Origin of the sequence: Legionella anisa (assembly GCF_001467525.1) — a bacterium.
Taxonomy (GTDB): domain Bacteria; phylum Pseudomonadota; class Gammaproteobacteria; order Legionellales; family Legionellaceae; genus Legionella; species Legionella anisa.
This window is the reverse complement of sequence record NZ_LNXS01000029.1, coordinates 252,844-310,514: the sequence shown is the minus strand read 5'-3', so window position 1 is coordinate 310,514 and position 57,671 is coordinate 252,844. Positions and strand designations below refer to the sequence as shown.

Genomic DNA, 57,671 nt, shown 5'->3' with positions numbered 1-57,671 from the left:
ATTGCTGTATTGTATTGCTTTGGGATGATCCCGTTAACTGGAATTGAAAAATCATTCACGATCACTGATTTTTGGCGTTGGTGGGTAGTTCATCTTTGGGTGGAGCAGTCATTTGAGTTTTTTGCAGCGTGTGCCACTGCTTATCTTTTAATGGGAACGGGATTGGTTTCGCGAGGCTTAGCAGAACGTGCAATGTATTTTGAAACAATTTTAATATTTTTAGGAGGAATCATCGGAACTGGCCATCACTGGTATTGGACCGGTACACCGGATTTCTGGGTACCACTAGGAACTATGTTTTCGTTTATTGAAGTATTGCCTTTGGTTCTCCTCATTATTGATGCCATCGAGCATCATCAATTGATTAAACGACAACATGCATTTACCTATAATTTAGCTTTTCTCTATATTTTGGGGGCATCCTTTTGGAATTTTGTTGGCGCAGGAGTATTCGGTGGGGGGACACTCAATGCACCGCTTATAAACTATTATGAGCATGGAACGTTTCTTACTTTAAACCATGCGCATACGGCATTATTTGGCGCATTTGGTTTACTTGGCTTAGGTTTAATTTATTTTTGTTTGCGTTATGCCGCTGGTGAGCGTTTTGCTTGGAGTGATCGTTTAGGAACTTGGGCTTTTTGGTTATATAATATAGGCCTTTTTTTATGGATTGTATTGAATTTCTTTCCTATAGGTTGGGCTCAATTAATGGATGTTTATGAACATGGCTTTGCCCATTCAAGAAGCCTTGAATTTTATAATACAACATTGTTATGGCAATGGTTACGACTGCCCGGAGATGTAGTATTTGCTCTAGGTGCATTATTCATGGCCTATGATTTTATTAAAAAGCTAGGTCCCTTTTTTCCAAGATGGTTGGGAGCTAAGCATTTAGAACAACAACTTATTCGCGATATTTAGCTGGCTTAATTCAGGCTATTAGATTCTTCCAAAGTGCTTGGATCAGGATCATCCTTCTGATCCATTATTCTAATTCCATTAAAACTGAGCGGGGAAGTGCGCGCGCCATACAGCGGTACGTTTTTAAAAAGAGTATAAAAATTAGGAAATTTATAAGTTGATGAAGAAACGGTATCTCTTTTTTGCAGGGCGCTCTCAATAAATTGGCAATTTTCTTCAGGGTTCTGCTCAAAATTGGATACTCCAACGACTAAAACATTAAAATCTGGCGATAATGATTGCAGCCACTGATAAAATTCTTTCTCACATCTGAAATAGTTATTATCAAGCGTATAAATACATTTCCCTTGGTTAAAGTTTTTCTCCGTCAATACGACCACCTGCTTAATTCCAAATTCTTTTAATTGCTCTAATGACGGTAGTTTTGTGGTGTCAATTTGAGTGAATCCATGATTTGGTTCGAGTATTAAACCTAATGAAGAGTCATATGTTGTAGGTGATTGTGATAACAGTTTATCACGCGGTAACGCATCTTGTAGCTGATCCATAATCCGTGTTTGAGAGGTTTGATCATTCATTATGGATAGCTGCCAAATGCAATCAATGCCATTTATATATAATGCACTTGCAACAGGTGCCGCGTGCCCTGTAAAGTTTATAAACAATGTATGATCGAGCCCACCTTGTGTACTTAATTTTGCTAATACAGCAAGGGTATTGTTCCTAAACTCTTCATCAACCGCTTTTGTTATAAAGTTCCGCCCTTTGGGTATCACATCATGTGGGCTATTAAGATGGATGAAATGGAGTTCATCTCCAAATTTGGACAATACTTTTTGTGAGGGGGCCACAATTTCTACTAATGTCTGTAAATCGTGTTGGGTTCTTATTCTCATTTCAAAGCTTTTTGTGGGCTTTTGTTTTACAGGGGGATTTTGCAAGGCATCTATTTTATGGGTAATGATCTTTAGCTGGCGTAACTCATCGATAGAGATTTTGAAAGCAAAAAGTTTTTTCTATATTTTCTACGGAAACGTCTAAATACTTTTTGAAGAAATTATCGCGTAATCTATATTTATTTATCCTGCTTGCCTCAACATTTCCCTTCTCAATGGTACTAAAAATCAAAAGGCAGTTTTCATTTTCTAAAAACTCTATTTTATCCCGGTAGTAACCAAAATCTTCTGTCTCGTCAATAATTGCATTTAAAGCATCTGTAATCAGTTTTATATCGGATTTCATTGCAAATATGTATGACTCGTCAAGCACTTATTTGTACTATTATAAATGAATAACATTAACGACAAATTAAGAGAGTATGGATATTAACCCTGGAGATAACTGGATAAAGGGTTTTATTGTGCATGAAGATAGGACAGGCAACAAATGACATGCTACCTGGTTAAATTATGTGAGGATCTCTCAGGCATAAAGCGGCCGAATGTAGGTTTTTTTGATTTTATATCATGAAGTAAGAGCATCTGGCTCGTCGCTGGAATTCATTCTAACCATGTATTTAAAAATTAAGGCTTAATGTCTTTTCGCTATCTAACTCGTGCTCATTGATAATGTCATTTATTGAATTACGAACCTGTTGAGACACATTATTACTAAAGATTAGACGTATGTCTTCTTGATTTACGCTTGAAACAGCTAATTGAATCATTTGAGGTCTACCCCCTGTAATATTCTTTTGATATAGATAAGAGGGACGTCCTGCTACTGCTCCAATTCCTGTTCCTTGGTTCATAAATATGAATCCTGCCTTATTAAGAAACGTTTCAATTTTTTCAAATTTCATTATTAGTATCTAATAAATAAAAGAAGCATTATGGATAAAATTTAAATAAATTTCAATAGGTTATTCCTCATTGCATATCTCTTCGAGAACAGCGAGGTTAATCTATTTCGCTGAATAAATGTTTTGATATACTCTAATGAATCCAATATTAAGTGTGCCCAAATGTACATTAAATCCAGCCAATTGATTTTCTCGCCATCCGATCTGACCCAATTTATGGAGAGTCCTTTTGTATCTTGGATAGAACATCTTGCAGTGGTGCATTCTGATTTATTGCCTGCACCCGATGAAAAAGATGAATTAATCGATGTATTGCAACATTTGGGAAACCAACACGAATTGGAGCTCTTGGCATTATTTGAAAAACAAGGATTATCCGTTGCCAATTTGCATCGACATCCCAACTCCTATGATGCAACCCTAACTGCCATGAATGATGGAGTCGATGTGATTTATCAGGCTCATTTGCAATTGCCTCCGTTTCAAGGATATGCTGATTTTCTAATAAAGAAAGCAGGTAAAAGTCGATTGGGTGATTATTGTTATGAAGTTTGGGATACCAAGCTTGCCCGATCTGTAAAACCTAGTTTTTTGCTGCAATTATGTTGCTATGCGGAAATGCTTGAAGCAATGCAGGGCAGTAGAACAGACTACATCACGGTAGTTTTAGGCAATAAGGAACAACGGCGCTTTCGTACTACCGATTATTTTTATTTTTATCAAAATCTGAAACAACAGTTTTTATTGGTGCATCAAAATTTTGATCCTAACGTCTGTCCTGATCCTGCTGCATCTAAAAGTTGGGGGAGATGGAGTACTTATGCTGAAGAGTTGTTAGTGAAAAAAGATCATTTGCTCCAGGTTGCAACTATTACCTCTGGGCAGATCAAAAAGCTTTATCAAGCAGGAATTAAAACCATGACTGCATTGGCTCATGCAAATTGTTCCTGGGTCAAAGGGATTAAACCCGAACGTTTTGCACGTTTGCAAGCACAAGCTAAAATTCAAAAGGATAGTAGCGGCAAGGATAGACCTTTATACCAACTGCTTCCGCATGTCCCAGGACAAAGGCAAGGTTTGACGCTGCTGCCTCCAGCATCACCGCTCGATATATTTTTTGATATTGAAGGTTTTCCTCTTGAAGAGGGGGGGCTGGAATATCTTTGGGGCATTGCTTATTTTGATGAACAAGGTCAGCGTCAGTATAAGGATTTTTGGGCTCATGATGCAGAGCAGGAAAAAGAAAGCTTTCACGCTTTTGTGACGTGGGTTTATCAGCGTTGGCAAAAAGATCCGCAAATGCATATTTATCATTATGCCAATTATGAAATTTCTGCGTGTCGTAAATTAATGGGGCGGTATGGTGTTTGTGAGGATGAGGTCGATCAGCTCTTACGAAATGAAGTATTTGTTGATTTATATAAAATTGTTAAAGCCTCGCTAATTATTGGCGAGCCACGCTATTCCATCAAAAATATAGAACATTTATATCGGGGAAAACGAGATACTGAAGTGGGGTCGGGAGGCGATTCAGTTGTGGTTTATGAATATTGGCGAGAAAATCCAGATGGAGCGAGTTGGCACACGTCAAAAATATTAAATGATATCCGCACTTATAATATAGATGATTGTAATTCTACTCAGGAATTGGTGGATTGGCTAAGGGCGCGACAAAAAGAGCAAGGTATATGCTACTTAGGTAAAACAGAGCATGTTGAGCTTGAGATTAAGGAAGAATTAGGTGAGCGGATTCAATTACGCGATCGATTACTGGCACAAGCAGAACGTTTAAAATCTGAGGGGAACATAGAATTAGCTAAAATACATTTGATTTTTGCATGGTCCATTGAATTTCATCGACGTGAAGCGAAGCCTGTGTTTTGGCGTATGTTTGAGCGATTGGGTCTAACTGGAGAAGATCTACTTGATGATATTGATTGTTTGGCCTATTGCCGACGAACTCCTAAACCACCTTATAAACCCTCACCAAAATCACGCAATATGGCCTATGAGTATTTTTTTGATCCGGAACAGGAGTTTAAAGGAGCTGCCAAACAATATTTCATTTTAGATAATGAAACAAAAGACGGTAAGGCACTTACAGCAAATTATTATGAAGAAGACAGTGATCTGGAGCATGGGACTATTGTCTTGCAAATGAAAAATGAAGTGGATGATCCAATTACTTTAATTCCTAATGAATATGTAGACCCCCATTCGATTCCTGATGCGATTGCAAAACAGGCTGCATTATTTGAGCAAGGCTTGCTTGAAAACACGGCAATATTGGATTTTCTGAGCAAGTCTTATCCACGAATTAACGATCATCCTCAAGGATTAGCGATTGCATCAAGTCATCATCCTGAGGAACGATTAACTGAAATTATTCGTGCTGTTTTAAATTTAAATAATAGTTATCTTACTCTTCAAGGCCCACCCGGTTCAGGTAAAACCTACACTGGAAAGCATTTAATTGCAGAACTCATTCGCAGAGGAAAAAAAATAGGTATCTCGTCCAATAGCCATAAAGCAATCAATAACTTATTGCTAAGTACAGCTACTTATTGCCAAAAGGAAGGAATTAACGGACATTTTGCATGCGCTCGTAATACAGATGGTGAAATTGAAGCTTTAAATATTACAGTTTTAGAAAACAAAAAAATTGTTGATTTTATTCAACCGGGATGTGTTGTAGGCGCTACAGCTTGGGGTTTTACCAGAGAAGAACTCGCTGATGCTTTTGATTATCTATTTATTGATGAGGCTGGACAAGTCAGCGTTGCAAACCTGATTGCTATGAGTCGTTCAACCCACAATATTATATTAATGGGAGATCAAATGCAGTTGGGTCAACCCTCCCAAGGAAGCCATCCTGAAGAAAGTGGTTTATCCATATTAGAGTACTTGTTACACACAACACCAACGATTCCAGATTCTATGGGGGTTTTTCTAGGTACTACCTATAGAATGCATCCTGCAGTAAATCAATTGATTAGTGATGCGATTTATGAGGGAAAACTGGAAACTGCCCCAGAAAATGCTCATCAAGTAATAAGCATTCCAAAGGGATATCAAGGTGTGCTAAATAAAGAGGCGGGGATTATTTCTGTACCTGTCATTCATGAGGGAAATACGCAAGCCAGCGATGAGGAAGTAGAACAAATTGTATTATTAGCCAGAGAGCTTTTAGGGAGAACATTTAAGGCAAAAAATGGTTCGCAAAAAGCAATCAGTTGGGATGATATTCTTTTTGTTGCCCCATATAATCATCAGGTGAATAAACTGAAAATGGCACTTGGTGAACAGGCTAAAGTAGGAAGTGTCGATAAATTTCAAGGACAGGAAGCACCCATTGTTTTTTTGAGCATGTGTGCGAGCAACGCAGATGAATCTCCTCGAGGACTTAATTTTCTCTTTGATAAAAACAGAATAAATGTTGCAGTTTCAAGAGCTCAGTGTCTGGCCATTATTGTCTATTCACCTTCCTTGCTTGAGACCATTCCTACTAATGTCGAACAAATTGCAATGATGAATGTATTTTGCCAATTGGTGAACCATTAGAGAATCTTAGGACGCAGTGAGCAGAAACTCAATAAACGCGCCGGGGTTTTAATTTATGAGCAATAATGGCAAGGATACTTACAATAGGTAATATGATTGGAAATATAATAAATTCGATCATTTTCATCAGATATTTTTTTACTCCAGTTGCTAAAGCATAACGTTCACTAAACTTTTTAACGATTGGCCAATTACTCATTAAAAAACCAGTTGGTTCTTTAAACCCGAGGAAAAAATATCCCGTAAAATACCCATACATCTGCAATATTTTTTTAGGATAAAAAATATAACATGCAGAAGAAGAAGGCTCGAGATATTCAGTATAATGCCAACAATTTCTTGGCATAAACAGCATATCCCCTTTTTCAAGGGTAACTTTATACCCTTCAGCTTGTTTTGTTCTTGGATATTGCTTATTAATTTCTTCTAAAGGGCTGCTAAAATCAATCAAGGTATCACTCACAAAAGGAAGTTTATAAAGCGCTTCGCTCTGATCTTGAGTAAATAATAAAAATCTCTTTTTCCCGCTTAAACATACATGAAGATTGGAACAATGCTCTCTGTCATAATGCATGTATGTATGCGTGTTTTGGCCACCAAAAAAATAGATTACTTTTAAAGTTTTATTAAAATATCTCGGTCTTAAGGGAATATGTTGCCAAAGGGGTATATGCTTTTCAATCTCAGCAGACTGTTTTTCGGTAAGAATTTGACCAAAGATTCGGTAGGGCATATTTTGTTTTATTTTAGCTATTATTGTTCCAAAATCAGCAGGTTGATGTGCGACGCGACGATTATTTTCAAAAGTAGCATAGGTGGTGTCTGCATGAATGTGTTTTTCAAAATAATCTAAAGTAAAGTTGCCCCTAAAGTTTTTTATTTTTATAAGTAGGGGCTTCCTTGATTTGTATAGAATTTTCTTGATTTTCTCTTCGTCGCCATAAAAATAATCTATGGTCTCAACATCCATTATCTTCATTGATTGACCTTTTGAATTAAGTAATAAAAATAATATTTTTTACCATAGAGAAGGGTTTTTTTACGCTCTTTTTTTGCAATATGGCGTAGAGCTGATTTTTTAAACAGAAAAAACCACCAGGGAAGAAATGCTATTCCCATGGAACTAACGAAATCTGGAAGTTCTTCATCATCACTCATCATCGAATCAATATAAGGTAGTATTTTTTCCTCATTTACAATTAAGCGTTGATAAATAGCCGATTGAACCATTCGAGTTATATTGACCTTTTGAATTATTTTTAAAGTTTTACTTGTCTTAAGATATTCTTCTAATTTTTTTGCTTGTAATTTATCTTTAATATTTATATCAGAATAACAAAAAAAACCATTAGGAGACAAAATACGCTCTACTTCTGAAAAAAATAGCTCAATTTGTGGGTAAAGATGAGAGCTCTCAAGGTTTGTTATAATATCAAAACTGTTATTTTCAAAAGGTAAATATTCCGCATCGGATTGAATATAATTGATCTTGTTTTCTTTGTAGAAATTATGGTGAGCATGTTTTACTAATTCTTTTGTTAAATCAACACCTAAAGCATATTTTGTTTTTAGTAATTCGGAACTAACTTTTAAACCAATACCATTACCACACCCAATTTCAAGCAGTTTTTTATCAAAAAATTGTATCCTTACTAACGGTCTTATCAGATGATAGAGAAGTAAGGGAGAATAAATATCTTGGATAGCACATATTTTTGAAAAATCGAAGTGCAATGCAGCGTATTCATTATATACGTGTTGATTCCATAACCCCCAATTCAAAAAGGATTTATCAAAAATAATATGTGCAAAACTTTTATAGCTCTCTTGAACCTGATTTTTAATCAATTTTACTTCTGAGGGATGAAGATTCCCTAGTCTCAATAATGAACGAAGTTGCTTTAAAGCCTGGCCGTACGTCTTAATGTTATTTTCCGTGATTAAATGCATAATAAATAACGTAGCATGGAGTGTTGTATTAATCAAATGCAGTACCAGCCAATACTGAAATGAGGAAGTAATCTTACCTCGCATTTTTGTTCTATTGAATCTTTTGTGCTATTAAATAAGTATGAGTGTCATTTTCGAGTCGCTTTGTGAATAAACTTTTGAGCCAGGACGTGTTTTTATATGAAATAAAGGTAGTGGGGATATGTTGAATAAGCACATAAAAGAAACTGATATTCAGCAATAAGCAAAATCAAGGTGGGTATCCTATCACGCAAAAAATTTGTGTCTTGTTATAAGTCCTTATTATTGCTATTTTTTTATTTTAATTTTGTGTACTACCTCTGGGTGGTCACTGCCTTAAGTTAATGACTTTTGGCCTTATTCTACGTCCGCAGGATCCAGTGATGTCGTGAGTTTCCTGGATTCCTCGACAAGCACGGAACTTAAGTAAGGCACTTGGTTTCTTAACCTCATGGCATTGTCTCTGGTGGTATGGGAGTATTTTAAAGTGGTGAAAAAAAACCAGGAACGTAATTTAAATGACATTCTTAATGAACCTCTTGCAATCATTGGAATGAATTGCCAATTTCCTGGGGTTGATTCGGATGTAGAAGATGTTGAGGCATTTTATACAATGCTACTCAAGGGACTTTCGCCTATTAAAGAGGTACCCAAAAATCGTTGGGATGTTGATGAATATTATGATCCCAATCGTGAGAAAACCGATAAAATAATTGGTCGTAAAGGAGGTTTTCTTAATAATCCTCAGTTATTCGATGCATCTTTTTTTAAAATATCTACAGTCGAAGCCAAACAAATGGATCCGCAACATCGTCTTTTTTTAGAGGTAGCGATTCGGGCTTTAAATCATGCCAACATTCCACTGGACTCATTAAATAATTCAAATACCGGGGTATTCTGTGGTGCTTCAACACAGGATTACAGCCAACTCAATTATAAAGACCATATCGAATTTAATGCCTATACCCAGATTGGTGCAGCCAGCAGTGCTGCAGCAGGAAGACTGTCGCACTTTCTCAATTTAAAAGGGCCCGGTATGGCTGTAGATACAGCGTGTTCTTCTTCACTAGCAGCGCTTTATGTTGCGGCAAACTCGTTGAGAATGAAGCAATGTTCTATGGCAATTGTTGGCGGGATTCATCTAAGTCTTTGCCCTGAAAGTTTTATCAGTGTGACTAAAGCAAAAATGTTATCGGCACAGGATCAATGCAGCAGTTTTGATATCAATGCTGATGGTTATGTACGCAGCGAAGGGTGTGGTGTTGTTATTGTAAAACGCTTAAGTGATGCCATTAAAGATAAGGACACAATTCATGCCGTGCTCAAAAGTATTGTCATGAATCAGGATGGTGACGATGGAACGGTTTTGGTCGCTCCAAATATTAAGGCGCAAATTGCAATGCATCACGAAGTGTTGGCACAAGCTCACTTAACCCCAAGTGATATTGATTATATTGAAGCGCATGGAACGGGTACAATTGTCGGTGATTCAGTTGAATTTAATGCAATCCAGCACATACATAAAGGTCATCATAATCAAGATAAGCCTCTGATTATTGGCGCAGTAAAAAGTAATATAGGTCACAGTATTGCATCATCTGGGGTTGCATCACTGATTAAAGCAATTGGTGCATTGAAACATGAAACAATTCCAGCCAATTTACATTATACAAAACCGAACAAAACGATAGATCCTGAAAGCATACCCGCGCTTTTACCTGTACAAGCCATTGCTTTTAAGAAGCAAAAAAATAAAAAGAGACATGTGCAAATATCTAATTTCGGCTTTACTGGTGCCAATGTAAGTGCGATCATTGAAGAAGCAGCTAATGATTCATTACCATCAGTACCATTAGATGATGGGCAAGCCAAATGTTTTGTTGTTTCAGCAAATAGTGAGTATTCGTTAAGACAAATGTTAGCAAGTTATGTACTATATCTTCGAGAGAGTACGACGAGTTTGCATGATATTTGTTTTACACTCATCAACTGTCGCGATCATTATAAATATCGTTGTGCCATTGTTACTCAAGATAAAGAAACATTGATCAAAAAGATTGAGTCTGACGATTATGAGTTGCACAAGATCACGGTAAAAAAAGAGATACAAAAAATAACTCCTGATGTACATCAGATACATGAGGCGTATCTTGCAGGATTTAATATAAAAGTCGATGCAAATAATGTTCAATTTAATAAAGCAGATTTACCACTTTATTATTTTGATAGAAAACCTTATTGGCATGAGCCCAGAAAAAAGAATGAGTTAAATACTTTATGCCTGCAACCCAAAGAGCAACAAGTAGAAACAATCAAGGAACAGCTTGCTGCTCAAATACAATCTCTTCTAAAAAGAGAACACATGGAGGAACATCAGGATTTCGGTTCTCTAGGCTTCAATGAAGAGTTATTGACCGAACTTGAGCAGATCGTTTATGAACTCTTTTCCTATAAAATGTCCATTCCTGCTTTTCTAACTTTGGATAAGTTGGCCAGACACATACAACAAATCCAGATGCCAGAACCAGTTTCTCGACAACCTACAGTGAATGTACTCAGCAACGAACCCATCGCAATCATTGGTATGAGTTGTCGTTTTCCCAAAGCAGAGAACATCCATGAATTTTTATCCTTATTGGAACGCGGCGAAAGCGGTATGGCGGATATTCCTTTAGAGCGATGGGATAATGAGAAGTTTTATGATCCTGATGTGAATGCTTTGGGTCGACTCTATATTAAACAACTTGGATTAATTGAAAATATAAAAAATTTTGATGCAGATTTTTTTAATATTAGTCCACGTGAAGCAAAGCTCATGTCGCCGCAACTACGGGTGTTTCTGGAGAATAGCTACCATGCTTTGGAAGATGCAAACTTATCCCTGGCTTCGATTAAAGACAGTAAAACTGGAGTTTTTGTTGGTTGTGGTACGAATGAGTATCCACGATTATTAGCTGGTCTTGGCGTAAGTTTAGATGATCTAAACATTTATTTTGCAACGGGAAATGTGTTAAATGCGATCCCTGGCCGAGTGGCTTATGCCTTTGATTTCCATGGACCAATACAAGCTATTGATACAGCATGTTCCTCATCGATGACCGCTATCCATGATGCGTGTTTGAGTTTGCAAAATGGTGATTGTGATATGGCACTTGCGGGAGGGGTGAATATTTTGCTCGCTCCTGATTCCAACATTACCCTTTCAAAAGCCAGAATGTTGTCTCCCGAAAGTCGCTGTAAGACATTTAGTGAGGATGCCGACGGATATGCACGTAGCGAGGGATGTGGTGTCGTCGTTTTAAAACGGCTTAGCACTGCTTTAAAAGACAATGATACGATTCTTGCAGTAATCAAAGGTACTTCAATTAATAGTGACGGTAAAAGCGGCGGTTTTACTGTTCCTAATGGTGTTGCTCAAGAGGAAGTAATTCGCAGCGCGCTTGCTAAAGCCAAATTATTGCCCAAGGATATCGATTACATCGAAGCACACGGTACAGGCACGCCATTGGCTGACCCAATCGAAGTAAATACGCTGACTAAAATTTTTAGTGAGTCTCACAGTCCAGAGAACCCCCTGTATGTCAGCTCAGTAAAAACGAATATAGGCCATTCCGAAAGTGCTTCAGGTGTATCCGGTGTAATTAAAGCTGTTTTAAGCTTGCAAACTCATCAATTATTCAAGCATCTTAATTTCAAAAAATTAAACCCTGCGATCGAGTTAACAAATACAGTTATTCCTTTGAGCACTATGGAATGGTCTAAAGAAGAGGGGTTGCGGTGTGCTGGCGTTAGTTCATTCGGGTTTAGTGGAGCCAATGCACATATCGTATTGCAAGAAGGACCATCTATAAGAAAAACAGAAAAGCGCGCTCTACCACAAGAGTCCTTATTAGTACTTTCAGCAAAAAGTAAAACCGCTCTTGAATTACTTGTAGCAAGTTATCAAAAATATTTAGCAAACACGCATGAGGAATTTGCAGATATCTGCTATACCGCCGCAACCTGCCGCAGTCATTTCTTATTTCGGGTAGCGATTAAAGCCAGTACTGCGAAAGAAGCAGCCGCAGTTATTGAAAGAAATGAGTACACGATTTCCCGGATTAAAAAAGAAAAGAACAATCCCGTATCCTTGCAACGCCCCATGTCATTGGCGCAATTACAGGCTGATTATCAAGCGGGCCTTATGATTAATTGGGCTGATTTTTATCAGTCACAGCATATAGAATTTATAAAAGTGAAACTTCCTTTATATGAATTCGCTCGTGAAGAACATTGGTTTGAAACGAAAGACAAAATTAAAGATGCACCCCTGCCTAAAGATTGGTGTTTTCAATTACAATGGCAACAGCAACTTTGTACGCGAAATAATCGCAAAACTCAGGGAAATAACTGGCTTTTAATAGGAGCCCAACAACTAGCTCCCCGTCTTAGTGCTCAGGGATTAGATATTATTCTAGAGGAAGAGAATTATTCTTTAGATAATGTGGATGGAGTTATTTTTGCAATCGGACTCGATTCCCCTGCAGCATCAGATATTGAATCCAGCATCGATTTTCAAAAGAAAACACTCAAGAAATTATTAACTCTGGTTAAAGAACTGGATAGTAAAGCCATTAAGTTGCAATTAATCGTGCTGACTGTGAATGCAATCGCTGAACTTGCTGCAGGTGAACTCAATCTGAGTAATAGTCCGCTTATTGGATTTTGCCGAACTTTGGTTTTAGAGCTGCCGCAATTAAATACCATTTTGATTGATACGGAAAAAACGGAAGATGAAGACTATGCTGGGCAAATCGTGGATGAAATCAGGCATAATTTTGATCAATGCTATGAACATATAGTTGCCTATCGTGAAGGGAAACGGTTCATTGCACGGTTGAAGAAAGTCAAACTGTTGGATAGGAGGCGATCTTTATATGGTGAAGGTCGGTATCTAATTACTGGGGGGTGTGGCGGTTTAGGTTTAGTTACTGCACAAGCTTTGCTTTCAGCAGGCGCTAGAGAAGTTATCCTCACTTCAAGAAATGTGGATAAACCAGCAGTAAAAGAAGCAATTAAAAAAATTCAATATAATTATACCGGCCGGACCATTAGTGCTGTGAGCCTGGATGTCACTGACAAAGAAAAATTGCGTCATTTGCTTCTTGAATTGAATGCTGATGGGTTGTTAAAAGGCATTATTCATGCAGCAGGTGTGGCGATTAAAGCACCATTATTGGAGCATAAAGATGAGGATGTCGATTATTTATTTTCTGCAAAAGTACAAGGCAGTTGGTATTTGCATGAGTTAAGTAAAAATCTCGACCTGGATTTTTTTGTGATTTATTCCTCAATTTCTTCAATTTTCGGAAGCAATAAAGAGTCTGTTTACAGTGGTACTAACAGTTTTGTAGATGCTTTGATTACTGAACGTCAACGTTTGGGTTTAGTCGGAACTGCCATTGAATGGGGGCCTTGGGGTGAAGTTGGAATGGCGAAAAAACGATCTCAAGACCAGGGTTTGAAACAGTCTTTAATCAGTAATGAACAAGGTCATACGTTCATTAAAATTTTTATCAATGAACAATTAAGCCACGCAGCCATTATTTCACCCGAATACCTCAAGTTTATGCTTGATTTTGTTCCTAAGCCGGTTCCTGCTTTTCATAAACATTTGGCAGATGATCTGACTTTGGCGGAACAGATCGATAATAAAAATTTATCGTCTTGGCTTAATGAATACCTTGATGTCACTGAGGGAAATCGACCCCAAGCCTGCAAAGACATGGTGTGTGCTATTTGTAAAGAAATTCTGGAGCTCACCGATGCAGAAGATGAATTGGATGAAAACGAGGGATTTTTTGAGCTCGGTTTTGATTCGTTAATGATTACTGAAATGGCTTCCAAGCTCAAGGAAAAGCTGGCGCCAACACTTAAAGTGACAGCCACCATAGGGTTTGATTATCCATCAGTTAATAAATTGGCTCTGCATATAGAATCTGAATTGGGGAAATATATCACTCCCAAACAAGCCCCAAAAGCAGTGGTGGAAAAAACAGAGGATTCCATTGCTATTATAGGGATGAACTGTACCTTTCCTGGTGCCCCCGATGTTGCTGCTTTTGAAACATTGCTTGCAGAAGGAAAAAGTGGCATGAAGGATATTCCAGGCGATCGATGGGACAATCGAAAGTATTATGATCCTGATATGGATGCTCCAGGAAAATCTTATATCAATAAACTTGGATTAATCGAAAATATTAAATGTTTTGATGCGAACTTTTTTGGCATTAGTCCTCGCGAAGCAAAATTGATGGAACCTCAGCAACGAATTTTTTTAGAATGCTCCTATAAGGCATTAGAAAATGCGAATTATTTGCCTGAGTCATTACGTGGTAGTTTGACAGGAGTTTTTGCGGGTGTAGGTCCCAATGAATACTATGCGCAACTAGAAAAGTCCGGTTTTTCGAATGAAGAACTCAGTGTCTATTCGATTACTGGAAATGTGTCCAATCTTATTCCTGGTCGTGTAGCATATACTTTTGATTTTAAAGGTCCATCAATTAGTGTAGATACCGCCTGTTCTTCCTCTCTGGTAGCGATTCATTATGCATGTCAAAGTTTAAAAAATCGAGAAATTGATTATGCATTGGCTGGCGGTGTCAATGTGTTGTTATTGCCTGAAGCAAATATTACTTTATGCAAAGCAAGAGCTTTAGCTCCGGATGGTCACTGCAAAACATTCGATGAGCAGGCAGATGGATATGCGCGTTCAGAAGGCTGCGGCGTACTCTTTCTTAAAAGGCTATCCGATGCACTACGCGATAAAGATACTATTTTAGCAGTCATTAAAGCTTCAGCGGTAAATAGTGATGGGAAATCAGCGGGTTTGACCGTTCCGAATGGCAAAAGCCAGGAAGAAGTGATGCAGAAGGCTTTAAGTCAAACCAATTTATCCAGTAATGACATTAGTTATATTGAGGCGCACGGAACAGGTACACCCTTGGGTGACCCGATAGAGGTTCATGCAATCAATCAAATCTACGGAAAGGGACGTACTCAGGATAATCCCTTATATCTTGGTGCAGTCAAAACCAACATTGGGCATCTTGAAAGTGCTGCTGGAGTAGCAAGCGTCATTAAAACAGTTATAGCCTTGCAAAAGAAAAAAATTTATAAATTGCTCCATTTCAAGAAATTAAATCCCCATATTCATCTGGGTGACACACGCTTGGCTGTGCAAAAAATTGATTGGAACACTGACTCCAAATTAAGATGTGCCGGTATTAATGCGTTTGGTTTTAGCGGCACTAATGCCCATCTTATTTTACAAGAGTTTCCCAAAGTTGAGGAACACAAGCCAGTTAAACTCTCTAAAATTCAGCTGTTGGTGCTCTCTGCGAACTCACAAACTGCCCTAGAACATTTAATTCAAAATTATCAACAATATTTGGCAACAACTTCTGATGATTTTGGTGATATCTGCTTTACTGCAGCTACTTGCCGCGAGCATTATTCTTATCGATTGGCTTTAATTGCTCACGATGCTCAAGAGGCACGCCAACTATTAGAAACAGGGCAGTTTGCATTATCTCATGGAAAAATGAATACACTTGAGATACAGAATGATCCTGCGCTTAAGTCTGTATTGGCAGTCTATATGCAAGGAAAACAAGTTGACTGGAGCTTATACTATAAAAACAGTGGTTTTGAGTTTACCAAAGTCAACTTACCTCATTATGTATTTGATCCTATTGAATTTTGGATTGATAAAAAAACTTTTTCTCGGACACCTGCAGATGTTGTGCATCCTCTTTTAGGACAGATGTTTTCACTACCTGGCAATGAATTTTTATTTAGTAATAAGCTGGATTTAGAAAATTTAACTTATATCAATCAGAACTTTGTTTTTGATAAGGTTGTTTTTCCTGCAACCGCATTTATTGAGTCGGGTTTGGCTGTCGCCAAATTTGTATTGAAGCGCAATACTTTTTCTATCGAAAAATTTCATATTGAACGACCGTTTTATCCGAAGCAAGATCAAGAGCTTCAGGTACAAGTCAAACCGAAAAATGAAGAACAATATAAAATCAATATTTTTGCGAAACAAGATGATAATTGGCAATTGTTTTCTGAAATGGAAATTAATTCGCAATCACCTTCAATAGCTGAATCTATTGATATTGATCATCTAAAATCGACTTTTAAACGTCGACTTGATTTATCACAAATTTATGAACATTTTAAAAGACAGGCTCTATTTTATGGGGCTGAATTCCAAGTCTTACAAGAGAGTTACATTCATGCCGACAGCGTCCTAGCCAAGGTAATGGCTAAAAGCACTCAGAGCGCTAGCTATTATTATCCACCTATTGTGCTTGATGGGGTGATGCAAAGTATTTTGTTACTCAGAAATCAGGTTGAACATTCAACTTATGTGCCTTATACGTTTGCACGGATGACAACAATTCAGGAAGCTCCTCGAAGTGTATGGGTTCATGTAATTCAAAGAACTTCAGAGCATGAGAGTGAACTGTGTTTTGATGTTAAATTTTATGATAATTCAGGCTTGTTGATTGGTGCAATTGAGAAGTTGAGGCTAAGAAGAGTGACTCAAAGCCATTTCATTCCTTACGAATCCTATCTCCAGAATCTGTATCAAATTCGATGGGTTCCCTTCAAGTTGAACTTACTCACTCAAAAGCAGTTGCCTGAGCTGTTTGTGATATCTAATGAACCGGAGAAGGCAAAAACAGTATTTGGGGATCTGGATTATCGACTGATATGCGAACTTAATGAGTTGGAGCATATTGAAAATAAAAATATAATTTTTTTATTCAGCCAGGGTCAATTCAATGATTTATTCCATTGTTGTCAAAAAATGTTTAAGTTACGGCCTAATTGCTTCATATTGGTCACAGAAAATGCATATGCGATTCAGGATTCAGACCAGGTAAATCCATACCACACTATGGCATGTGCTTTTTGGAAAACCTTTAGCAATGAGCTTGAGCTTGCCAAAAATTACACAATCGATTTGGGTACAAACAATGACTTATCAGAGATTTTAAAGTATCTGTTTGCCGTCAACAGTGTTGAGAATCAATTCGCGCTCAGAGATGCGATTTATATTCCCAGATTAAAGAAAACACAGCTTTCTGCACCTCTTGCGCAACACGAGTTGTTATTTAAAAGTGATGCAACCTATCTGATTACTGGTGGTACAGGCGGCTTGGCAAAAACATTAATTGAGTACCTTATTCGCCGAGGGGCACATCATATTGTAATTACGAGTAGGTCTGAATGTCCTGCGGATACTAAAGATTTGATTGATCTTGCCCGAAAAAAACACGTATTCATTAAACATTATCAGGCAGATGCCAGTAATTATCAGCAAATGGAACATATCATTACAGAAATTGAACAGAGTTCCGAGCCGCTGCAAGGAGTATTTCATCTCGCAGGCATTGTACAAGATGGTTTATTGGTCAATCTAAGCAATGAAGAGATGCAAAATGTATTGAGTGCGAAAATGGAAAGTGCATTGATTCTGCATCAGTTAACCAAAAATATTCCACTGGATCTGTTTGTTTTATTTTCATCTTCAGCATCTGTATTAGGTGCGAGAGGACAAGCAAACTATGTTGCAGCCAATGGATTTTTGGATGGATTAGCATATCTGCGTCAACAGCAAGGACTGCCTGCATTGACAATCAATTGGGGACCTTTTCATTCAATGGGAATGACTGCAAATCTGAGCCAGGGAATCCAACAACGCGGTTTTACTTTGTTAGATAAGGACAGCATGGATGTTCTTGATGTTTTATTAAGAACTCAGTTGGCGCAAATTGCTGTGTGTCCTATTAACTGGGATATCTATTTTAAATACTCACCGAAACAGGCATGGTTAGTAGAGCTTATGAAGCATACTCTTCCAGCCGATCAACACTTTTTAAATTCTCTTCGTCAACATACCAAGGAAGAGTGTATTACCATACTGAGTCAGGTTTTACGTGAAATTGCCGTAGATGTATTAGGGTTAGATGATGTAGAGCAGATTAAGATGGATGATGGTTTGTTTTCTTTGGGCCTGGATTCACTGATGGCTATAGAAATTCGCAATCGCATTCACGATAAATTGCAAAGCCCTACTCTGAACTTATCAATAGAATATTTTATTAATGAGCCAAGTATTAGTCATATTGCTAAAAACATTACGAATGAACTACACAATTTATTTGATTTTGATCATCAGGCTGCAAATCAGGCAGCGATAAACATAGTTGGAGAAGAAGTTCCTTTATGTGATTTTCAATATGTTTTTTGGGTGCTCAACAGGCAAGAATATCCGTATAATATTGGAACCCAGTTACAGATTCAAGGCAAGTTGAATAAGGATTATGTAGCCCAGGCATTTGATGCGGTAGTAAAACAAAACAGTGCTTTTTGGTTGAGCTTCGAAACGGAAGTACCCATTCAAGTGTTGAAGAAAAAAGGTCAATTTGAATTAATCTATAAAGACATCTCCTTAAATAACGAAGAGAAGATGCTCAATCAAGAGTTTCAAAATAATATGATGTGGGAGATTCCATTAACACAACAGCCACTCATTAGGGTATTTCTTTATAAGATAAATAGTGATCTGCATGAATTGCACATGATTATTCCGCATATCATCGTTGATGGCCCCTCATGCGATCTTATATTGAGCCAATTTAAAAAATTCTACGAAACGCTTGCTCAAGGCAAACAATTGATTCTTGAACCGGAAAAAGATTCATTTCTTAACTTTGTCAAAAAAAATAATCATCTTTATACAGCGAATTTAAAACATAAAATTAAATTTTGGCAGAATTATAATAAAGGTTTTAAGATGCTGTATCTTGGGCCTAAATACTTTATGTCCGTAGAAAGTCAAAAAAAATATTTATTTCATTATCCTATTGATTCGCAGCGAGCAGAACAATTCATTGAATGGCATAGAGCTAAAAATATCAATGTAAGTACTGGATTAATTGCTGCATGTCATCTTGTTTTTTACAAGCTCAGCCAACAAAAGAAAATACCATTTATTCAGATTCATAGTGGTAGGGAAGGCAGCCAATATAATTCTATTGTCGGTTTGTTTTCGGAATATAAACGACTAAATATTACATTAGAGACTCAATACACGTTCATTGATTTTATTAAGACCATTGAAGAACAGCAATTAAAAACAGCTTCTTTTCAAAAATGTTCTCATGTGATTAAAAACAGTGAGTTTAAAGATTCGGGATTAACAGTGAGCCATTATTTATTTTATAGATGGAATAAACTTTGGTTAACAAAGCAATTTAGAAAGAGCAAGCTTAATTCAGTGATGATTGATTTTTATCTCATGTACTTAAGTTGGGCAGAGGCAATAGGTTTCAATATGTCACTCAAAAGAAAATTTAATAAATTATTTAAATTAAATATACCGCTGCAAAAACTAGAACGGTTAAGAGTTCTTGTAAATATTACCCCTTCTTTTTTCAGTAAAGCAGTACCGGATATGAATGTTACGAATCTTAAATATCAATATGCCAATCATTTTGGAAGCGAGGATCGCCCCGTAAATAGTCGTTCTTTATGGATTTTGTTTTCAAAAAATCAGGAAGGTGAGTATTTAATTTCAATTAATGGACCCATAACAACCCAGTGCAAAGATTTAATTGCTCATGAATTTAATCAGGTTCTCGCTAAGATACTAGAAAGTGATGAGTATACAGTGGATGATTTAATTCAATAAAAATAGTGTAACATTACGAAATTATAGGGATTAGTGAATTATGAAACACGGGAATTGTAATCACGAACAGCATAAAAAAATGCCATCAGAACCAATGAATGCGCATCAGGCCTGTCATCAACATCATCAGATGCATAGGCAGCCTGGTCATCCAGATGATCATCGAACTGCGACCGGGATCTACACATGTCCTATGCATCCAGAGATTCGTCAATCGGGTCCAGGAAATTGCCCTATTTGTGGTATGGCTTTAGAACCGGAAACCGTTTCCACAGAAAAAGAAAATCCTGAATACAAAAGCATGAAGTATCGATTTTGGTTGGCACTGATTTTGAGTATACCGGTCGCTGTATTAGAAATGGGCGGCCATCTGTTCCATTTTATTTCGGCCAATAGTTCTGCTTGGATTCAGTTTGTATTAGCAACTCCTGTAGTTTTATGGTGTGGTTTGCCTTTTTTCCAGCGCGGCGTTCTTTCACTGAAAACCCGCCAACTGAATATGTTTACACTCATTGCTATGGGGATAGGGGTCGCCTGGGCTTACAGTACCATCGCTCTATTGTTTCCTGGACTATTTCCTGCTGCTTTCCGTAATCAAGGGGTAATCAATGTTTATTTTGAAGCAGCTGCGGTCATCACTACCCTGGTTTTGCTCGGACAAGTTCTGGAATTAAAAGCACGAGAGCAAACGGGCGGCGCCATTCGTGCTTTATTGAATTTAGCTCCTGAAAGCGCCCGCCGAATTGATCATGAGGGTAATGAAGAAGATGTAACACTGGATAAAGTTCAGGTAGGGGATAGGCTTCGTGTACGCCCTGGGGAAAAAATTCCTGTGGATGGTGAGGTACTTGAGGGAAGCAGTAATGTGGATGAATCCATGGTTACTGGGGAATCAATGCCAATAAATAAAGTGGCGGGTTCAAAAGTGATCGGCGCTACAATAAACCAGAATAGCAGCTTTATAATGAGAGCTGAGCATGTGGGTAGTGATACCATGCTAGCACATATTGTACAAATGGTGGGTGATGCACAGCGAAGTCGAGCCCCCATTCAACGATTAGCCGATACGGCTTCAGGATGGTTTGTGCCCACGGTGATTTTGATTGCAGTTGTGGCATTTACTGCCTGGTTTTTCTTAGGTCCACAACCTTCATTCAGTTATGGTTTGCTTGCGGCGGTATCGGTGCTGATTATTGCTTGCCCTTGTGCCTTAGGTTTGGCAACACCTATGTCCATTATGGTTGGTGTTGGTAAAGGCGCTCAGAATGGAGTATTAGTAAAAAATGCCGAAGCCCTGGAACGCTTGGAGAAAATTAAAGTACTCGTTGTCGATAAAACCGGTACTCTAACGCTTGGTCATCCAAAACTAACGCAAATTATTGTTGAAAAAGAATATGAAGCGGATGAACTACTTGCATTAGCTGCTGCATTGGAACAGCAGAGTGAACACCCGCTTGCCAACGCCATCATGACTGCAGCAAAAGAGAAACAGCTGTCATTTGCCACCGCAACGGATTTTAATGCAATTGCAGGGAAAGGCATTATTGGTACGGTTGGTGATGTAAAGGTTGCACTTGGGAATTGGCAATTGATGCAAGAATATGGGACAAATAACACATCGCTCGTCGAGAGTGCTGACGAATTACGAGCTCAGGGAGCAACCGTAATGTTTATGGCTGTCGACGACGAAACCATTGCCATCCTGGCAGTTGAAGATCCAATTAAATCGAGTACGCCTGATGCCATTCTTGAATTGCAAAAAAATGAGATTGAAGTCTATATGCTCACTGGAGACAGTCAAAGAACTGCTGAGTCAGTGGCAAGTCGTTTAGGTATCAAAAATGTGATTGCTGAAATTATGCCTGAGGATAAGCGTCGTATAGTGAGTGAGTTGAAAGATAAAGGTTTTATTGTGGCAATGGCAGGAGACGGGGTGAATGATGCTCCCGCTTTGGCCATCGCAGATATCGGTATTGCAATGGGTACAGGTACTGACGTTGCAATTGAGAGTGCGGGTATTACTTTACTGCATGGAGATTTGCGTGGCATCGTTAAAGCACATCATCTATCTCGAGCAACGATGAGCAACATACGTCAGAATTTATTTTTTGCCTTTCTTTATAACGGATTAGGTGTGCCCTTAGCTGCCGGTGTGTTGTATCCAGTGATGGGATTATTGCTTAATCCCATTATCGCTGCAACCGCGATGGCATTAAGTTCTTTTTCGGTAATTATTAATGCACTTAGATTAAGGCGAATCAGGCTATAAGACGACCTTGTTTCAACAAGTGCTTTAAACTATAGTCTCGTTTTTGTTTGGTTAATACAGAGATTTTTATGTCTAAAATACTCATCAGTGCGTGTCTTCTTGGCCAAAAGGTTCGCTATGATGGAGGCGATTGCTTGCAAAACCATCCTCTTTTACAGCAATGGCTTAAAGAAGGAAGAATAATTACTCTTTGCCCGGAAATGGCAGGAGGATTACCTACACCCAGACCCCCCGCTGAGATTCAAGGCAGAAAATCAGGTGTTGATGTATTAAAGAAACATGCTTTAGTTAAAACAAAGAACAATCAAGATGTTACTGACTATTTTCTTGAAGGTGCCCAAAGAGCGCTGGAGCTCGTAAAGAAACATCAGATCCGTGTTGCTATTTTAAAAGCCAGGAGTCCTTCTTGCGGGTCGAATACAATCTATGATGGAACATTTACGCGCTCATTGATGCAAGGGGAAGGCGTTACCGCTGCATTATTAATAGAGCATGGGATTCAAGTATTTGATGAACACCATATTGATGAGGCATTGCGTGCTGCACTAAGGTAAACCCTTAATGAACTGCAATTTACAAGTCCATAATTTGTGCTTATATTTAACCAACATCTTCAACACCTTTTAGTTCGCTCATTACGGTCTCAACTGGCTTTTCTAGGTTGAAACAGATTAATTCTTACAAGGAGAAACGGTAATGGAATACAAATGCCATAAATGTGGAATGGGAGTGAAAAACTTAACGTGTAGCAAATGCAATTCACTGCTGATTAGCGATGTTGTTAAAACCGATAATGCCAAGGTTCAAGTAGCAAAATGTCCTAATGGGTGTGGACAAATTAAATCACCAACATGTTGTGGTCATGATATGGTAAGCTCGGATTAAAGTTTATTGTAGTCTGGGTGTAGCGAAGCGGAACCCGGGTTTACTTATTTTATAGAATTCCCAGGGTTCCGCTTCGCTACACCCAGGCTACAAATAGACCACTTCGAAATGCTATGGTAAGCTTGCAAACAGATGGATTTGTAAGTTAAGAATAAATCCATATTTCATGCAATATTCTGCTGCATATTCATGATTACGTTGATTTTTTTCCATATCTAAAAGATCAGTTTCCCAAAAGCTGACTACTTCATTGATTTCAGAACGCTCTTCTAAAGTAAGATCACGTCCTTTATCACGAATCGCGCTAACACGTTGAGGCTCTTTTCGGTATCTATTCATAGGACTCACAAATACCTGTTTCTTTGTTTTTTCGGCCCATTTATGTGCCCAAGCGGGTATTTCACTGTAAGGCGCATACTTGTTCTCTTCGGGAGCTGACATGACAAATTTCAAGCAATCAGCGCGTTCCAACATTTTTGCATTAGGCTTCAGGTATCGAATAACGTGCCCATCTTTTTCCAGGCACTTGGGGCTAACTACCAAGGTGGTGCTTTTAGGAAGGTCTGCGAGGATGGAAATACCATTCGATTCAATCTGAGTGTATTGAAAATACGATTTGGCTTCTTCTAAAAATGACGATAAATTTTGTTGTAATGAAGGTTCACCTCCTGTAATTACGAGGACCATTTTTTTTGCCAGGCCTTTTGCCCAGGAGGGTGTTGGCAGATTACGAGTTTGAAAAAACGCAGCAATGACGCTATCTGCTTCTTCGAGTAACGAGTTAAAGCTTCTCCATTCACCGGCATCAAAGTAAGTATCACAAAAGGAACATGCCAAATTACACTTGGCCAAACGAATAAAATAAGCTGGATGGCCACGAAAAGGTCCTTCACCTTGTAAGGTAAAAAAACGACTGGTAATAAAGAGTTCGTCAGGCTTTGCTTCTTTAAAAAAAGCTTTTCCTACACTGTCGTTCATGCCAAACATCTATTTATCCTTTTTTGCATAAAATTCATACATATTATACTCTATTGCATTTAAAATGTGAGTCTTTATACTCATTTTTATTCTATGGAATGTGTCGTTCAAAATCTTTGGGCTTGCAACAGCTTCCCGTCTACAAAGTCTTTTTGATGTTGGGATGTGAACAGTTTGCAGACTGAATTAAAGCAAAACGCTCAATTAAATTGATGTTCTTTGAGGCTAGTACTGCCATGCCATTTGTTTTTTGATGGCGGATGGCGAGTAATTCGATATTATGCACAGCAATCCTTATTAAAATAGAGTAAAAACATCTAAATAAGGGAATAACATTTGAAATGTGTAGTAAAGAAAATAGAGTTTTTCAAAAAAAATACGTCTCTATTGTTTTTGATGATTCGAAATCAGCCGCACAGTCATTAAATTGGAAACGTGTTTTAGTTGCTCACAAAGCTGGGGTAGTGATTCTTTTGGACCGTATATATCAATAAGATTCACGGCAATTATTCCACGCGATTTATTTTCCATTTGTTCGATATTGTATTTTAGTTTTGATATGCTCTGAGTGATTTTACCCATGGTTCCTGGAGTATTTTTATTGATAACAAGTAAACGGTAACAATTAGGAACTTGAGTGGCAGAAAGAGAGATATTTGGAAAATTAACAGAATACTCAATGATTCCGTGCTCTAGGTAATTACAAATATTGCGAATTACCATTTCTGCTGCGGTCTGCTCTGCTTCCTGAGTACTTGCTCCCAAATGAGGAAAGCTCAAAACATTAGGATGTCCAGCCAAATTAATTGTTGGAAAATCGGTGATATAACCCATGATTTGTTGATTATTTAATTGGTGCAAAATAGCTCCTTCACTTACTATTTGTTCGCGTGAAAAATTAAGTAACAGGGTATGGGGTTTCACTAAAGTAATATTTTCTTCATTGATTAAATGGTTGGTTGTTGCAGTTAAAGGAATATGCAGCGTAATAATATCTGCGTGGGCAAGCAATACATTCATATCAATGACTTTTTCAACTCCTGGCATCAATGCAAGCGCATTCGTCAGAGTCATATTGGTATCAAAACCTAATACGTTCATTCCTAAGGCTAATCCAGCATTAGCCACTTTAAACTTTATGCAAAGCTTTACATAAGATCTATTGTGGAAAGTAGGTGATTATGTAAAGTAGTTCAAAAAGACCCAATAATATCAAGACTAATCCTCAAAATTACATTACATAATATTTAAACAATTACAGGCGGTCCTCGATTGAAATAGTTCATGTATATGTCCTCTATAATGATTGCAGCCATTGCAACAGTGATTTATTTTCTTTCCATGAAGGTATTTTGGGTGACGGTGCCGTACTGACTTTTTCAATTGCAGCTCTCTTCATTTCAAGATTAGCTCTGGCATAAATCTCTGTGGTTTTAATATCAACATGGCCTAAGAAATCACGAATGATATCCAATGAGACTCCTCCTTGTAGCAAATGCATCCCTTTAGTGTGCCGAAGCGTATGAGGACTGATTTTTTGTTTAAAATGGGGATAGGCTTCACGTACTAGCCGTTCATATTTTTGTAGAATGTAGTTAACTCCTACCCGTGTTAATTTGTTACCTTGATTGTTTCGGAACAGTGGATAATCAAAAGCTTCGGGACGCAAGAAGTTATTTTCATGCAAGTAGCCTTGCAAAAGGTTGGCTGTATTATCCATAAGTGGAACTACACGTATTTTTCTTCCTTTGCCTAAAATACGAACCTGAGCTGGCGTATCTAATCGTACATCCCCCACTGTCAGATCAATCAACTCCTGTACTCGTGCACCAGTATCATAAAGGACACTTAGTAGCACAACATCTCTTCTACCCTCAGGTTTTTCAAGATCTGGTTGTGCTAAAAGAGCCGCAAGATGATCTTTAGAGAGATAGTTAACTTCAGGACGAACAAACCGACGCAACGGAATGGCCAGTATCCGCTGGCATTGTAGCAAATGGAGTGGGTCTTCTACTTGAATATATCGGAAAAATGCATGCAGTGTGGTGAGACGATGATTTAATGTGCGTGGTGTACAGCGTCTCTCTTTTTCAATATGATCGAGAAATGCTTCTATTAGATCCACATCAACCTGTTCAAGTTGTAGTTTTTCAATCGGAATATTTTTTACATCACGACAAAATCGCAATAGTAAAATAAAGACATCACGATACGCTTTTATAGTATTAGGGCTTAAATTCCTTTGGCCAGCCAGATAGTTGCTCAAGAATCGGCTTAAATAAATTGAAAAATCTGTCGGTTTCATGATTGCCTCCCTTTTGGTATTACACCGCCAAACTGTTTATTCATGCGCTCAGTCAGGTTAGGAAATAACTCAGCCGTCAGATGAAGATATTTCTGTGTACCTGTAAAATTTTTATGGCCAAGGTAGGCTACAAGAAAAGGTAGCTTAGCATTCAGATCACAACCTTCTTCATACCACTGAACCAGTCTGTGTACCGCAAAAGTGTGGCGAAGATCATGGACTCTTGGTCCTTTCCCTCTGCCACCATGAGGAATACCACATTGGAGTAACATCTTTCGGAATAAGGTATAAATGGTTCCCTTGCCCCAACAACTTTCTGAGGGTGAGGGGAAAAAGAGAGTGTCTTCCGTTCGTTTTTCCAGAGAGTGACTATCTATGCTTTCAGCATATACTCGCAAGCGTTCTACCATGTCCAACGCAGGTGGAACCAGCCGGTCTTTACCATGCTTACCTTCTCGAATAATGATGACACCTTGTTTTAAATCAACATCACGAACACGTAAATTCAATACCTCACTTAATCGAAATCCGCACCCATACAATAAGCGAAATATCTCTGGAATAATAAGATGTCGCAAAGGAGAACTTGCTGTGGGTTTAATTTGATCTACAGCATGAAAAATTCTTTGAATTTCGTTTTGTGTAAAAATGTGTGGTGAGAAAGTTTGTGACCGTGGGGTACCAAAGCGATAAGGCGGTACATAAGCTGGGTAACCCAATCGTATCATTAATCGTGCAAGTTGCCGAACGAGAATAATTCGACGTTGTTGTGTTGATGCCTGCTCATCAGGTTGTTTCTCTAGCCATTGCAACACCAGTTCTTTGGGTAGCTCATTTTTCTTTATTGTCGTGTGGCAAAGGAAATCATCAAAGCGCTTTAAAATGCGATCCAGTTTTTCATATTTATATCCACTAGCTCGTTTCTCCAGAATCAATTGGTTTATTATCGGTGCAAGAGGGCTTTCAAACTGAATCATTTTGCTGTTAGTTGACATGATTCACCTCCTTGATAGCCAATGCCACTTGACGTAATGTCTCAACACTTGCTTTCGCATAGATCATAGTTGTATTCATGGAGGCATGACCCAAAATATCAGCAATCACTGAAAACGGGGTATTATCCTCTAGTAAATAAGTAGCTAAACTATGTCGTAGTGAGTGCAGTCCTTGGTGTTGTTGGCTTCTAAATTGAATACCAGCTAAATCGCGCCAATATCTAACTATGTTATAAAAATGCGTATTGTTGCTATAGGGTGCGAAAGGCTGCGTTAACTTCAGAAATACTTGCCTATAATTTGTTTCAGGACGAGCGAATTTAATATAATCGATCAGTGCATTACCTACTTCATTGGTTAAGGGCAAACATAAAGGAATTTTGCTTTTGCCTTGCGTTATTGAGATCATTTCTGCTTCCCAGTCAATATTATCGAATGTAAGCTCACGAATATCACCTAACCTCAATCCTAATCGGCAGGCCAGTAGTAACATGGCATAATCCCGTTTTCCTCTGGGCGAGCTTCTATCGACTGCATCGAGTAATTTAGTTATCAATTCTCGGTCCCAAACGGATGGTATCTTTGCCTGATAAGGAACAGAAACACTTGGTACTGATTGGCTTAAATCTCTTTTCAAGTCACCACGATAAACCAGGAACTTTAAGTACATACGTGTATAGGAAGCAATTCCTGAAATGGTTTTTTGACTGTAACGAGATAAAGAGCAGATGAAGTCGGATATATCCCTTGGCTGTAGCTGGCAAACTGTTTTAATATTTCTTTTCCCTATGAAATCAAGAAATAAACTGAGTTGGCTAATACATGCATTCACAGTACTGTGGCTCAAGTAACGCTTCTCTAGGCAATATTTTTTATATTCATTCAGGCTTTTTTGCATTGCAGGGGGGATTTCAAGTCTGTCTAATACAATCTTGCATCGCTCGAAATGGCCAAAACGAGCATAATTCCATAGTATTTTAAGACTAAATTCAGCATGTCGCCGCCAATCATTGTATGTAAAAGCGGGCAAATCTGAGTGGATGTCATAATGTGCTAAAAATTCAAGAATGAGCGTTTGAGAAAGCTGATTTTTAAACCCTTTATTTTCTGCAAATGTTATTAATCTTCTCCAAGTAGATTGATAACGCCGTATTGAACGGTCATTATAGTGAAGTATCTGCAATTGACTTAAAGCGCCAAACACTAATTCATCTAGTGATAGTTTTGATTTAATTGTCTTCATTGATAATTCTCCGTTAATTGCGGCAATCTTTTATGGCCGCCTGGAGGAATTATCGGAGATATTATGTGAAGTATTTAGGTATCTATGTATTGATAATATTGGCTTTTTTCTAGTTACTTTACATAATCACCTACTTTCCACAATAAACTTTATGCAAAGCTTTACATAAAAGTTACTTAGGCTGACAATTTTTGCTTTTTTAAATCTTCAATACACAATCTCATTTTATAGTGTGGCACTGGATACCATGAAGCTATAAATTCCCCAATGATTTCAAAACCAGCTTTTTTATAAACATGAACAGCTCGCTCATTAGAGATTTCAGGATCAATAAGCACGATTTTAGTATCAGAAAATTGGCTTAAGATAAACTCATGTATCATCTGTACTGATAATCCCTTCCCAATATAATCCAACCTGCAAATGAATAAATCTAGTGTAACTGCACCATCAGGATATTCTTCTGATTTCTCTATTTCAGAAGTAATTAAATAAGCAAATGGAGTTTCATTATCATATGCTATCCAATGAGTTGCCCACGGTTCTCCATCGTTTAAAAATTCATGAAGGTCATTAATTGTATTACTTAGACCATCACCATGAAGCCATTCATTAATATGTGGCTGACTAATCCAGTTAAGAATAAAGTCTTCTTGTGTTTTACTCACTGGTTTAAAATGAAATCGGTTCTCATTATTCATGTTCATAATTGATCTCATGTGCTGGGATAAGATATTGGTTTTTAGTTCTTTATAACCAAATCTTAAACATTGAATACATCTGACGTTTTATTTAATCGCATCATAATCCATATAAATTTCATGCAAAACCTCTTTTACATCAGTACCTTTAATTGGCCAACATAAGGTTTTCCAAAATGCCCATCCTAAAGCTCGTATCCAAGTATCATTATCCAGCTGAACTGCATTTTTAAATACTTCTCGTTCTTCGCTAGAAAAAAAATTCCACGCTATTACCAAATCACAGGCCGGATCACCTACAGCAAGTTGGCCGAAATCGATAATAGCACACAGCCTTCCAGTACGAACTAAAATATTTCCAACAGCTATATCTCCATGAACCCAAACTGGCTTTAAGCGCCATTCAGAAGAAAGTGCCTGTTGCCATAATGATGCGGCAAGTCTTTGTTCATGAACGTTTTTAATTTTAGGAATTGCAAGCCGCATTTCATGATCATAGGCCTTTAATGAACTGCCTCGATAAAAATTATGTGTGCCAGCCAAAGGCCCATCTGTAGCATCTAAAGATTGAAATTCTTTTAAGCACTTCCCCAATGCTTCCGCAAACTCTTTTTTATCATGAATATTCTGTACTGAAGCAGTCTCCCCTTCAATCCAAAGATTGATACTCCAATGCAATGGATAATCTGGTGATGGTTTTCCAAGTGCGATCGGTTGCGTAATTTGAAATGAGAGTTGTTTAGAGAGCCATGGCAACCATTGATATTCTTTATTTATTTGTGGTTCATACTCCCTATCACTAGGTAAACGAATTACCATTTCTTCACCTAAATGAAACGTTCGATTATCCCAACCACTTTGAGCAACTGGATGTATCGGTAGTGATTGCCATTGTGGAAATTGCTCAGCAATCAGCTTTTGGACTAAGTGGGTGTCAATTTTTACTTTATCCATTAAGACCTCTTTTGTTTCTTTATTGTAGGTTTTCTGTGAAATTTATGCGAAATTCCTGCATGCTCAAAATCAAACTCAAATTTAAAACCTAATTTTTCCATAACGCGCAATGATGGATAATTATTGTATGCGGTAAAACAAATAGTGCTAGCCAAATCCAAGTGCTCTTCAGCATACTCCAAGGATGCTTGCCCCATTTCAAATGCTAAACCTTCCCCCCAGTAGCTTTGAGCTATTTGATAAGTTAACTCAACTTCCTCTTTTTCATTTAATACAAATGTCTTTAATCCCCCTCGCCCAACGTAGTTGTGGGTTTCTTTGTCATACCACATCCAGGGAGCAAAACCATATTGGTTGTAATGCGTCATATCCGATTCCAAACGATTTAAAGCCTGGTCCTCATTGTATGAAACACCATAACATTGAATAAACTCAGGATTTGAAAGCATTATTCCATAGTCTTCGTGACAAGCTACCTGGGGAATAAATGCAATAAGACGCGGCGTTTCAATGAATGGTTTATTAACCCCAAAATGTAAAAAGGCTTTCTTATCTATAAGCTGACAAAATTCATTCTTGGCATTGGCATAATCAATCGTATTATCATAGAGTTTGCTCAAGTTGAGCTTAAGTTCTTCATATTCGTTAGCAATATTGGGATAAAGACACAAATAATCGCGAAACAACAGATGCTTCGCATACCAAGAAGATGGAAAATTAACCAAATGAATCTGGTGCGTTCGCTCACCATGTTCATTGTCTTTTTGGAAATAACGCCGATGTGGAAAAACTGATTCAAAAACCTGGTTATATCGATAATCTAATGATTCAATTTTTTGGATATCCTCAGAAGTAAATTCATGCAAACACTTAACACCAATTAAAATATCAATCACTGGTTTTGCATGAATACCAGAAATAGCTGTGCTGCCAATATGCTCAACTTGGATTATATTCTTGATATTCAATTGCAATAACTGTTTTTTCTCTAGCTCAAATGCAGCTAGCCATGCAGAATTATGGGGAAGTAAGGTAATCATATTCTGAGATTTTGTATTTAATAATAACCAAGATTGAGATATCTTAGCATATGTCTTAAAAGTGTATTAAAAATATTCATCATGCCGAGGAAAAAATGATTGCGATAAAAAGGCTAGACCAATTGCATATAGATGAATTGTCATCCTATCTCAATCATTACCAAGAAACGACCATGTTCATTAGGAACAATTTATACCACTCGGGAATTACCTACCAAGATGCGCCATTTCACGGAAAATATTACGGCTCCTTTGAAAACAATAAAATTAATGGTGTTTTAGCACATTATTGGAATGGTAATGTGATGATGCAAACTGAAAATTTTTCTGCATTATCAGCTTTAGTAGAAGAATTTGAGATTAAAAGAACAAGACCAATTGCCGGAATACTTGGCGAAGACACCCAAGCTGGTTTTGTCATTGATCAGCTAAACATAGAAACGTCCCTATTTGCCATTAATTATCAGGAAAAGTTATTTTTACTTAATCTCGACAAAATGACTATACCTCAAGCGATTCATTCCTATAGCTGCACGCTCAAACCAGTACAAGATTGTGACATGGATATCATCAAAGAATGGCTTATCGCTTATCATATTGAAGCCCTAGGGGACGATGCTAATAATCCCACACTGGAACAATCCATTATTGATGAAATTCAAGATACGCAGCTTAGCCAAAATCGATGGGTTTTATTTGTAAATAACACCCCTGTTTCCTTATGTGGCTTTAATGCCAATCTACCTGATATTGTACAGATCGGCCCCGTTTATACCCCGCCTTCATTAAGAAATAAAAGTTTTGCCAGAATTGCTGTGTATCTTTGCCTAAAACAAGCTGCCGACCGAGAAGTCAAAAGAGCCATTTTGTTCACTAATGATAATTCCGCCATATGCGCTTACCAAGCCCTTGGTTTTTACCAAATTGGAAAATATCGATTGGCCTTGTTAAAATAAAGACTTGTTGGAGTCATGGTACAATATTCAGCAAAACAAAATATCCACTGATTTAGAAATGATTTTACTAAACGAACTTTCTGCCAAAAAGAACATAATAAGTTCATTTGCGTTCATTTAATATCAATAAGAAAAGATCCTTGATTTCTAATACTGGCTTGATAATCTGAGAACAACACAACTGAAGAGTCAGCGAAATTCTGACGAAACCACGAGGTCTTGTGACTGCCATCTTGTTCCCTAATTTCATGGCAAAGCGTTTAGCAGGGAAACCCTACCAGGAGATGTATTTACGGTTTTATACCCGAGGAGTGTTTCAAGCACATCATCATTAATAACCAGGTAAATCAACCGATGTTTTGGTGATCTTTTTTTGCATAACCCAATTGGGATGAACAGTCCCTTTGGGGATATTCTCCCTACCTAAAGGAGCTACCATGCAACAACAGGAACCAGCACAACTTGAAATTGAACATTTACTCTTTGAGCTAAATTGTTGTGTGAACGATTTAAGCCGTCACCGACTTCAAATCAACGCTCATTATATTCAGCAGGCTGAGTTAAGTTTGTATAAATTGGAATCCCTGATTTCTTTTGTCAAACAGTTCGATACTCAACGAATTGCTTGTTAATTGAAGCAATTTAAGTCTTATTCGCATAACAGAAAACCAACTGCCTATGCGGATGTTTTTCTGTTATGCGGCTCACATTTAACAATAACAGGAGAATACAATGACTGCATCCTTAAACCGCATTCAATTGATTGGCAATCTTGGTGCTGATCCAAAAAGCATCATCGGAAAAGACGGACAATCTTTTGTCACGGCTACTTTAGCTACCAAGGAATCATTCAAACGAAATGATGAATGGCAAACCAGAGTGGAATGGCATCAGCTGGTACTTTTTGGAAAGTTGAGTAAAGTTACTGAATATTTAAAAAAAGGTTCAAAGGTATACCTTGAAGGTAAACTACGTTCCAATCAATGGACTAACAATGAAGGTAAAACACATCAAACCTTAAGCATCGTCGTCAATCATATTCAGTTGCTAAACTCACCCAAATTAGCTGATGAATCCAGCGACAACACCGCAGAGCACCATATGGCGCAAATACGGGAGTTATTGCAACCCGATTCAGAAGAAGTACCGTTTTAATCTCACCCTACAACGGGAGCAGGCTCCCGTTTGGGATTGCTCCCTTCACATAAGGAGATAATCCCATGGACACCCCTTCAATTTATGTCGCTTGTTTAGCATCATACAATAATGCCATCCTGCATGGTGTTTGGATAGACGCTACACAAAGCGAAGATGACATCATGAAAGAAATCTGGGAAATGCTGGATAACAGCACTGAGCCCAATGCTGAAGAATACGCCATACACGATTATGAAGGATTCGGCAGCATCAAAATTCATGAGTATGAAGGAATACACAATATTGTGGAGTATGCTTCATTTATTCAAGAACACGCAGAGCTAGGTTTAGCCCTTCTCCGTGATTATTCAATAGATGATGCACAAACAATGTTGAAGGATCATTACCAAGGTTGTTATGATTCTGAGGTTGATTTTGCCAGACAGTTATTTGATGACTGTTATGCCCATCAAATGCCGGATAGCTTGATCTGCTACTTTGATTTTGATGCTTTTGCTCGAGATCTTTTTATGAGTGATTACTATTCAGTGGAGACAAACGGGCAGACAAATATTTTTTTAATTTATTAAGCCTCTCTTCGAGGCTTAATTTTTTTAATTTAGTTTCATTCAAGTAATATTTTTAGTTAATTTGGTAATTCCATAATAATCTTATATTATGACGGCATAGAAAATTACCCCAAAAAACCAACTATCCCCAAATTTAAGGTTTTTTTATGCCAAACGAAGAAGTAACAGTATCAAGTGAACTTGGTGGTGTTTCCGGAAAAGTATTGGAAAAATTCATTGATAAATTAGCATCAGATGAAGAATATTCTGAAATAGCTGCTCGGCTAAAGGCCATTGTATTTAATGAAAAAGTATCAGAAAAATCTCTACAAATAGCAATTTTTGGTGAGGAAACCTCATGATCCGTATCAAGAAACTTCTTATTCATGAGTTTCGAGGTATTCGCGACCTTACTATTAATATGAATGGCAATAACTTTGCTATATGTGGCCCAAACGGAACAGGAAAAAGTGGCGTTGTTGACTCAATAGAATTTGCACTTACAGGTAATGTATCTCGTCTTTCAGGACAAGGAACAGGAAATCTATCAGTTAAGGAGCATGGCCCTCACGTTGATTGTCAAGACCATGAAAATGCACGTGTTACACTCACATTCGAAATTATTGCAACTGGTAAAGAAGCCACTATACAAAGAACCGTGAAAAATATTAAAAAACCGAAAATTACCCCAACTGATCCTGATGTAATTGAAGTTTTATCTCATATTGAAGCACACCCTGAATTTGTACTTTCCCGTCGTGAACTAATTAAGTATGTCCTGTCGAATCCAGGTGATCGTGCAAAAGAAGTACAAGCATTATTACGTTTAGATAAATTGGAGTCTTTACGTACCAATTTCCAAAAAATAGCAAATGCTGAGAAACGAAGTGAGAAATCATTTCAAGATCAAGTTGAAAGATCTAAAGATGCACTTATTAATGCCCTTGGGATAACTCAATTGAGTACAAAAAATGTACTAGAACAAATCAACAAGCGCAGAGAATTACTCGACTTGCCTAAAATTGAAGAACTGGAGGCAAATACTTCTTTTAAAGAAGGTTTGGCTACTACTGGAGATAAGGCGTCACAAGCACTTATTGCAAAATCACAAGCACTCATTGATATAACGACTTTAAATGAGAAACAAGAAAATTTATTAGCCAAGGACTTTATTACAAAACACGCCTCTGCTCTTGAAAAGGTATCAGCACTAGCGGCCGATCCCCTAATCGATAAGGCAGTCTTACACAAAAACATGTTGGATGTAGCGTTAGAAATATTTAATGAAAAACAATGTCCTGTTTGTGATACAGAATGGGAAGCAGAAAATTTCAGAACACTCGTTCAAAACAAATTGAGTCGCTTGGATTCACTCAAAAAACAGCAATCTGACATAGAAAATATTATTACACCAATCGCCACAACTATTGAAACCTTAGCTGCTCAAATAATGATTGTAGCAGAATATGGATCATTACTTGCAAAACCTATCAACATTCAACCTATTACCCAATACCAAGCTAATTTAAGCCAAATATGTATTAAATTACGAAGGCTCTTTCCTTTATCAGACACTAAAGCTGCACTAGCAGAATCTTTCAAACCACCAAAAGAATTTGTAACTATCGTAGAAGAAATTAAGAATGCCGTAGAAGCGCTTCCTGATCCCTCAATTCAAGATGCGGCAAAAGAATTTTTAATTGTAGCTCATGAGCGCATCGAAACCTATCGCTCTGCCTCCGCACAGCTTAAAGTATGTCTGTCACGCATATCTATCGCTGACAAAGTACATAAGGTGTATGGCGATGTTATGACCACAGAGTTAGAAAATTTATATGTTAGTGTAGAAAAAAATTTCCGCAATCTCTATCGCATCATCAATGCAGATGATGAGAGTGCTTTTGAAGCCAAACTAACGCCGTCTATGGGTCGTCTTGGATTTGATGTAGATTTTTATGGTCGTGGCTATTACCCACCAGGAGCATTTCATAGCGAAGGACATCAAGATAGTATGGGTTTGTGTCTTTATCTTTCTCTAATGCAGCATTTATTATCAGAAAATTTCACTTTTGCTGTCTTAGATGATGTGCTGATGTCTGTTGATTCCGGACACAGAAGAGAGGTTTGTACATTATTAAAACACAAATTTCCAAGCACACAATTCATACTTACTACTCATGATGATATCTGGTTGCGACACATGAAAACAGCTGGTTTGATAAAACGGAACGGTTTTGTGCATTTCAGAACATGGAGCGTGGATGTCGGGCCAACAGAGTGGGATGACCGCGATGTTTGGCGAGAAATTGATGATCACTTGGCGCATAATAATGTTAGAGATGCAGCAGCACTTCTACGACATTATTTGGAATACCTTGCAAAGGAAATCTGCCATAGATTAAGAGCTCCAGTAGTGTTTCGTGGTGATGCCCAATATTCACTTGGAGATTTACTACCGCCTGGCGTAAAACGGCTCAGAGATTTCTTCAAGGAGGGCATAAAAGTAGCTGTATCTTGGAATCAAATGGATAAAAAAGCATTTATTGAAAAATTATTGCAATCATTAAATGATGCAGCAAATGCATCTGAAGTAGAACAATGGCAAATTAACACTGCTATTCATTATAACGAATGGGAAAACCTGACTAAACGAGACTTTGAACCAGTAATTGAGGCATTTAAGCAACTCAATCAAGTATTCGAATGCAAAACTTGTGAGGAATTACTTTATGTTTCACCTGAGCGAGGAAATAAAGAGGCTGTGCGTTGTGGATGTGGTTCTATAAATATAAACCTTATTGGAAAAAGCTAATAACAAGATGGAAAATAAAGTTGACTAGCAATTGGCAAGAAGTTAAATTTTGAAAAAATATAATTCCTAAAATGTTATATCTTACTTAATTTAAACATATTGAAGAAGTTAATTTAGTTTCTGGAAACTTCATTGTTGTCTAGCTGGCAAAAAATCTCCTTAAAATATTCTATAGAATTATTTGTACCAGCACTGATCTGGAATAAATAAGCGTTTTCATCATCCCACCAAAGAGCATCATGCGGCCCATAATGATCGTTAACACTGGTTATGTATATATTGCTGATCGCCCCGTCACTACCGTTTAGAACAGTTAAATTAAAACTACTATATCCACTAAATGTATTCATAATAGGTAGTCTAGAAGGTGGCGGTTTTTTTATAGGAAAATTTTCTTTATTAAAAACACGAAACCAAGCAATTTGATTTTTCTTTCCATTTTGGGGAAACATTATCAACTGAACTTCCTCTATATGATCTTTATCACCATAAATAATCTGGCTATCAATAATGAAATCTAAATTAAGTTCATTTATATATTTTATATTTTGGTCTAGCTTACTGAGCTTAAAAATATTATGAAGCGGCCATCTCAAATTCCACAAGCTTGAAGGTGGTTTATATGTATCATTCTTTATGCAGGCATTTTTCATGCAATTGCTAAAACGTGACCAATATGTTAATTCAAAAAAACTCTTTTTTAAGATTTCACTTGATGATGAAAGAGGAGAAAAAAACTTACAAAGATCTAAGAATTCTTCATCTTTCAAATGTCCTTCAATAAGACGAAGTTCTATATTAGTTCCATAAGATAAAAAACTTAAAGTTTTCGATTTTGAATAATCATAACCAATCCAACAAATATTTTCCTCATTCACTACATAGGGCTTCATTTCCCAAACCCAATGATCGTATAAAGCAGCATGATCTAATGTTGATAAAGGTCCAAAGTCATACAAAAACTGCTTACACCTTAAGAGAGCATCCTTGTATTTAATAAAGAAGGAATAAGAAGAAAAATGAGCGGAACACCAAGTAGACCATTTTTTAAATTGATAATGACTTGGTTGTTCGTTATAAGGAACATCCTCTTCTCTAAGTATAAAGTTAGATAAAGCCGCCTCGTCAGAATTGGGTATCAAGATAACAAAATTTACTTTTTCCTGAGCTAGTGAAGGTGTGATTTCATGCACTAAATTCATTTTATAATTCCAGCATATTATATTGATAGTTATCTATAATTTGACGGGACAAAACTAATTCAAATCATTGTTAGATTGAATGTTCTTTTTCTGCCTCTTTCGTTTCATGTATTTTGTCATTACTCATAAAGAAACCTGTTATTGATGCCCTTACATGATTTCCTGCTGCATTTTCTACTTTTTTAATACAGTGCAAAATATTATTTTTAAAAATAACCAACCTATTGGGTTTAGGTACAATGTAATATCCAATTCCATCATCAGCATACTTATTCAATGCAGCACTATTAAGATGGTATCCTACCTTTTTCTTCATATTATTGATTAAGGTCACTTCAGGGTAATCGAAGTCAAGTTGCGGTGTCGGATTAATCAGTAATTCAGCTCCCCAACTTATCTCCCAAATAGGATGGCAGTAATAAACATAGGCACCTGAGATTTTGTATTTACCATCCGTATGCCAAGAAAGTCCTGAACCTCTTGGATAAAGGTAGGGTCTAGAATAGAAAAAGTCCCAATCTCTGTCTTTATATCCTATTAAATGAGAAAACTCCGATGAAGTTGTAATTAGTTCCTGTATAAATAAATCAATGGTTGTGTTTGTAGGGTGAACTTGCTCTGTGGTACAGGGCTCAGGCCTAGGATGAGAAATAGTAACATTGCCCCACAAAGGAGAGCCATCCTCAAGACTAAAAGCATTTATCCATCGAGAAGAATGAACAAACTTGAATGTTTCAGTTTGAATAAAATTCCAAGTTTGTTCAAAAGCTGATGGTTCTAAAAAGTCATCAATGACTGCTAAAACATCATTGTTTAAAACTAATTTCATAATAGTAAAACTATCAAAGGAGATGCATTAATCTCCTCTGATTACCAAGGCATATATTCATCCTTATCTTCATCCGTATCAATTCTATTAACATAATATTCTTTCATAACATCTCCTTATTCAACACCTTGTAAAACAGGTTCAGATTATAGATTCATTGTTTCATCAAGGCAATCATGACAAGGAGACATTTTTTACAGCATGATCTTTATAAGATCACAAAATGATTATTTATCTCGTACTTTGTTTTCATTTAGATCAAACAAAGTATCATTGTTTCACTAATTGGCAAAATAGATTCATCAAAGCTCAAGCCAAAATTCAAAAAGAGAGCATTGGAAAAGATATTCCTGCTTTACCTTCATTCTTCTTAGTCATTAAGCCTTTCTTGTTAGAGCTTAATTCCTTAATTTAACAACAAAGTGGTTAATTATTGTTCTATATTATATTTAACTCTTGGAGAAAAATATGGACATAAGAACTTCATTTTATTGGGATGCCAAAAATAAAAGCATACACTATTTAATATGCGATTTTACTGAAAATGAATTTAATTTGCTTGTTGAACCAAGAAAAATCGATATAGATTTGAATGATTTTAAATATAACGTGCAAAAAACTGTCAGGGAATATTTTGATCAATTAAATAATTTTAACCCTCAAGACATCAAGATTGAATATAAAATTCTGGCTAGTGGAAGTCCCGCACAACTATTCCAAAAATATCGAAATTCTTCAGATTACTCAGAGATAGTAAAAACTACTTTTGAAACTGGAGTTAAAGAATTCAATGCAAATGTTTCAATTAAATTACAACCACAAACTAAATCTCTTTTAACCGGAGAATCTCTAAATCAATTCAAAAACATATTACATAGACTTGGATTGATTAATTCTATGAGAAAAGATGGCTATAAATGGCACTTATGGTCCATTTTAATACATGCAACCAATACAAATTATAACGAAAAAATTCGAAAAGAACTTTGGAAACCAATTATAGACAATTTAAATTCATCGAAAGATAATGTGATGCGGTACCAAGAGTGGATTGCACAAGCATCAATAAATTCGTAGATGCTTCTTTTATCCTATAATGAATAAGTAAATTTTTTTCATTATTCTTTAAACTAATTTCAAAATCTGTTGTTAAGCTATGCAACGTTGTTCTATGCCACATAATTTTTTTTAGATCTTTATTTATTAGGGCAATTTTTAATAACTTTAACTCACCCCGAACACGAAGATAAATTTCAGAAATAGGTTTAACATTTATTACGCTCATTTGGAGTATTTCCAAAAAGTGTAGCCAGAAGTGTAGCCAGGAATTTGTGTATTAAAAATTTTTTGCCTATAACCCTTACTGGGCTTGGTCGGGACGGAAGGATTTGAACCTTCGACCACTAGCACCCCATGCTAGTACGCTACCAGGCTGCGCTACGCCCCGACTTGGTGGCAAATGATAACTAAGTCTGAGGGAAATAACAAGGGCTTATCGATTGACCTTTCTTTTTGTAGCCTGGGTGCAGCGCAGCGGAACCCGGGATTTTGAATAATTTCCTAACCCGGGTTCCGCTGCGCTGCACCCAGGCTACAATCTGTATTTATTTTTGTGGGATGATTCTTTTAGAGTTTTCTGAAAGAATAAAGCCGCATGCATTAATTCCTGATCGGCATAAGGCTTGCTTTTCTTTTTTTTGTATTGTCCAGTAGGAACCATAGGGCTTCACTAATTGATTCACCGAGGGCGATAAGCGAATGGTCATCCATAAATAGGTTCCTTTTTCTTTTGGATTTGGCCACTGATAATAACAAACCAAATTATTGTCAGCATTGATCAGCGCTTGCATAAATCCCACGCCGTCGGGTGCTTGCCATCCCTGATAATCCATCTGCCAGTATAATTGTTCTACTTGGAATGCTTCAGGACTATATTGATGTTCTTTAACAATTTTGGGTGGAGGACAAAAATGCAGTGATTCAGTCACTGGCTCTTCCGTTTTATTCCAGATTTTTTCCAAAATCATATGAATTAATGGATGATAACGGGCGCCAATTGCAACACCGATAATAAAAATCACGAGAATTAAAAAAAGAATTTTTAAATAGGAATACACTTAAATCTCCTGGCAACTCTTCAAGGCTTCTACAAAGCACTTGAAGAGTATCATGACTACAATAATATTTTAATCTTCTGTGCTTCAAATTTAGAGTGTGAAATTTGAATGTAGTGTTTGCAACTGAGTAATTCTGCATATTGCAGCGCAGCTACCGCATTATTTAATATCTCTTTTGCCAGATCAGGAGAGTCTTCCATAATTAAAAAAGCGGCGGTGCTCATTTGTACTGAAGCCATCTGGAGTTTATTAGAGCAGATATTTTTTTCCTGATTGTCTGCTAAAGAGATGATTACTCGGGATAACTCGTAGCATTGATTGGCCAAAAATTCTTTACTTGGCCCGGCCTGCACATTCATACTGAATACAAGTAAACTTAATATTAACGCTCTTTTTGAAATTATTTTAACCATAGATACTCCTGTAAGTTGCTCAATAAACCTGTTTTATTTCACACAATCCTATGCATGAAAAATAAGTTCTGCTTTGAGAAAAAAGAAACCTCCCTATTAAACGCTACTGATGCCAATAACGTTGAAGCGTTGGTGAAACAGCATAACCCGGCTTGGGTTTCCGGGTTACGATTATGCTTAACCGTTTTGTCCTTGGTTAAGCAAAAGCATTAATGCCTGTAATATGTTTCCCTAGTACCAGAGTATGAACGTTATCCGTACCCTCGTACGTAAAGACTGATTCTAAATTAAGCATGTGACGAATCACATGATACTCAAGGCTGATTCCATTTGCTCCTAATAGATTCCTGCATTTTCGCGCAATGTCCAATGCCTCACGGCAGGCATTGCCCTTAGCAAGAGAAATCATCACTGGACTTTCACGATGATTATCTTTTATTCGGCCTATCTGTAAATTAAGACATTGTGCCTTAAGAATTTCAGTATACATATCTGCCAGGTCTTTTTGAATAAGCTGGAAAGAAGCTAATGGTTTGTTAAACTGTTTACGCTCTAACAGATAGTCGCGAGTAATATCAAAACATGCCATCGCAGCACCCATAGCCCCCCAAGCAATTCCGTATCGTGCCTGACTTAAGCAACTTAAAGGAGCGCCTATACCTTTTTCACTGCCAGGAAGATAATTTTCATCAGGGACAAAAACATTATCAAAAACCAATTCCCCAGTAATGGACGCGCGTAATGACATTTTTAATTTAATTTCAGGACGACTTAATCCTTGGGAGTTCGTATCCACAATAAAACCACGAATGCCTTCATCGGTTTTTGCCCAAACAATAGCGATATCAGCGATTGGTGAATTGGTTATCCACATTTTTGCGCCATTCAAACACCAGCCACCCTTAACTTTCTTCGCGGTAGTTCTCATGCCCGCTGGATCCGAGCCAAAATCAGGTTCGGTCAAACCAAAGCAACCAATGATCTCACCTGTAGCCATTCCTGGTAAAAACCGCACGCGTTGCTCTTCAGAACCATAACGAAAAATAGGATACATGCATAAAGAACTTTGTACTGAAACAAAACTGCGTAATCCGCTATCACCGCGCTCGAGTTCTTGGCAAACTAAACCGTACGCTACATAAGAGGCCTCAGCACCGCCGTATTCTGCGGGTAAGGTCAAACCTAATAAACCTATTTCTGCGGATTTTCTAATGAGCTCGCGTGGAAATTGAGCATGTTCAAAAGACTCAGCCATCAAAGGCATTACATCGTTGCTGACGAAACGCGCTACGCTATCGCGTATCATACGTTCATCACCATTTAACTGCTCATCAAGAAACAACAAGTCGTCCACTTTCTTTCTCCCTTTTATCAGACTGTAACGCAATTACGGCTTCAATAATACTTTCTTTGCTGGGTAACAAATATTGCCAAGCATTACCCAAGGGAATAAAGCAATCTTTACCGGTAATTCGTTTGATTTTCAACCTGGATGAGGCTTCTTCTAACAACAAGGTCATCAAGCCTTCGCTCACTGAACCACTTTGCCTGCCCTCATCCACAATGAGTACCTGTTTTGCTTTGGCTAATTCTTTCAAAATTGCTTTAACCGGCAAGGGACTGAGCCAACGTAAATCCACTATTTTCACAGAAATGCTGTGCTGTTCTTGCAACACTGCCGCTGCTTGTCGCGATAAGTAGTACCCATTGGCATAGGTTAAAATTACCGTTGCACCTTCGCCAAACACACCTACTTCACCCGGTGCAATCATGGCATCTGGGGCTGGATAATTAAAAAGCCATCCGTTATCGCCAGGCACATGCAAGTCTTTAGTCATATATAAAGCAATAGGCTCTAAAAAGACAACTACCCTTCCTTCTTCATAAGCCAAACGCATGCACGTACGCAACATTTTTGCAGCATCTGGGCCATTTGAAGGACATGCGACAATCACTCCAGGCAAATCGCGTAATACAGCAATAGAGTTATCATTATGGAAATGGCCTCCAAATCCTTTTTGATACGCCAATGAGGCAATACGAAGAACCATAGGATTTTGATATTGGCCGCTGGAAAAAAAGGACAACGTGGATGCTTCACCACGTAGTTGATCTTCTGCATTGTGCAAATAAGCCAAAAACTGGATTTCCGGAACGGGAATAAACCCATTGTGCGCCATGCCAATTGCAGTGCCTATAATTGTCGTTTCATCCAAAAGGGTGTCAAAGACTCTGCGTTTGCCAAAACGAGCCTGCAGATCGGCAGTCACTCGATAAACGCCACCCTTTTTGGCCACATCTTCACCAAATACCACCATATTGGGGTATTGCAGCATTAAATCAGTCAACGCAAAATTAATCTGCTGACATAAATTTCGTTTTTGGGCCAATTGTGAGAATGCATTAGCAAAGACTTCTGTACGTCTTTCTTCACTAGGTAGAGGAAACGCTTGTTTTTTAGGCATGCTAGGAATTAACGAAGACATTACTGCTTCAGCACTGGAGAGTTTAGGCTGTCTTATCGCATCTACCGCTTTTGCTTCAATTAAATCTTTATTATTGCGATAAAGACTCAGCAGGTCTTGAACCGTCATCCAGCCTTCGCGATAAAGAAGACCGGCCGTATGCAATAATGGATCTTCTGCTTCTCTTGCTTCGATTTCTGCGGGTGTACAATATTGTGACTCAATATCAGAACCGGCATGCCCCAATAAGCGCACACAACGCATATGCAAAAAAACAGGTTGTTTTTTTACACGCGCCAAATATTCTGCTTCTTGTGCACTCGCATACGCATCAGCAATATTCAAACCATCACAAGCAATATAATGCAATCCAGGTCGAGCTCGAACAGAACGTTCTATCCAATCCGCTGGTGTGGGTACAGAAATTCCAATTCCATTGTCTTCACAAATAAACACAATTGGTAAAGGATAATTTTGTTGCGCAATCCAAGAGCAAGAATTTAAAGTAGCTTGCGCAGAAGCATGATTCGTTGATGCATCACCAAAGGAGCAGATGATGACTGAATCTGGATTTAGGTTGCTGCGAATATTTAATTCTTTTGCTCGAGTAATTGATAATGCAGCACCTAAAGCCTTGGGTAAATGGGAAGCAATTGTTGAGGTTTGCGGCGGAATGTTTAAAGGAACACTACCAAAAACTTTATGGCGTCCTCCTGAAATCGGATCAGTTGCCGCAGCAACTAAAGAAAATAAGATATCCCGAACACCGTCTATACCTTGTAATTTCTTGGCGCGTTGTAAATAGAAAGCGCCACTTCGATAATGCAAAAATGCCATATCGTCTGAGCGAAAAACCTGTCCCCAAACCGCATTACCTTCGTGTCCACTGCTACCTATAGTATAAAAAGACAAGCCTTTTTCCTTAAGCTGTCTGGCAATCAAATCAAGAAGGCGTGATTTAATTTGCGAATCAAAAAGCTCTATGGCGGTTTTCTTATCCAATTCCGCCGTTTCCGGACTCATTGTACTCTTGGGTTTTGGAAAGTCCGCTTGCTCTACTCGCTTTAAAAATTGCTCATCAACTATAATGGTCCTGTCTAACATCACTACATCCTGTTGAGTATTTTCTATGAAGAGATGATGAGTATATACTGATTCAAAATGAACAGGAAGAATGAGTTTGTATCATCCAGTAAAAGGCCTGTAGTTGCCTATTTTTCCCAAATTTGTATCGCTTGAAATCTAGGTGATTGAATATTGATAATCCCAGAATTCGCTCATCAGTATCCTCTACATGAGTTCTATATAGTACTGTTTATAGTACGAGAAGTTGTTTAAATGGATTTGAGGCATTATCGTATTAAAGAAGATGATTTTATACACGACATTGAGTCTTATATATCGGGTCACTATAAACACCCTGGTCGGCGAGGTTAAATCATTATCACTTTTTGCACGGTACTGTATGAATTAACAACTGGTGTGAGCTGGCGGGAACTTTCCAGTCCCGACACGGACAAAACGATACTATCGCTTACAATCAGATGCATGGAAGCAAATACAGTTTACTAAATAGCGCCTCTCAAAGAGTCTAAAGCATCAATCTCTCTTGAATAGCTGGTTGACTTAGATTTTCACGCAACGGTATAAGATCGGCGGTTCTCACTTTATCAAGATGACGGACAGCCTCCAAATCAGCGAAGGGAATAGGCGAAAAATCTGTACTATACGCCCCTCTTTCCCGGTTCATCCGTGTTAATGCAAACTTAGAACCAAGACTGGGAGGGGATTCAGTTAAAGGAAACCAAGAGTTACCATTAAGAAGATTAAGAACTCGAGGTAACGTCTCTTCGTTAAATCCGGGGCAAGGATAAAATGACCGGTCTGGGTTACAATACTCCTGCGCTACATGTGCCGGCACGTCCCGCTGTGCCAACCCTACCTTCATCCAAGCAGCTTTCATGGCGCTATAATTATCCTCCATATTCCATTGCCGGAATCCATCAGAGTATTCTTTAAGTGCCGTAATTAATGGGGTCATATCAAAATGTTGGGTTTGATAACTATGACCATGTTGCTGATAGGCCAACCCATGTTTCTCAATGGATTCAACTCGTGCTAACATCTGTGCTTTAGTATTGTCATCCATGAACTTTTCTAACATACGACACATATGGGTGTCTTTTGCCCAATAAGCATATTCATAAGCAGTGCAGCTGAATTTGCGGCCAGAATAGTCTGTAAATGTCCCTGGTGTTGTTAAAAGTTGTTGTGCTCTTTCTGGATTATTTCTCAGAATATTGTCAGCCTGTTGTTGCTGCCCTCGAGCTACAAAATATAAAAAATCACGTTGCTGAAGACACAATTGCAGTGACTCTGGTATGGTTTTTAAGAGTTGCAATCGACTCTTCAGCGGTAATTTTCCTAATAATTCCGTCTCTAATAACTCCATCAGTTGGGCTTCATTAAGTGCCTCAAAATTGATATCTATTTTTGCTTCGATATGCTCGTTTGTATGGGGAAGCACAAGCACTCCCGTTTGATTTATTTGTTGGTAGTCTTTTCGAATCGTTTCAAAATAGGGTGAAGTGATGAGGAGTAAGTGGGCAAATTCTGAAAAATCAACACCGATAGAACCTTGATGCGCAACAAACAATCCAGGTCGAGATTTATCCAGCAACATAAATTCATCAAAATGCGGTGAATCTTTAACTTGCGTATAATCTTCAGTAAAACGCATTTTAATGGTTCGACCCTCTTCTGGGGTTAAAGGTTTTATGAGTTGAAACTCAGCATGGTGTTCATTGATAAACTCAAGCAATGTATCTTCAATGCTTCGACCCAAAGGATGTACCGATACAATACGTGCTGCGATTTCTTGGCTTAACTCTTCTGATGAGTCGAGAATCACGCCAAAATTAACTGAACTTAACCCGCAAGAAGCACAGTACACATTGACTTCTGCCATAAAAAATTGCGTGAGAATAGATAGTTTTTCAATAGCTGCATCTTTTTCTGCTTCATGAATGGCATAAAAAGGCGATTCAACTACAGCGTCAAATATGTTTGGCGCACACAATCCAAGCAATGTTTCAATGTACTCTTCTGTATCCACCTTATCACCGAAACCCATTTGTGCATTCACAAAATCTTGAGTCACTTCTGGATTTGGATCGGCATTAATATATGCTAAGTATTGTTGATATAGTTCTTCAGGTTGTTTACTGCCTAAAACATTGTTGATTTCGAAAAGCTCTATTTTTCTTCCTTGTGCTGTTTCATGTGTGTAAATCGCAGCTAATGCTTTGTTGGATGCACTGTATTGAGTTGGGGTATCAGCAAATTGATTAAAATTAATCTCCACACCCAATAACGCCATTACGTGTTGATTTAATACCTGTTGTATCCCCTTAAAATGTTTCGCTTCAGGTGATGAAATCACGGCTTTGATTAAGCGACTACGTGTATCTTGAGGGCGGATATTCAACTGTTGAAATGAATCCCAAAGTGCCTTATAAAAGCGAGAGTCAGGATTGCCCTGAGCATCATTTGCACGATTAATGCTAAACACAGGTTTAACGGTACGAAGGTTTATATCTTGAACCTGAGGTCTTAATTGAATACTGTATAAATTAGAATCATTATTCTGCATTAATGTTTTTAACGGTTCCGGATACGCGGGATAATCACCGTTCAACGAATTAAGTACTGTATTAGTCTTAAGAGATTCCAATTGAGCAATATAATCATTAATCTGTTTCAACCGTTCTTGTTTCGCTTGTTTTAATGGCGTTTCTTCCCGGATTAAACTTAAATCAAATATCAAAGCCGCTTTGTAACTATTTAACTCATTTAGCGCGGTAATTTGTTCTGAGTGACTGCTTCTGCCAAAAAATTCTTGTACGGATAAAACTGCTTTACAGGTGTTATCTAAACCAATCGATGTTCCACTCACTACCGGCATAACAAGGTGAACCTGGTTGTTAGCAGGGTTGATGTAAATGTAGCGACATGAGCTTGGTTCGGTAAGTGGTATTAGCATATGTAATTTTAGACTTCTTTATGGTTATTATGTTGTTCATTATAGCTCATAAAAAAAGCTTGTTTTAAATTTATTCTGAACTCCGCTTTAGATGCTACTTGAAGCACAGTGTCATGGAAAAACCACATAGGATAATGCTGCTTTTCTATAGCACCAGGGGAATGTTGAAAACTTATATAGACTTATGCAGAAGATACAGATCCGCTCATCCAGACAAATTGCATTAGATCAAATCTTGAGATAAGTGATCAAATAATCTACACTTCTTTTGAAAGCATCCATTAAAGGGGACTTCATAATGAAATGGATTATTCTGTTAGGAAGTGTTGTTTTGATGACAGGATGTTGTTGTACCAGTGGTGTTACCTACTTCACACCAACCTTTACACCGGTTTACGCACGAACAGTTACCTATAGACCAGTTGCTGTCAGATCAGTTGCTGTAACACCTGTTGTTACACGTGTTGTGACACCTGTTGTTCAACCGGTAACGGTTTTTTCTTACCCGGTGGGACCTCTCGATGTGACCACAACAACGATTGATTTTTATTAATTAAAAAAATGCAACCTGGGTTACGTCTAAGCCGTAACCCAACGTCTCACAATCTTTCTTTCTCTTTGCAAACTGGGCAAGGGGATGTTTGAATCTTGGTTCCGGTCGCCCCCTAATCAGTAGAATCTTCCTTGGAAGAGTAACCACATCCCTCTTGCGGGCAAAGAATTTGCCGACCAAATTTTTTGCTTTCTTTTACCGTCAAAATTGGCCAATTACATTTTGGACAGGGTTGGTTAATCGGTTCATTCCATAAGGCATAATCGCATTTAGGATAATTGCCGCAGGAATAGAAAATTTTTCCCTTCCTTGATTTACGTTGCAAAATTTTTGCTTCATGGCATTTGGGACATTCCACGCCGGTATCAGCAGGTTTTTCGATAGGCTCCATATGCTTGCATTGCGGATAATTGCTGCAGCCTATAAAACGGCCATAACGTCCTGTTTTGACATGTAAGGGACTGGAGCATGCTGGACAGACTCTTCCCTCAACAACTTCAGGTTCATTTTTCTCGTTGTCCTGACCTGCCATGTCTTGAGTATAATCACATTCAGGGTAGCCAGTACATCCGATGAAGCGTCCACGCTTACCTAATCTTATTGATAATGGTTTTCCACATTTCGGACAACTTTCATCCAGAATTTCAGAGGTTACATCTTTACGCTGTACTTGTTGATCTGTGGTTTGAATTTGTTGCACAAATGGCTGCCAGAATTCTTCTAAAACTGGAATCCATTCTTTTTCACCGCGCGAAATAGCATCCAAAGTATCTTCAAGCTCTGCGGTAAATTTATAATCTACATAACGCGTAAAATAACCCGTCAAAAAGCGATTTACGATACGGCCAACATCTGTTGGAAAGAATCTTTTTTTATCAACAACAACATATTCGCGCTGTTGTAAGGTATGAATAATGGACGCATAAGTTGAAGGACGACCAATATCATATTCTTCCAGTGCCTTCACAAGTGTTGCTTCCGAGTATCTTGGTGGCGGCTCAGTAAAATGTTGATTGGCTAAGATGTCATCTACTTTAACTTTTTCACCAACGACTAATGGGGGTAATAATGAACCTTCATTTTCATCTTCTTTGTTATCATCACGACCCTCTTCATATACGGAAAGGAAACCAGGAAAGGTAATTGTAGAACCATTAGCACGGAAAATAGTCCCTTCGCCACAGCTTAAATCGACTGCAACTGTATCCAAGATCGCATCAGCCATTTGACAAGCGACCGTACGCTTCCAGATCAAACTGTAGAGTTTGTATTGATCTGCAGTTAATGATGATTGCACCATTTCCGGTGAACGTTTAATCGATGTTGGTCGAATCGCTTCATGTGCTTCTTGGGCATTTTTTGATTTGGTTTTGTAAATTCTTGGGCTTGCAGGACAATTGTCGGCTCCATAACGCTCAGTAATAAACTGTCGTGTTTCTTCTATAGCTTCCGTAGATAAATTAACTGAATCCGTACGCATATAACTGATAAGACCGACTGTTCCTGTTCCAATATCTATCCCTTCATACAATTGCTGGGCAACCATCATCGACTTCCGAGCAGTAAAGCCTAATTTTCGCGCCGCTTCCTGTTGTAAGGTTGACGTAATAAACGGCGGTGAAGGCTTACGCTTGCGTTGCTTTTTCTCAATTTGGGTAACCTGTAAATAATCTTGCGCCTGACGAATCAGATGATCTTTGATTTGTTGTGCCTGATCTTCTTTGGTGATTGTAAATTGCTGTAATTTTTCATTTTTATAATGAGTCAAACGCGCTTCAAAGGATACCTTTGTATGCATGCATTGGGCTAAGATTTTCCAATATTCTTGAGCTATAAAACGCTCAATTTCCTCTTCTCGTTCGACTATAAGTCGCAAAGCCGGGCTTTGTACTCGCCCTGCAGAAAGTCCTCTTCTAACCTTCTTCCATAACAAAGGAGATAAATTAAACCCCACTAAATAATCCAATGCCCGGCGTGCTTGTTGGGCGTTCACTAAATCCATAGAAATAGAACGTGGATGATTTATTGCATCCTGAATTGCTGATTTGGTAATTTCATTGAAAAAAATCCGGTGAATGGGCTTATCTTTTGTTAGATTTTTTTCTTTCATTAATTCATAAATATGCCAGGAAATCGCTTCGCCTTCGCGATCAGGGTCTGTTGCGAGCAGTAAGGAATCTGACTTTTTGAGCATTTTTGCAATAGTTTCGATATGACGTGAGTTCTTTTCAATAGGCACATACGTCATTGCAAAATGCTTATCGGGATTGACCGAACCCTTGCGTGCAGGCAAGTCACGGACATGCCCATAAGAAGCAATTACCTCATAATCACTACCCAAATATTTTTGAATTGTCTTCGCTTTGGCGGGTGACTCAACGATCACCAAATGTTTACTCATAGTAACGTCAACCTTATCCTTTTCACTTCATCCCTAAGCACCGGGAATGACCGAACCTGAAGAAAAGTACGGTACATTGGTGCTGAAAATGAAATATCACCAACTTCTAGTAATATAGGTAATATATCCAGGAAACTCCAAGATGCTCGTTTTAACCTATTGCTTTTTCCGTTCCAGAACAAAAATCAAATCGTCTAAACCGAGCATTTTGAAGTTTCATGGGTATCGATGATCTTTTTAATGTAATGTCAATTCATCTTCTGATTGATAAAGAACTAAATCAAGAAAAGCAAGCTGTTCTTCATTCAACGAACTCGCCAAGGCATTTCTTATGGTCCATTTAGTCTCTTGAAGAGTTACGATACGAGACTCAGAAAATTGTAATTGATTCATAATCATTTCAAACGATTCTGGATTAAGAATCTTCCATAATTTCATACGCATGAGAAATTGATGACTGGCCTTAGTCAGTTTCATTTGCTCGTCATATGTAAAAATTCGTGTGGAGGTGTGTTGTTGCAACTTCAAATGCAAAACTTGTTCCTCTGAAGCCTCAATATCCTCTCCATTAAGTTGTTCTAATGCATCCTGATCAGCAGTTTTATGGCTTTTTTGCAGCTGGGTAAGACTTTTTTCAAATAAACTCAATAACATTTCAAATAAGTTATCTTTCATATACTAACACCTCATATAGCCACCGGGCACAGATACTACAGCCCCATTTAATTCTAATTCTGCAAGCTCACTAGTGACTTGCTCAACGGTGCATCCACTACGTAAAATGATCTGATCAACAGTTGTCATTTCAAAGCCAATGAACTTTACTAGGTTTTTATTCCCGCTGGCAAGAGGTAAAATAGCTTTATCAGCTGTTTGTTGTTCTGAATCAATCTGAAACTCCTCGAGAACATCAACAACTGAAGTAACTAATTTGGCTCCTTGCTGTAACAGGTAATGACACCCTCGAGCCAGAGGATTGTGAATGGAGCCAGGGATTGCTAAAACATCTCGGTTTTGTTCCAAGGCCATTCGTGCTGTGATTAACGAACCACTTTTGATTGCTGACTCAACAACCAAAGTGCACAATGATAAACCACTTATTATACGATTTCTTCTAGGGAAATGTCCAGCGATAGGTGGACTTTTTAAGGGAAATTCGCTCACTAACAAGCCATTCTGAGCAATTTGTTGCGACAAACCCTTGTGCTGATGAGGATATATTCGATCGATTCCCGTGCCTAAAACCGCAATTGTTTGTCCTCCTGCCTCCAAACATCCCAGATGAGCCTGGGCGTCAACACCTAGTGCCAAACCACTTACAATCGTCACGCCGTGGGATGCGATTGCTTTTGCAAATTGCCGTGCATTTTCACTCCCAGTTACAGTAGGGTTACGACTACCTACTACAGCTAATGTAGGTTGCTTTAAACAGGAAAGCTGCCCTTTTGCATATAAAACGATAGGAGGATCCGTAATTTCTTTCAATAAAGAGGGATACTCGGGCGAATCCCAAGTGAGTATATGATGATCGTCTGCAGCCTCCAACCATCTGAGATCTTCTTGCACCAAGCTCAAATCAAAACCAGCTATCGTTTGTGCCAAAGCAAAGGATAGACCCGCTTGTTCCAGTTCAACTGCTGAAAGCTGGAACATTTGTTGTAAATCAGGCCAACGTTTTTGTAGTTTGTCAGCAGTACGCGGCCCCACTCTTTCCATTCGGTTTAATGCGAGGTAATAGGATAAATTATTCATGGGTTAGCCACTAAATTTAATAAATAAACAGGGCGGGTTGAACGAACGATTAAAGCAAAACTGGTTTTAGTAAACACACGGAAAATCATCACCTCGCCAATACGTTCGGGGGGCAATCGAATGGGGAATAGGCTATTCTTGGGATCATTGACTGTACGTGACTTCCTATAGATTGCCAGAACATCGCCTGCTTCAAGTCCATCTCGGGCACCTAAACTAACCACGACCAAGCCGCCAATAGCCCCTTCGATACTCCCACCAGGCATACTATTAGGCATATCAATAATAAATCCCTTTACAAGGAACTGGGGCGCTTTGGGTACAAAATTCAAATTAAATTCAGAGCTATTATTAATCATTACACTATCTTCTACTTTCACTCCTTCATTAATAGTGGTTAATAAAATAGTTGCGGGTTCTCCCCCTGCAAGCAACTCCGCATTAGCTACCAAATTCGCTCGATACCCCAAAAGTTCTTTAGTTAGCGGATGCACATAATCTTTCCCGCCCCTAAAAACAGAATAAGCAGGAACCCCTCTTACAGGCAGTACTCGTGAAGGATGTAATCCTTTAACATAAACTTTATCCCCTTGCCCAGCCAACATATGTCCTCCTACTAGGGATACGATGTAAGGGGCTTGATTGATAACATCCTGATCCAATATAAGCGACTCATTTAAAAAAGGTCTAATCTCGTTTAAAGGAATTGCAGGAATGGGGTCATCTAAAGGTAAGGGTCGAATATTGGGTGATAATTTTATTGTGCCATTCGATAGTACCTTGATATAAGGTCTGTTTCCGGAATAGGCTAAAACCAGAACGGCTCCCGGATATAAATGATTGGGATTTTTTATTTTTGGATTAGCCTGCCAAAGCTCCTTCCATTCCCAAGGATTATCTAAATAGCGACCTGCTATACCCCACAGAGTATCACCATGTTGAACCACATACCGCTCTGGTGCATCTGATTTTACGCTTAAAGCATAATTCAAAGTGGAGAAAAAAAAGAAGAATATAAAGAGAATAAATCTCATTAGAGTCAATCCTTTGTTGGAATATCTTGCAGCCTTACACTATATGAAGGATAATATTAACATGATTTTTGTGTAGAGAACTAGATAAACAATGGCTATTCATCCAATTCTATATTTGCCTGACCCTCGATTAAGAGCGGTTGCAAAACCTGTTGCTCATTTTGATGACAAATTGCAAACATTGATTGACGATATGTTTGAGACAATGTACGACGCTCGCGGCGTTGGCCTTGCTGCACCTCAAATTGGTATTAGTTTGCGTTTGTCCGTGATTGATATTGTAGGTGACAAACAGAATCAACTGGTTATTATCAATCCTGAAATCATTGCATCAGAAGGCGAAAACAAATTTGAAGAAGGCTGTCTTTCTGTTCCCGGCGCTTACGATACGGTTATCCGCGCAGAAAAAGTTACAGTAAAGGCTTTGGATAGAAAGGGTAACCCTTTTGAAATTAAAGCCGAAGGCTTGCTCGCTGAATGTTTGCAACATGAAATTGATCACATGAATGGTAAGCTGTTCATTGATCTGCTTTCTCCATTGAAAAAAGCCATGGCTCGTAAAAAATTAGATAAATTTAAACGCCATCATGCACGTAAATAATGCCTGAGTGATAGGCACAAAATTAAAAAGTAGTTTTATTGTTAAAATAATAAATTTTATAAGCTTCCCTACGTACTGCGCATAAAGCGCGATACGTAGGATGAGAAAATTTTCAGGGTATTTCTCAGAGATATTACACTGAATTTTTTCACAGGTTTATCATTCAAGATGCGTCTCTTAAAAACGCTCCTTGATCGAGGTGAGTAGTTATCATGAGTCGATTGAACATCGTTTTCGCTGGAACACCAGAATTTGGTTTACCTTGTCTAAATGCACTACTCCATTCAACACATCATATTCAAGCGATTTATACTCAACCAGACCGTCCTGCTGGGCGTGGTCGAAAACTACACGCTTCTGCGGTGAAAGAATGGGCATTAAACCATCAAATTTCAGTCCATCAACCACTGAATTTCAAAAATCCTGAAGCAATCGCAGAGCTTGCCGCATTAAAACCTGATGTCATGGTCGTTATCGCTTATGGATTAATCTTGCCTAAAGCAGTGCTGGAAATTCCCCGCTTAGGCTGCATTAATGTGCATGCCTCCTTATTACCTCGTTGGCGTGGTGCCTCCCCCATTCAATCGGCCATTCTTCATGGCGATACAGAGTCTGGGGTGACGATTATGCAAATGGATGCAGGCATGGATACAGGTGCTATGCTGCGTAAAATTACCTGTCCGATAAGTACATCAGAAACCGCACAAAGCTTGCATGACAATCTGGCAAAAATCTCCGCACAACCCCTACTCCAAACCTTAGATGAATTAGCTGCTCAAACCGCAAAACCTGAAATTCAAAATAGTGAATTAGCCACCTATGCCAGCAAAATTAACAAAGAAGATGCGCGCATTAACTGGCAACAAACTGCAGTAGAAATCGATCGAAAAATTCGCGCATTCAACCCTTGGCCAATCGCTTACACACACTTTGGTGAAGAAATTTTGCGGATCCATCAAGCCCAAGTTGTAGCACTACCCTTTTCCCCACCACCTGGGACTGTCGTCAACGTTGATAAAAAGGGGATGCTGGTTGCAACCGGAGATCACGGTTTGCTCGTAGAGCGAATCCAGTTTCCAGGTGCTAAAGTGATTTCCATAGCAGATTGGTTAAATTCCTCCAAATCACAGGTACATGCAGGATTTGTGTTTTCATGAACAAGAATGAACGACTGCATGCCTTAAAAATTTTAACTCGCTTATTAACTGAAAAATCATCCTTATCCCAACTTATGCCTGCAACAGCTGAAGTCACTCCAATGACCAAAGAGATTTGCTTTGGCTTCTGCCGTCATTATTTTCGTTTGCACGCTTTAGCGGAATGTTTGCTTCAAAAAAAACCCAAAGAATTGGAAATTTGGGTTGCGCTACTTATCGGTCTTTATCAATTACACTACATGCAGCTGCCCGATTATGCAGTAGTCAAAGAAACAGTTGCCTTGCTTGAAAAAATCAAAAAACCATGGGCAAAAGGCTTGGTTAATGCCGTTTTACGCAATTTCTGCCGTCAGCAAGAAGAAATTTTGGCACGTCTTAGTACGGATCCCTTATTCATTCATGGCCAGCCCCAATGGCTATTGGAACGCTTGCAAGCAGATTGGCCTGATGACTGGCAATCCATCGCCCACGCAAATGACATGCATCCGCCCATGACCTTAAGAGTTAACCTACAAAAAAATTCCGTTGCCGAATATTTACAGATTTTAAAGCGAGAAGGCATTGCTGCTGAGCCCCATCCTGTAGCACCTGAAGGGATTAATTTAATTACGCCTTGCGATGTACGCCAACTCCCTGGTTTTGCACAGGGTTGCATTTCCGTTCAAGATGGCGCAGCACAATTGGCTGTCTCCTTATTGTCTTTAAAACCGGGGCTACGTCTTCTTGATGCCTGTTGTGCTCCTGGAGGAAAAACCTGCCATATTTTAGAAAAAGAACCTAATCTGTCGGCATGTATTGCTTTAGATGTTGATCCCAAGCGATTGAAACGCGTCCGGGAAAACTTAGACCGTCTTAATTTGCATGCCACTTTAATGGAGGGCGATGCTTTAACTCCTGCCAAATGGTGGGACGGTCAACTTTTTGATCGTATTTTGTTAGATGCTCCTTGTTCTGCAACCGGCGTCATTCGACGTCATTCCGATATAAAATTATTACGTAATAAAGAAGAAATTGATACTATAACTAAAATCCAGCATAACATGCTCGATTGCTTATGGCCTTTGCTCGCAAAAGGTGGTTTACTGGTTTACGCCACGTGTTCCGTGATGCCTGCTGAAAATGAGCAACAAATTGCAAATTTTGTTGCAACCCATCCAGACTGTACGATAATTAAAGAATACGGGATCAGTGGACATGCAACAAAACATGGCCTACAAATTTTACCCGGGGAACACGGTATGGATGGATTTTTTTACGCCGTGCTGTTTAAGAGTAATAATTCGTTTCCCATCTTAACTTGAACAGTTGGATGGGCTGAGCGCTTATATTTTTATATTAAGGATAATAAATGACAATCAATTGGCCGTTAATTATCGTTTTGTTCTGCTTATCCATCCCAGGCGTTGTCATTGCAATAAAACGTTTAATTTACTTTTTGTTACCAGAAAATTCCGAAGAGCTAAAAAAACGGGCGAGTCGTTTTGCCATCTTGCAAACTTTATTTATGGTATTGGTCCTGTGCATTGCAGGTTCTGTATTATCTAACACTACGGGCTTACATGCCACAATACTCGAAGAACTTTTACAGGGTACTGTAGGAATAAATGCATTAATTCCTATTCTATTACCTACTGTTTTGTATGCTTTTTTGGGGTTGCTGGTGTTTTTAGTTCTTTATTATGGTGTTATTGCACGCATCATCGATGAAAAAAACATGGAAATCATGACGAATCTCCGCAAGGCTCTTGGCCTCGATGGCTGTGTTCTTTATGGAGGTGTAGTAGAAGAAATTATAGCACGATGGGGATTAATGAATCTTGCTACCTTTTTCGCCCTGCTCTTCACGAAACAATATCCTGTCTTAATCATTTGGATTTCAATTTTTATTAGTGGTTTAGTATTTGCAGTAAGCCAACTCCCAGCTTACCTTGCTGCTGGTTGCACCTCAAACCGACGCTTCATTTATTCTCTAATTGTACTTAGCCTTTACCAATCATTACTTTTTGGATATCTATTTTGGCAATATGGACTAATTGTCGCAATCTTGGCACATATGCTGTTCCATATAGGATGGTCCGTGTTTGATTATGTAAAAAAATAGTAAAGCCTACCCCTCTTAATCTTGCCTTAACCTTGATCTTTTATCCTACAAGGGAATGAGTCAAAGTTAGGGGTAGGATATGTCGTCAAGTAATGAATTTGCTGTGCTGGTAAATCAATTACACAGATCACCTAATGATCCTGTTTTAAAGCAA

General features: G+C 38.2%; 43 protein-coding genes and 1 tRNA gene (2 of these 44 only partly in view). 19 read left to right on the top strand and 25 right to left on the bottom strand.

Going from position 1 to position 57,671, the window contains the following annotated elements:
- Positions 1–924: the 3' portion of a nitric-oxide reductase large subunit gene (locus Lani_RS10540; RefSeq protein ID WP_019235692.1), read on the top strand. The gene continues 1,404 nt to the left of window position 1, outside the view; only the last 924 of its 2,328 coding nucleotides appear in the window; the start codon falls outside the window, past its left edge; it ends in the stop codon at positions 922–924.
- A 5-nt stretch (positions 925–929) separates the two neighbouring features.
- Here Lani_RS10540 and Lani_RS10535 read toward each other — a convergent pair whose 3' ends face one another.
- The 3 genes from Lani_RS10535 to Lani_RS10530 all read right to left on the bottom strand — a co-directional run bounded on the left by Lani_RS10535 (position 930) and on the right by Lani_RS10530 (position 2,674).
- Positions 930–1,820, bottom strand: a complete 891-nt coding sequence (locus Lani_RS10535) for a hypothetical protein (protein ID WP_223499401.1) — start codon at positions 1,818–1,820, stop codon at positions 930–932.
- Between the two features lie 85 nt (positions 1,821–1,905).
- Positions 1,906–2,166, bottom strand: a complete 261-nt coding sequence (locus Lani_RS20770; RefSeq protein WP_019235690.1) for a hypothetical protein — start codon at positions 2,164–2,166, stop codon at positions 1,906–1,908.
- 274 nt (positions 2,167–2,440) lie between these two features.
- The gene (locus Lani_RS10530) at positions 2,441–2,674 is read right to left on the bottom strand and encodes a hypothetical protein (protein ID WP_152414839.1); all 234 of its coding nucleotides are present in this window, start codon (positions 2,672–2,674) and stop codon (positions 2,441–2,443) included.
- A gap of 213 nt (positions 2,675–2,887) precedes the next feature.
- Between Lani_RS10530 and Lani_RS10525 the strand changes: the two genes are divergently transcribed.
- The gene (locus Lani_RS10525) at positions 2,888–6,286 is read left to right on the top strand and encodes a TM0106 family RecB-like putative nuclease (protein ID WP_019235688.1); all 3,399 of its coding nucleotides are present in this window, start codon (positions 2,888–2,890) and stop codon (positions 6,284–6,286) included.
- 28 nt (positions 6,287–6,314) lie between these two features.
- Here Lani_RS10525 and Lani_RS10520 read toward each other — a convergent pair whose 3' ends face one another.
- Positions 6,315–7,265 (bottom strand): cupin-like domain-containing protein, encoded by a 951-nt coding sequence (locus Lani_RS10520; RefSeq protein ID WP_040523592.1) that lies wholly within the window; start codon positions 7,263–7,265, stop codon positions 6,315–6,317.
- Positions 7,262–8,134 carry a class I SAM-dependent methyltransferase gene (locus Lani_RS10515; protein WP_223499403.1) on the bottom strand — a complete coding sequence of 291 codons (873 nt, stop codon included), beginning with the start codon at positions 8,132–8,134 and terminating at the stop codon, positions 7,262–7,264. The genes Lani_RS10520 and Lani_RS10515 overlap by 4 nt, the downstream gene beginning before the upstream one ends.
- Positions 8,135–8,744: 610 nt before the next feature.
- Here Lani_RS10515 and Lani_RS10510 point away from each other — a divergent pair.
- From Lani_RS10510 to Lani_RS10500, 3 genes are all read left to right on the top strand, one after another.
- Complete coding sequence (locus Lani_RS10510) at positions 8,745–20,006, top strand: SDR family NAD(P)-dependent oxidoreductase (RefSeq protein ID WP_058388556.1); 11,262 nt, start codon at positions 8,745–8,747, stop codon at positions 20,004–20,006.
- A gap of 40 nt (positions 20,007–20,046) precedes the next feature.
- Positions 20,047–22,275, top strand: a complete 2,229-nt coding sequence (locus Lani_RS10505) for a copper-transporting P-type ATPase (RefSeq protein WP_019235685.1) — start codon at positions 20,047–20,049, stop codon at positions 22,273–22,275.
- Between the two features lie 68 nt (positions 22,276–22,343).
- Complete coding sequence (locus Lani_RS10500; protein ID WP_019235684.1) at positions 22,344–22,829, top strand: 2-thiouracil desulfurase family protein; 486 nt, start codon at positions 22,344–22,346, stop codon at positions 22,827–22,829.
- A gap of 442 nt (positions 22,830–23,271) precedes the next feature.
- Here the strand turns inward: Lani_RS10500 and Lani_RS10490 are convergent, their stop codons facing one another.
- From Lani_RS10490 to Lani_RS19740, 8 genes are all read right to left on the bottom strand, one after another.
- The gene (locus Lani_RS10490) at positions 23,272–24,147 is read right to left on the bottom strand and encodes a 7-carboxy-7-deazaguanine synthase QueE (protein WP_019235682.1); all 876 of its coding nucleotides are present in this window, start codon (positions 24,145–24,147) and stop codon (positions 23,272–23,274) included.
- A gap of 375 nt (positions 24,148–24,522) precedes the next feature.
- Positions 24,523–25,266 (bottom strand): NAD(P)-dependent oxidoreductase, encoded by a 744-nt coding sequence (locus Lani_RS10485; protein WP_223499405.1) that lies wholly within the window; start codon positions 25,264–25,266, stop codon positions 24,523–24,525.
- 169 nt (positions 25,267–25,435) lie between these two features.
- On the bottom strand, positions 25,436–26,443 hold the full coding sequence (locus Lani_RS10480) for a site-specific integrase (RefSeq protein ID WP_019234427.1): 1,008 nt from the start codon (positions 26,441–26,443) through the stop codon (positions 25,436–25,438).
- The gene (locus Lani_RS10475; RefSeq protein ID WP_019234426.1) at positions 26,440–27,438 is read right to left on the bottom strand and encodes a tyrosine-type recombinase/integrase; all 999 of its coding nucleotides are present in this window, start codon (positions 27,436–27,438) and stop codon (positions 26,440–26,442) included. Before Lani_RS10475 ends, Lani_RS10480 begins: the two co-directional genes overlap by 4 nt.
- The gene (locus Lani_RS10470; RefSeq protein ID WP_019234425.1) at positions 27,428–28,681 is read right to left on the bottom strand and encodes a site-specific integrase; all 1,254 of its coding nucleotides are present in this window, start codon (positions 28,679–28,681) and stop codon (positions 27,428–27,430) included. Before Lani_RS10470 ends, Lani_RS10475 begins: the two co-directional genes overlap by 11 nt.
- 176 nt (positions 28,682–28,857) lie before the next feature.
- Positions 28,858–29,388: a GNAT family N-acetyltransferase gene (locus Lani_RS10465; RefSeq protein WP_019234847.1), complete on the bottom strand. Its 531-nt coding sequence runs from the start codon at positions 29,386–29,388 to the stop codon at positions 28,858–28,860.
- Positions 29,389–29,469: 81 nt separating this feature from the next.
- Positions 29,470–30,336 carry an aminoglycoside phosphotransferase family protein gene (locus tag Lani_RS10460; RefSeq protein ID WP_019234846.1) on the bottom strand — a complete coding sequence of 289 codons (867 nt, stop codon included), beginning with the start codon at positions 30,334–30,336 and terminating at the stop codon, positions 29,470–29,472.
- Positions 30,336–31,376: a bifunctional GrpB family protein/GNAT family N-acetyltransferase gene (locus Lani_RS19740; RefSeq protein WP_019234845.1), complete on the bottom strand. Its 1,041-nt coding sequence runs from the start codon at positions 31,374–31,376 to the stop codon at positions 30,336–30,338. Before Lani_RS19740 ends, Lani_RS10460 begins: the two co-directional genes overlap by 1 nt.
- A gap of 95 nt (positions 31,377–31,471) precedes the next feature.
- Between Lani_RS19740 and Lani_RS10450 the strand changes: the two genes are divergently transcribed.
- From Lani_RS10450 to Lani_RS10425, 6 genes are all read left to right on the top strand, one after another.
- A complete protein-coding gene (locus tag Lani_RS10450) occupies positions 31,472–32,332 on the top strand; it encodes a GNAT family N-acetyltransferase (RefSeq protein ID WP_019234844.1) in 861 nt (286 codons plus the stop codon).
- 437 nt (positions 32,333–32,769) lie between these two features.
- Positions 32,770–32,964 carry a hypothetical protein gene (locus Lani_RS10445; protein ID WP_019234843.1) on the top strand — a complete coding sequence of 65 codons (195 nt, stop codon included), beginning with the start codon at positions 32,770–32,772 and terminating at the stop codon, positions 32,962–32,964.
- A 100-nt stretch (positions 32,965–33,064) separates the two neighbouring features.
- Positions 33,065–33,487: a single-stranded DNA-binding protein gene (locus Lani_RS10440; RefSeq protein WP_019234842.1), complete on the top strand. Its 423-nt coding sequence runs from the start codon at positions 33,065–33,067 to the stop codon at positions 33,485–33,487.
- 65 nt (positions 33,488–33,552) lie between these two features.
- Entirely contained in the window at positions 33,553–34,059 is a 507-nt protein-coding gene (locus Lani_RS10435; RefSeq protein ID WP_019234841.1) for an antirestriction protein ArdA, read from the top strand.
- Between the two features lie 146 nt (positions 34,060–34,205).
- A complete protein-coding gene (locus Lani_RS10430) occupies positions 34,206–34,400 on the top strand; it encodes a hypothetical protein (RefSeq protein WP_019234840.1) in 195 nt (64 codons plus the stop codon).
- Positions 34,397–36,850 (top strand): ATP-binding protein, encoded by a 2,454-nt coding sequence (locus tag Lani_RS10425; RefSeq protein WP_019234839.1) that lies wholly within the window; start codon positions 34,397–34,399, stop codon positions 36,848–36,850. Before Lani_RS10430 ends, Lani_RS10425 begins: the two co-directional genes overlap by 4 nt.
- A 113-nt stretch (positions 36,851–36,963) precedes the next feature.
- Here the strand turns inward: Lani_RS10425 and Lani_RS10420 are convergent, their stop codons facing one another.
- Together Lani_RS10420 and Lani_RS10415 are read right to left on the bottom strand one after the other, a co-directional pair.
- A complete protein-coding gene (locus Lani_RS10420; protein WP_058388531.1) occupies positions 36,964–38,052 on the bottom strand; it encodes a hypothetical protein in 1,089 nt (362 codons plus the stop codon).
- A 70-nt stretch (positions 38,053–38,122) separates the two neighbouring features.
- The gene (locus tag Lani_RS10415) at positions 38,123–38,881 is read right to left on the bottom strand and encodes a 2OG-Fe(II) oxygenase (protein WP_019234838.1); all 759 of its coding nucleotides are present in this window, start codon (positions 38,879–38,881) and stop codon (positions 38,123–38,125) included.
- 223 nt (positions 38,882–39,104) lie between these two features.
- Here Lani_RS10415 and Lani_RS10410 point away from each other — a divergent pair, with 223 nt between their 5' ends.
- Positions 39,105–39,296 carry a hypothetical protein gene (locus Lani_RS10410; RefSeq protein WP_019234837.1) on the top strand — a complete coding sequence of 64 codons (192 nt, stop codon included), beginning with the start codon at positions 39,105–39,107 and terminating at the stop codon, positions 39,294–39,296.
- 53 nt (positions 39,297–39,349) lie between these two features.
- A complete protein-coding gene (locus tag Lani_RS10405) occupies positions 39,350–39,958 on the top strand; it encodes a hypothetical protein (RefSeq protein ID WP_019234836.1) in 609 nt (202 codons plus the stop codon).
- A gap of 293 nt (positions 39,959–40,251) precedes the next feature.
- Here the strand turns inward: Lani_RS10405 and Lani_RS10400 are convergent.
- From Lani_RS10400 to Lani_RS10375, 6 genes are all read right to left on the bottom strand, one after another.
- A tRNA-Pro gene (locus Lani_RS10400) sits at positions 40,252–40,328 on the bottom strand.
- A 157-nt stretch (positions 40,329–40,485) separates the two neighbouring features.
- Entirely contained in the window at positions 40,486–40,998 is a 513-nt protein-coding gene (locus Lani_RS10395; RefSeq protein ID WP_019234835.1) for a hypothetical protein, read from the bottom strand.
- Between the two features lie 56 nt (positions 40,999–41,054).
- A complete protein-coding gene (locus Lani_RS10390) occupies positions 41,055–41,411 on the bottom strand; it encodes a hypothetical protein (protein ID WP_019234834.1) in 357 nt (118 codons plus the stop codon).
- A 196-nt stretch (positions 41,412–41,607) separates the two neighbouring features.
- The gene (locus tag Lani_RS10385) at positions 41,608–42,765 is read right to left on the bottom strand and encodes an acyl-CoA dehydrogenase family protein (RefSeq protein WP_019234833.1); all 1,158 of its coding nucleotides are present in this window, start codon (positions 42,763–42,765) and stop codon (positions 41,608–41,610) included.
- Entirely contained in the window at positions 42,743–44,980 is a 2,238-nt protein-coding gene (locus tag Lani_RS10380; RefSeq protein WP_019234832.1) for a dehydrogenase E1 component subunit alpha/beta, read from the bottom strand. Before Lani_RS10380 ends, Lani_RS10385 begins: the two co-directional genes overlap by 23 nt.
- Before the next feature lie 487 nt (positions 44,981–45,467).
- A complete protein-coding gene (locus Lani_RS10375; RefSeq protein WP_040523110.1) occupies positions 45,468–47,918 on the bottom strand; it encodes a hypothetical protein in 2,451 nt (816 codons plus the stop codon).
- 298 nt (positions 47,919–48,216) lie between these two features.
- Here Lani_RS10375 and Lani_RS10370 point away from each other — a divergent pair, with 298 nt between their 5' ends.
- The gene (locus Lani_RS10370; RefSeq protein ID WP_019234830.1) at positions 48,217–48,471 is read left to right on the top strand and encodes a hypothetical protein; all 255 of its coding nucleotides are present in this window, start codon (positions 48,217–48,219) and stop codon (positions 48,469–48,471) included.
- Positions 48,472–48,583: 112 nt separating this feature from the next.
- Here the strand turns inward: Lani_RS10370 and topA are convergent, their stop codons facing one another.
- The 4 genes from topA to Lani_RS10350 form a co-directional block, all read right to left on the bottom strand.
- A complete protein-coding gene (gene topA / locus Lani_RS10365; protein WP_019234829.1) occupies positions 48,584–50,872 on the bottom strand; it encodes a type I DNA topoisomerase in 2,289 nt (762 codons plus the stop codon).
- A gap of 237 nt (positions 50,873–51,109) precedes the next feature.
- Complete coding sequence (locus Lani_RS10360; RefSeq protein WP_019234828.1) at positions 51,110–51,547, bottom strand: DUF494 family protein; 438 nt, start codon at positions 51,545–51,547, stop codon at positions 51,110–51,112.
- Between the two features lie 3 nt (positions 51,548–51,550).
- The gene (gene dprA, locus Lani_RS10355; protein ID WP_019234827.1) at positions 51,551–52,624 is read right to left on the bottom strand and encodes a DNA-processing protein DprA; all 1,074 of its coding nucleotides are present in this window, start codon (positions 52,622–52,624) and stop codon (positions 51,551–51,553) included.
- The gene (locus tag Lani_RS10350) at positions 52,621–53,658 is read right to left on the bottom strand and encodes a LysM peptidoglycan-binding domain-containing protein (RefSeq protein WP_019234826.1); all 1,038 of its coding nucleotides are present in this window, start codon (positions 53,656–53,658) and stop codon (positions 52,621–52,623) included. Before Lani_RS10350 ends, dprA begins: the two co-directional genes overlap by 4 nt.
- A gap of 91 nt (positions 53,659–53,749) precedes the next feature.
- Here Lani_RS10350 and def point away from each other — a divergent pair, with 91 nt between their 5' ends.
- From def to Lani_RS10325, 5 genes are all read left to right on the top strand, one after another.
- On the top strand, positions 53,750–54,259 hold the full coding sequence (gene def, locus Lani_RS10345; RefSeq protein WP_019234825.1) for a peptide deformylase: 510 nt from the start codon (positions 53,750–53,752) through the stop codon (positions 54,257–54,259).
- Positions 54,260–54,471: 212 nt separating this feature from the next.
- Entirely contained in the window at positions 54,472–55,416 is a 945-nt protein-coding gene (gene fmt / locus Lani_RS10340) for a methionyl-tRNA formyltransferase (protein WP_019234824.1), read from the top strand.
- Positions 55,413–56,717: a 16S rRNA (cytosine(967)-C(5))-methyltransferase RsmB gene (gene rsmB / locus Lani_RS10335; protein WP_019234823.1), complete on the top strand. Its 1,305-nt coding sequence runs from the start codon at positions 55,413–55,415 to the stop codon at positions 56,715–56,717. Before fmt ends, rsmB begins: the two co-directional genes overlap by 4 nt.
- A 47-nt stretch (positions 56,718–56,764) precedes the next feature.
- Positions 56,765–57,517: a CPBP family glutamic-type intramembrane protease gene (locus Lani_RS10330; RefSeq protein WP_019234822.1), complete on the top strand. Its 753-nt coding sequence runs from the start codon at positions 56,765–56,767 to the stop codon at positions 57,515–57,517.
- A gap of 79 nt (positions 57,518–57,596) precedes the next feature.
- Positions 57,597–57,671: the 5' end (the start) of a hypothetical protein gene (locus Lani_RS10325; protein WP_019234821.1), read on the top strand. 420 nt of this gene lie beyond the right edge of the window; only the first 75 of its 495 coding nucleotides appear in the window; it begins with the start codon at positions 57,597–57,599; the stop codon falls past the right edge of the window.

Bases quoted from the DNA above. Each gene is read 5' to 3' on its own strand.
- Lani_RS10535 (WP_223499401.1), bottom strand. From the start codon at position 1,820: ATGAGAATAAGAACCCAACACGATTTACAGACATTAGTAGAAATTGTG.
- Lani_RS20770 (WP_019235690.1), bottom strand. From the start codon at position 2,166: ATGAAATCCGATATAAAACTGATTACAGATGCTTTAAATGCAATTATT.
- Lani_RS10530 (WP_152414839.1), bottom strand. From the start codon at position 2,674: ATGAACCAAGGAACAGGAATTGGAGCAGTAGCAGGACGTCCCTCTTAT.
- Lani_RS10525 (WP_019235688.1), top strand. From the start codon at position 2,888: ATGTACATTAAATCCAGCCAATTGATTTTCTCGCCATCCGATCTGACC.
- Lani_RS10520 (WP_040523592.1), bottom strand. From the start codon at position 7,265: ATGAAGATAATGGATGTTGAGACCATAGATTATTTTTATGGCGACGAA.
- Lani_RS10505 (WP_019235685.1), top strand. From the start codon at position 20,047: ATGAAACACGGGAATTGTAATCACGAACAGCATAAAAAAATGCCATCA.
- Lani_RS10500 (WP_019235684.1), top strand. From the start codon at position 22,344: ATGTCTAAAATACTCATCAGTGCGTGTCTTCTTGGCCAAAAGGTTCGC.
- Lani_RS10490 (WP_019235682.1), bottom strand. From the start codon at position 24,147: ATGTTTGGCATGAACGACAGTGTAGGAAAAGCTTTTTTTAAAGAAGCA.
- Lani_RS10480 (WP_019234427.1), bottom strand. From the start codon at position 26,443: ATGAAACCGACAGATTTTTCAATTTATTTAAGCCGATTCTTGAGCAAC.
- Lani_RS10475 (WP_019234426.1), bottom strand. From the start codon at position 27,438: ATGTCAACTAACAGCAAAATGATTCAGTTTGAAAGCCCTCTTGCACCG.
- Lani_RS10470 (WP_019234425.1), bottom strand. From the start codon at position 28,681: ATGAAGACAATTAAATCAAAACTATCACTAGATGAATTAGTGTTTGGC.
- Lani_RS10465 (WP_019234847.1), bottom strand. From the start codon at position 29,388: ATGAACATGAATAATGAGAACCGATTTCATTTTAAACCAGTGAGTAAA.
- Lani_RS10460 (WP_019234846.1), bottom strand. From the start codon at position 30,336: ATGGATAAAGTAAAAATTGACACCCACTTAGTCCAAAAGCTGATTGCT.
- Lani_RS19740 (WP_019234845.1), bottom strand. From the start codon at position 31,376: ATGATTACCTTACTTCCCCATAATTCTGCATGGCTAGCTGCATTTGAG.
- Lani_RS10450 (WP_019234844.1), top strand. From the start codon at position 31,472: ATGATTGCGATAAAAAGGCTAGACCAATTGCATATAGATGAATTGTCA.
- Lani_RS10445 (WP_019234843.1), top strand. From the start codon at position 32,770: ATGCAACAACAGGAACCAGCACAACTTGAAATTGAACATTTACTCTTT.
- Lani_RS10440 (WP_019234842.1), top strand. From the start codon at position 33,065: ATGACTGCATCCTTAAACCGCATTCAATTGATTGGCAATCTTGGTGCT.
- Lani_RS10435 (WP_019234841.1), top strand. From the start codon at position 33,553: ATGGACACCCCTTCAATTTATGTCGCTTGTTTAGCATCATACAATAAT.
- Lani_RS10430 (WP_019234840.1), top strand. From the start codon at position 34,206: ATGCCAAACGAAGAAGTAACAGTATCAAGTGAACTTGGTGGTGTTTCC.
- Lani_RS10425 (WP_019234839.1), top strand. From the start codon at position 34,397: ATGATCCGTATCAAGAAACTTCTTATTCATGAGTTTCGAGGTATTCGC.
- Lani_RS10420 (WP_058388531.1), bottom strand. From the start codon at position 38,052: ATGAATTTAGTGCATGAAATCACACCTTCACTAGCTCAGGAAAAAGTA.
- Lani_RS10415 (WP_019234838.1), bottom strand. From the start codon at position 38,881: ATGAAATTAGTTTTAAACAATGATGTTTTAGCAGTCATTGATGACTTT.
- Lani_RS10410 (WP_019234837.1), top strand. From the start codon at position 39,105: ATGATTATTTATCTCGTACTTTGTTTTCATTTAGATCAAACAAAGTAT.
- Lani_RS10405 (WP_019234836.1), top strand. From the start codon at position 39,350: ATGGACATAAGAACTTCATTTTATTGGGATGCCAAAAATAAAAGCATA.
- Lani_RS10390 (WP_019234834.1), bottom strand. From the start codon at position 41,411: ATGGTTAAAATAATTTCAAAAAGAGCGTTAATATTAAGTTTACTTGTA.
- Lani_RS10380 (WP_019234832.1), bottom strand. From the start codon at position 44,980: ATGTTAGACAGGACCATTATAGTTGATGAGCAATTTTTAAAGCGAGTA.
- Lani_RS10375 (WP_040523110.1), bottom strand. From the start codon at position 47,918: ATGCTAATACCACTTACCGAACCAAGCTCATGTCGCTACATTTACATC.
- Lani_RS10370 (WP_019234830.1), top strand. From the start codon at position 48,217: ATGAAATGGATTATTCTGTTAGGAAGTGTTGTTTTGATGACAGGATGT.
- topA (WP_019234829.1), bottom strand. From the start codon at position 50,872: ATGAGTAAACATTTGGTGATCGTTGAGTCACCCGCCAAAGCGAAGACA.
- Lani_RS10360 (WP_019234828.1), bottom strand. From the start codon at position 51,547: ATGAAAGATAACTTATTTGAAATGTTATTGAGTTTATTTGAAAAAAGT.
- dprA (WP_019234827.1), bottom strand. From the start codon at position 52,624: ATGAATAATTTATCCTATTACCTCGCATTAAACCGAATGGAAAGAGTG.
- Lani_RS10350 (WP_019234826.1), bottom strand. From the start codon at position 53,658: ATGAGATTTATTCTCTTTATATTCTTCTTTTTTTTCTCCACTTTGAAT.
- def (WP_019234825.1), top strand. From the start codon at position 53,750: ATGGCTATTCATCCAATTCTATATTTGCCTGACCCTCGATTAAGAGCG.
- fmt (WP_019234824.1), top strand. From the start codon at position 54,472: ATGAGTCGATTGAACATCGTTTTCGCTGGAACACCAGAATTTGGTTTA.
- rsmB (WP_019234823.1), top strand. From the start codon at position 55,413: ATGAACAAGAATGAACGACTGCATGCCTTAAAAATTTTAACTCGCTTA.
- Lani_RS10330 (WP_019234822.1), top strand. From the start codon at position 56,765: ATGACAATCAATTGGCCGTTAATTATCGTTTTGTTCTGCTTATCCATC.